Genomic DNA, 56,558 nt, shown 5'->3' with positions numbered 1-56,558 from the left:
GACGCCAGCGTCAACCACACATCGTCCGCGGCTACTTCGGCGGCCCGCATGTCCGCTACGTCCTGGACGAGAACCCTTTGAGTTTCTGATCAATATGGGTACCTCGGTTGACCAACTCCTTCTGAATCAAAAGCTCGGCTTTCTGCAGCACCTCTTCTGGTGGATCTGGATCAGCGCGTCATGGATGGCGTTCGGCATGATCATGTCGAACCAATTCTCTTCTTCCTTGCGATGGGCTACAGGATGCTTCGCCGTGATCACCCTTACCTATTACGGTGCATACATTGGTTGGCACAGGATCTATCTTGCCGGTCAATCAGATGGGTCGCCGCGCAGGGAGGGTACGACCGAGACAGTGGCGGGCGGCGCTCGCTTCATTGTTACTGTCGTTGGCGTATTGATCGGCCTAATTTTCGCGTCGCTCAGAACCGAAGAGCCTTCGCTTTCGATGAAAGTTGGCCTGGTCTCTCTTGGTGTGAGCATGGTGGTAGGAATCATTCTCTTCATTGTCACCTCGTCAGGTCTTGTGGGAAGTCGGGCTGAACTGGCCGCGGGGATTATCTTGAACACCGCGCTCTTGTCTCTCACATACGGGCTTTCTTGTGTCGTTTCCGACATGCTGGCCAGGAAGTAGGGCTAGGAGAAATGGATGGCGTCGCGGAGTCGGAAGTTCGACATGTGCTCGAAAGCTTCACCAGCTTCCGATTTGATTCGGAGGCGTGTGAAGAAATTGACCAGTTCTGCGAGGAGGAATTTTCGAGGCCAGTAAAGACTGGGGAGAGATCAGTCGATCAGTCGGCCAGTCAGCTGCTTGTGGCGGCGGCAGAGTTCTCGCTGATCGATACCATTCCGGAACTCTGCATCGCAGACCTCGCGAGTTTGGGCAAGTGGGCCGAGAGAGATATTTGGGTAGGGGTAGAGGATGTTTGGAAGGCGGAATTGAAATCCGACTGTCATATGGGTTGGTTCCACCCTGGATTTGCCGGGTACCCTGAAGCGGGCGCAGCTGTATTTTCTGCCGATGTGGGGAGAATGCGAATTGCGAATCAGGGTAATGGGTTTTCCGGTGGTGTCGAGGATGTTGCTGTAGCTGTCGAGCGGATGGAGAAGGCGCACGGGAGGCATCCAGCAAAGTCGTTCCAAATGATCGCAAAAAGTGGCTTCCTTCGACTTCAGGGAATCCTGTGGTGCGCCCAATTCTCCATCATGGGCGTTCCTGGGTTTCCTCAGTCGACTCGCGACGCCGTTCGGTCTTTTTGTGACCGGCTAGAGATCTAGGGCTAGGCCGATTCCAGTCCGCGATGAACGCGGTGTTAGACGGCGAGATTGCTATCTCTGAAGCGGCCGATTTGGCTATGTCGTAGATTCAAGGGTCGGCAGTGTTGAGAGAGCCCAGGCGGCTACCGGCTCCGAAATATCATCGCGTTCGCAACTCGCGCGGCCGTCGCCGGACCGAGAGCCAGATCGATGCCGGGGTGAACCTTTCAGCCGGCGAACCCTGGCAGGTCTACGGGTAGGGGCTGGACTCCTCTTCAGCGCGATGACCCACGACCTGCACGACCTGCACGACAAGTACGGGAAGTCCGTGCGCAGCGAGATCCGCCGGGCCTTCGAGCCGTTTCCGCTTGACGACTTCGAGATCTGCGCCCGGCAGCGTCACGCGGAGAAATGGGCCCGGGTATCCGCAGGGAGTCCGCCGCCGTCGATGGAGTCTCGCATCGTGGTCACGAGTGCCGTCGCCTGTTCGGCCAGCGCCTCGTCTTCGGTCTCGCCGAGTGCGGCGACCGCAGCTGTACAGAGCGAGATGGCCTCCTTCGGGTCCGTGGCCCACACGGCCGACGAGAGAAGGAAGAGTGCCCTTCCCTCCCCATGGCGGTCGCGGGCCATCCGGAAGAGCGTGATTGCCTCACGGATTGCCTCGGTGGCCCGGTCTGGCTGCTCGAGCGTCGCCCACGCCTTGCTGAGGTTCATCAGCGCCTTTGCCTGCGTGTGGGCGTCGCCGACCTCCTTCAGTAGGTCGCTCGCTTTCGTCAGCAGACGGGCGGCCTCGGTCGGTTCACCCGTCTGAAGTCGGATGGTCGCGAGATTGTTCAGGGCGAGGCCTTCGCCGCGCTTGTCCCCGAGGTCGCGGCAGAGGGTGAGCGCCTCCTCGAGTACATCTGACCCGTCACCGAGTCCCCCCGCACGCAGCGCCGTGCTCAGATTGGTGAGGGCCATGACGACTCCATGACGGTCATCGGCCCGATGGAAGGCGTCGCGTGCAGCCGCGTGGGCGGCCGCGGCCTCACCGGCCCGTCCCAGTTCTCTGAGTGCCAGGCCGAGATTGTTCTGGGTGACCGCCTCACCGTGCCAGTCACCAACGAGACGGCAGATCTCGATGTCTCGCTGGTACGCGCTCACCGCTTCCTCGTAGCGGCCCAACTCGACCAGCGAGCGTCCGAGGTTGTTGAGCGCGGCGGCCTCACCCTGGAGATTTCCCGCCTTGCTCTGGAGGACAACGGCCCTTTGCAACAAGGGAACGGCCCGCTCGATGTCACGCATCTCGTGCAGGGTGCGTCCGAGATTGGTCAGTACTTCCGCTTCGCCTAGAAGGGACCCCTCCGCTGTGTAGATACGGAGGGCTTCTTCGTGTGCGGTGACGGCTTCGGGGAACCGGCTCAGTCCTCTGAGGGCGCATGCCCGTGCGTCGAGGAACGCGGCACGGAAGGCGGCAGGGTCGTTCTTGGAGCAGTGCTCCAGTGCGCTGTCGTACACAGCCGCCAACTCGGCGAAACCGTGACGCAGTTTGAGGTAATCGCCGATACGTCCCGCCATCGCCAGGATGACGTAGGGGTTGTGAGTGCCGGGTGTGGTGGTGAGGACCGCGACGAGGTTCGCCCGTTCCTCGTCCAGCCAGGAGAGTGCGGCGGTCCGGTCAGAGAACCTAGGCGCCAGAGACTGACCTGGGGAGAGGTGGCCGTGCGCCTCGTCCAGACAGTCCGCGTAGTGGCGTAGCAGCCGCTCCAAGGCGGCGGACCGACTTTCGGCAGTATGCTCTGTCCGCCCGGTCTCGCCCGCGTAAAGACGGATCAGGTCGTGCATGCGCCATCGGCCGTAGGTGGCCGTACTCTGCACCAGATGTCCGCGCCCCAGGGCCTCCAGGAGCTCCTCGGCCGTGTCCGGGTCGACATCGCAGAGCCGGGCGGCGGACTCGGTGGAGACGTCGGGGCCGGGGTTGAGCGCGAAGAGCCGGAAGAGCCGTGCCTGGTCCTGCGGCAGGTGTCGGTAGGACAGTTCGAAGGCGGCTCGTACCGCGAGGTTCCCCCGACTCAACCGGCGCAGGCGGCGATGCTCGTCGTCCAGAGCCTGGGCCATCGAGGACAGCGGCCGGGCCGGCTGGTCTGCCAAGAGGGCGGCGACGATCCGCAGCGCCAGTGGCAGGTGCCCGCACTGCCGGGCGATTACCTCGGCCCTCGCCGGGGCATCATCGATCCGCGTGTCCTCCTCACCCCGGCTCGCTCGCAGAACGAGGCGTAGCAGGTCGACGGAGTCCACGGGATCGAGGACCGTTAGGTCGTGCAGGCGGGCGTCCAGGTCGGACAGCGTGTGTCGAGAGGTGATCAACACGGGGGTGCGCGCGTCACCCGGTAGGAGGAGGCGTACCTGCTCGCTGTCCACGGCGTCGTCGAGGACGATCAGAGTGCGTCGTCCCTGGTTGGCCAGGTCCTGTAGCGCCGATCGGTACAGTCGCGCACGGTCCTCGAGAGACACGGGGATGTGCTCGTGGTCGACGCCCAACCCCCGCAGCATGGAGGCGAGCGCCTCGTCGGGACCCTGACGGCGAGCGGGGTCGTATCCGTAGAGTTCGACGGCGAGGACACCGTCGAACCATCCGTCCCGTGCATAGGCACGATGGGCAACCTGCCGCACCAATTCGGTCTTTCCGACGCCGGGGAGTCCGGCGACGACGTGGACCGACGGTCCCTCGCCGACGGCACCCGGGTCCAGCACCGAAAGCAGCCCGTTCACGGTGGTCTCCCTGCCGGTGAACGTGCCGGACGGGGCGGGCAGTCCCGAGAGGGCGGAGGGGGTCCGACGGCCAAGGTGGACGGGGGCGGCCTGCGCAGCTCCACCCACCGACGCTGCCGCAGCGTTGTCCTCCGACGGCATCACGCGCCGCAGCCCGTACTGCGGGAGTCGGTCTGCGAAGAATGCCGCGTCGAGGCAGGTTCCCAGGGAGTTGAGGAGAAGGTCGCCCAAGGCTAGTGCTGCGAGGCGGCCGGGAGCCCCGGTCAGGGCCTGTTCGGCGAGGGCTGTATTCACGGCAACCACGTCGCGCTCATCAGGCCACTCCACCCACAGGGCGCGGAGCATGCGCCACGCCGATTCCGGTGCGCCGTAGATCCGGGGAGCCGCGAGTTCGTCGAAGGGGGCACGGAGTTCGTCCGTCAGCCAGTCACGGACGAAGGAGGAGAAGTCGTCGGACCGACGGGCGCGGTCGCAGAGTTCCTGGAGCGGCCGGGCCGGCACCATCGAGACGAAATGGAAGTCGTGCCCCGCTTCGGCGTGGGTGCGGAGGTGCCGCCAGATCCCCTTCGCGTCCAGGGCCGCGACGTTCCAGCCATTGGCGTTGCGGTTCTGACGCTTGACCTGGTGCACCTCGGTGCGCCCGCCGTGACGGTACGCGAACTCGGTACCTTCGCCGAGGATTCCGTTCGGCTCAAGGGTGAGCGAATCGCCGTGCCCCAGGAGGACGTACAAGGTGTGCCTAATCGTCCAGGCGCCTTCGTAGCGGTTGCCGAACTTGTCCGTCTCACCACCCGGCCTCGGTGCCACCGGTTCCCCCTGTCCCGCCCGCCGGACGACTCCGCGACCCCGCCTCGTGCACGGTCGCGTGCCACGTCACCGTACCTGGCGGCGCCGACAGTGGTGCCCGCACCGGACGGCCTCCGGAGCTCCCTCGGCCTTTCACGACGAAGGCGGTTGCTCGTTGGAAGACAACAGGCACCAGCGCTCCCTCGCGCCAGAGCGACGGGCCGCTTTACCGATGCCAAGCGCAAGGCCTCGTCTTCAGATACTGGGTGAGGGGGACTGACGGGCCGCCAGCCTCGCAAGCGCGGGGAGGACTGTTCAGTCAGGAGCCTGGTCGCCAGTGCAGCGAGTCTGGGGACCAGTTGGGGACCACACGATGTACGCGCTGGTGCACGACAGGCCGGCATGTGTACCGTATGCGCCCGGACTAAGTCCGCTATATCCAGAAAATACCCTTGACCCCTACTCCTGGGGGTCAAGGGGTCGCAGGTTCAAATCCTGTCGTCCCGACTCGAAAGAGTCGCAGATCAGGGGCCGTTTCAGAGCAATCTGAAACGGCCCCTGACTCGTTTTTGGGGACCACTTGAGGGCCAGCGCACGTCACCAGGGCGAAGCGCTCCTTGACTCGGTCAAGGAGCGCTGGTGGCTGCATGGCTGTCTCTCCCAGGTCATGTTGTGCTTCTCGGCGAAGTCGCGTGCGGGCTTGGTGAAGCCGTTGAGCCCTGGTGTCCTGGCTGGGAGAGCCGCCCGAACGCACCGTTGCCCGGCGGTGGTCCGGGGCGGGGACGTCGACGGTGAAGGTCCAGGTCCCGTGCGTGCCGTCGGTGAGCAGGTGGGGACAGCGAGCGCCGATCTGGTGGGATTGGGTGTCCCTGCAGCCACAACGCTGGTAGACACGGCCGCGGCCAACGCTGGTGCACGTAGCAATCGCCTTCAGGAGGCGGAGAAGGAATCCTGCAGAGACCGCCACGGTATCGGTCGGCACAGGCCTGACCGGTTTTCCGGTGGACCTGCTCATCCGGGGAGGCATTGCGCAGATACCGGGCCGGCTCGTTCGACGCGAAGGTAGGCGGCCGGTGGCGGTGCAGGAGGTGGTCCGCGAGGCGGTGGACGTACTGGCGGGCGAGGCGGCGGAGCGCGGGGTGACGGTCTCGGTACGGGCCCGCCCGCTGATGGTCGACGGCGACGCGGTACTACTCGACCGTCTGGTCCAGAACCTGGTCGTGAACGCCGTACGCCACAACGTCCCCGACGGCCGTGTGGAGGTCCGCACGGGGCCGGACATCGGCATCGAGGTCACGAACACCGGCCCCGAGGTCCCGCCCGAGACGGTCCCGCTGCTCTTCGAACCCTTCCGCCGGCTGACGGAACGCACCCACGCCCCCGGCGACGGCGCGGGCCTCGGCCTCTCGATCGTCGATTCGGTCGCCCGCGCCCACGGCGCGACGGCGGAGGCCACCGCCAACGAGGGCGGCGGCCTCACGGTCCGGGTACGGTTCGCAGCCGACGGCTGACTCCCGGATGCCGGTCAGCCGTCGCCGCGGAGCCGGCGCCCGATCTCGATGTCATCCTCCAGCGCGCTCAGCCGCGGCGGGGTCCTGGAAGCGTCCAGGACCACCACGTGGAGCCGGTCGCCCTCGGCCGGGGGCGGCGCCTCCTCCGACCACCACGAGGGGTGCTTGGCCTGGTCGATGAACCCGTCCCCGCCTTCCGCGGTTTCGATCGTCACGAACGACCCCACCATGGTCACCACCTTGATCACCACGTCGAACTCTTCGTGATTCCTGACCACGTCATCACCCCTTCTCACCATACGGAATCCATGTCCGCTTCATCACCAGCTCGTTGAACCGGTCGAGCTTGTCCACCGGAATCGTCCACTCGATGCGGGGCGCCCCGTCCTTCCCCTTCGTGTCGTACACCTTCATGTAATCGGAACTGGTGAACTCCTTCAGGAAGTCCGGGTGCATGTCGTACCGCACCATGCCATTCGCGAAGTTGACGCCGCCGTTCGGGCTCCAATACTCGGCGGCCACGTCCCGCTCACCGAAGTAGATCTTTCCGTCGGTGAGGTAGCCGCCGCCCATGTCCACGCCCGGCTGGTGGTTCGCGGGGTTCGGGCCGTGCTCCTTCTCGTACTCCTTGTCCTTGTGCTTGGGCGTCCGGTAGATCGGGAAGGTCGGGCACTCCGGGGCTAGGCCCAGGTGGTCCGTCCAGGTGTGCGGGTTGTGGACGTACGTGAAGGGGTTCGCGGCCGGGGCCAGTCCCAGCGGGTCGGAGGTGAGGTAGCGCGCCACCTCGGGGTCGTAGTGCCGGAAGTGGTTGTAGTTGAGGCCCGTCTCCGGGTCGAAGTACTGGCCCGGGAATCGCAGCGGGGTGTAGGCGACGCTGTCCGCCGCCCAGGTCGTCGTGCCCCACAGGGTGGTGCGGGTACGCCAGGCCGTTTCGCCGTTCTCGTCGAGCAGTTCCCTCGGTGTGCCCACGAGATCGGTGACGATCGCGAAAAAGCGGCGGTCGACCTCGTCCTGACCGGCGAGGTGCTCGGTCTGGGCGACGGGACGTGTCCCCTGGTGGTCCCAGGTGAGGGCGACTGGACGGGGCAGCTCGGCCGAGGTGGTCACCTGCTCGCACAGGAGCAGGCCGTCCCAGGCGAAGTCGGTACGCTCGACCACCTCGTCCGCGTCGTCCAGCCGCTGTTTGGCGACCCGCCGCCCGAACGGGTCGTAGAGGTAGCGCCAGCGCGTCCCGTCCGGGGTGACGGCCCCCACGAGCCGGTCCTCGGCGTCCCAGGTGTAGCGCCAGCTCTCCACCTTGCCGGAGAGGTGCGCCTTCCGGCGCAGGGTGACCCGACCCTGGCCGTCGTGCTCGTAGCGCACCCGGCCGGCGTGTTCGACCCGGGTGCCGGTGTAGGAACGCGCGCCCGTCGCCTCATGACCGGGGTGGGAACGGGGCCAGTCGGCCTCGGTCTGGTTGCCCGCCTCGTCGTAGGCGTACCGCTCGCTCCAGCCCTCCGCGTGGACCGCCGTGACCCGGCCGACGGCATCCAGGTCGAAGGTACGCCGTCCGGTGTGCTGGTCGTCCGTGTACGTGAGGGTGTGGTCGGCGCGGTAGCCGTAGTCGCGGCGGTGGAGGCTCCGGCCGGCCGCGTCCCGTACCGACTGGGTCGTCAGACGGCCCAGCTCGTCGTAGGCGTGCGCGAGGGTGAACGCGCCTCCGAAGTCCCGGGTGGTCTCGCGTCCGGCCGCGTCGTAGCCGAAGTCGATCGTGCGCCCAGCCGTGGTCAGGCGGGTGCGGTTGCCTGCCGCGTCGAACGCCCACTGGCTCGTCACCCCGACGGGCGTGGTGCGACTTGTACGGCGGCCCAGGGCGTCGTACGCGTGCGTAAGGGTCCGCCCGTTGACGGACTCCGCGGTCGGCCGACCCCACTCGTCCCGGGTCATGGACAGGGTGACACCGGGAGCGGTGGCCGCGACGAGCCGACCGCACAGGTCGTAGTCGAAGGCCGTGACCTGCCCGTCGGCGTCCTTCCGGAGGATCCGCCCGAGAGCGTCGTGCTCGTAACGGACCTGCTGACCCAGCGCATTGGTACGGCTGGTCGTGCGGCCCACCGCGTCGTACGTGTACCCGACGGAGCGGCCGTCGAAGTCGGTCTCGCCGGCCAGCCGGCCCGCCGCGTCGTAGGAGTAGTTCCAGGTCATTCCCTGGGGGTTGACCACCTGGGTGAGACGCCGCTCGGTGTCGTGCACGAACTCGTGGCGCACGCCGTCCGGAGCGGTACGCGAGCGCATGAGGTCGAAGTGCGTGTACGTGAACCGTGCGACGCCGCCCAGCGCGTCGGTGTGGGTCAGGCAGTTGCCCTCCCCGTCGTACGTCCAACTCTGCCCCGACCCGTCGGCCTCGACCCGTCGGGCGAGCAGACCTTCGGTCGTCCACTCGAAGGAGATCGTGTTCCCGAGGGGCCCCTCCACGGCGACGGTCCGCCCGAAGGCGTCGCGCCGGTAGCGCGTGACGGCGCCCAGGGGATCGGTGAACGCCAGGGGCAGACCGTGCGGATCACGGTCGAAGGTCGTGGTGTGGCCCAGGGTGTCCGTCACCGCCACGGGCGCGCCCGACCCGTCGTACACGAACGTGGTCGTGGCGCCGTGCTCGTCGGTCGACCGGATGCGGTTGCCCCGCGCGTCGTACTCCTGGCGCAGCTCCACGCCGTCCGGAAGCACGGTGGTCAGCGGCAGATCGAGGTCGTTGTAGACGCAGGAGAGCGCGGTCCCGTCGGGGTTGCGCACGGCGGTCAGGTTCCCGCGCTCGTCCCAGTCGAGACGGGTGGTGTGGCCCAGGGCGTCCGTACGGCTGAGCAGGTTGTCGTGGCGGTCCCAGCTCTGATGGACGGTGTTGCCGAGCGGGTCGGTCGTCGCGACGACCTGGAGGTGCTCGTTGAAGTGGTGGACCGTGGTGGCGCCGGTGGAGTCGGTGTAGCGCGTCACCCGACTCTCCGGGTCGTACGTGAAGGTGGAGGAGAGGAAGCCGTCCGGGCCGATGGTGCGGACGACGCGGCCCGCATCGTCGTACGCGTACCGGAACGTGGAGTCGTTGCGGTCGGTCCAGGATGTGATCCGGTCGTCCTCGTCGTAGCCGAACCTCAGGGCCAGACCGGAGGAGTTGGTGACCGCGTCGAGGTTGCCGCGCTCGTCGTAGCCGTACGTCAGCAGCGTGACCGGACCTTCGGGGCCGCGCAGCGCCAGGCCGGTGACGCGCTGCGCCTCGCTGCTGACCTGGACGGTGTATCCGCCGGTGTGGGTGACGGCGGTGGGAGAGCCGTCGGGGCGGCGGGAGAAGACGACGCGGTTGTCGTTGCGGTCGCGGATCTCGGCGAGCCAATAGCCGATCGACGAGAGGTAGGGGCTGCCGGTGAAGGTACGGGTCAGGCTGGAGTGCGGGTCGCTGACCGTGTACACGGTCTCGTCCTCGTGCTGCCCACCGTGGACGAGGGGCAGCCGATCGCCCTCCACGGGCAGCACGGGCTCACCGCCGGGGCGCGGCAGCTCCGGGTAGACGAGCAGGGAGCCGTCCTCGCGGGCCCAGACCGCGCCCGTGCCGAGCGGGTCGAGTTCGAGCCGCTCGTCCAGGCTGGAGGCCCAGCTGCGGCCGAACCACTGGCCGTGGCGGTACTCCGACAGATGGGTGCGGCGCAGCACCAGCGGCAGGACGCCGGGCAGCGACAGGTCCGTCTGCGGCAGGGTCATCTCGCCGGTCACGACGTCGACCGGGTCGTTCTCGCACACCGTCTTGTCGAGGGAGATGGCGTGGCGACGCGGCTCGTCGCGCGCGCCCCGCAGCGGTTCGGGTCCGGTCGGAGCCGCTGTGCTTGCTGTTCGGCCCGTCGTTGACCGTGTTCTTCCGGTCCTTGCCCCGGTCCTCGTCCGGTTTCCTCTCCTTGGCGAGGCGTGCGCGGATGTCGTCGTCGTCGTTGTTCTTGTGGTCGGTGGAGATCCGCTTGACGGCCTTGGGCAGGGTTTCGCCGACGTGGTCGCCCATGGTCTTGGCGGACTTCACCAGGGCGCCCATGGCCTTCTCGATGACGGGGTCCAGGGCGTCGGCGATGTCGTCGCGGCCCTTGTTGCGGCCCTGAGCCGACTTGGCCTTGGTGAGCTTGCCGGTGGTCTTGCCGTGGATACCGACGCTCACGCCGTTCAGCTTCGTACTGGCGTTGTCGTGCTCGTCGTGCTCGATGTGGAAGCCCTTGCCCCCGGGGCGACCGCCACCACCACCTCCGGCGGAGGCGAGGTTCAAACCCTCCTTCGCGCCCTGGACACCCTCGTTGAAGCCGTCCTTGCCGGCCTGCTTCGTCTGGTCGAGGTTCACACCGTTCTGGACGCCCAAGGCGTCCATGCTGACCTGGACCACCAGATCGGCGGCCATGTTCTCCAGTGCCGCCACGGCCGGTTCGGTCATCACCCCGACGATGTGACCGACCGCCTCTTCCATCGCGCCCGTGATGAGCTTCAGCAGCTGCTTCTTCGTGAACGCGATCGCGCCGGCACCCAGCAGCGCTGACAGGCCACCGGTCACCGGTATCAGCGCCATCGCCAGCCCCGTCTGACCGGCCAGGACGCCGAGCTCCGCGACCGCCTTCCACTTCATGGCCTCGATCGCGCCCGCCGCCATGTCCAGCGCGCCCGCGATCGTGCGGGCTGCGGAGACCATGTCCTTCAGGTGTTTGCCCTTGACCTTGCCCCAGTGCTCGTTCAGCGCGTCGATCGCCTCACCGTGACCCGACGACAGCAAACGCTCCATGTGGTTGTTGGCGAGCTGACCGTCGTCGGCGAGGTCGCCCGCGAACTCCCGCAGGGCGTCAGCCATTTCGCTGTAGGCGTCCTCGTCCACGTTGGGCCAGTTCACCCCCACCAGGTCCAGCAGCGTGTCAGCCCAGTCCCGCACTGTGACAGCCATGATCGAAGTTCCCCCGTGCGCAAGTCTGTTCGCAGAATGCAAGTGCGAACACCTTGTCATGGGAGGCCGCAGTCGATCAATGCGACTTCTCCCTCGGCCGGCTCGGCTGCCCGCCGCGGCGGTGGCGGGCAGCTTGGCCTACGCGACAGACGAGCCCGGCGCTACCAAGCCATGGTCACCCTCGCCTGCCTCCAGCTCTGGCTCCCGTGACTTTCCGGACACGACCTGGCGCAAGGGAATGGGGGACCGGTTGGGGACCACAGGGTGTGCGCGGCAGCGAACGTGCTGGGTGCTCACGCGCAACTCGCACTCAGAATTAGTGCGTTATGTCAGGACCATCCCCCTGATCCTCACTCCTGGGGCTCAAGGGGTCGCAGGTTCAAATCCTGTCGTCCCGACTCGAAAGAGTCGCAGGTCAGGGGCCGTTTCAGAGCAATCTGAAACGGCCCCTTGATCATTTCTGGGGACCATGTGGGGTGAGGGCCTCGCGGGTCCGGCCTCGGGTGGTCAGTACGGGAAGTCGCGGCGGGACTGGTACTGCTTGCCCCCGAGCAGCTCGACCACGAGGTCGGACGGGTCGGTGAGAGCGGCCAGTTGCGCGCGCATGTCCTCCTGGGGCACGCAGAAGGTGTGCGTGTAGGTGATGAGCAGGGCGGACCTCAACTCCGTGGAGCGGTTGGGGCGGGACGTGTGCCACCAGGCGCCGTCGGCGAAGATCACGCTCCCGCGCGGACCGGCGAGGATCTCACCCTCGTCGCACCACGACTCCCCCATGTCCGGCAGCCGGTCCGCCCGGTGCGAACCGGGAATGCCGGCGGTGGCGCCGTTCTCCACCGTGAAGTCGTCCAGGAACCAGATGCATTGCCCGGCGAGCGGGATGGCGGGCCACGGCGGGGTCAGCGTCCAGTAGGGGTGGTCGGCGTGCCAGTACTGCTCGACGGCGCCGGGCCAGAGCGTGTTCGCGCTGAACGTCGAGCAGATCAGGTCCTCGCCGAGATAGCGCCGCCACACGGCGAGGACGAAGGGGTGGACCAGGGCGTCGAGGAACACGGGATCCTTCGCCGGAAGATGCAGGACCCGCTGGTGTCCACTGGGGTGCAGATTGCGCTGCTTCTCCTCGTACAGCAGCCGTTCGAGGGATTCCCGCATCCGGTCGACGGCCGGTTCGGGCAGCAGGTTCTCCACCAGCAGGTAGCCGCGCTCGCCGATGGCGCGGACCGCCGAGTCGGCCTCCGGCAGGTCGATTTCTGTCGTCGTCATGGCGTTCTCCGGTCGGAATTCAGGACCAGCGGGGCAGCAGGTCGCGCAGGAGCGTCAGCCGGGCGCGCTCTCCGGTCGCAAACGGATTGTTGCTCTCCAGACCGGGGACGATCACCCGCACGACGTGGCCGGGCGCGCTCTCCGGGCGGGACAGGTCGAGCACGGGAACGTGGGCGACACCGGCGTCGGCCACCCGCCGCAGAGTCCACCGCAGGTCGTCGAGCACGTCGTCACCGGTGAACCCTCGTGGGAGCGGGGCCGTGATGATGTCCGGGTCGAGCCAGAACCAGGCGTCCTCGTGCGCGATGGGACGCGGCCGTTCGTGCCGACCGAGGCTGCGGGCCCTGATCGTGAGGTCCTCGCGACCTCCCGCCACCGAGCAGGCGATCGACTGGGCGGCCTCCAGCAGGGCCATCTCGACCGCCGTCCCGGGATCAGGATGGGTGCCGTAGCCCTCCGCACGGTCCAGGCCGCGCCACACCGTCACCATGAACGTGGGGACCTTGACCTCGGACGTGATGTCGAGGACCCGGACCACGTGCCCGGCCCGGCGCAGCCGCTCCGCAGCCTCGCGCGCCCGGTCCGGAGCGGTGTCGGGGTCCACGAACCGGAACGGCGGCGCCCCCGTCCCACCGGGGTTCACCAGGGCGACCTCCGCGAGGCGCTGGGCATGGCGCTCCACGTACTCGCACAGCCCGTGCAGCAACGCCTCCTCGAGGGAGAATCCCGACCCCAGACCGTTGGTCGCGATGACCTTCCGTGCCCCGCGCGGACTGAAGCAGACATCGCCCCGGCCGCGTTCGAGCCGCAGCAGGTCGAGCGGGACGAGGACCGTCCCGGCGGTGAGGAGGTCCGGGCAGCGCACCCAGGTCAGCGGCAGCTCGGGGGTGTACCCGCTGTCGTACGGCAAGGCCAGTCCCGCCGGGTCGACGGCTTCGCCGCCCAGCTCGCGGTAGCTGCCCTCGACGAGGTCGTCGGCGCGCGGCACCCAGCGTTCCTGCGCCCACTTCTCCAATTCCTCCATGACGCTGCCGACGTACGCACCGTCCTCGGTGAGCCCCTTGCCGCTTCCGTACGTGCTGGACCAGCGGCCGTCGGGCCGGGCGGCCTGCGCGATCTGAACGCCGCCGATGTCCCCGAGCTCGCCGACCATCCCGATCCGGGTGATCCCGATGGTCTTCGCCAGCCTCTCCGCGTGGTCGCGCGCCTGCCTCAGAGAGGTGCAGAAGCGTCGCTCCCCCGGAGGCTTCGGCCGACCGCGCAGCCGCAGGACAGGGTGCGGTACCGGGCGGGCGGCGGCGGGCAGGGCCCCGCCGGCCATCGTCGCGGCCAGTGTCCGGACGTTGCGCCGAGCCCGCGCGAGCCCCTCGGCGAAGGCGTCCTGGGCGGCGCGGTCGTCGTGCCCCCACCGCGCCCACCGCTGCCGCAGGGCCTCCCGGTCGACGGCCAGGTTCGCCTTGCAGAGCACCTGCCACGCCTCGGCGAGTTCCTCGGCTCCCGCCGGGCGGGGATCCTGCCCGGCGAACAGGCGCAGCGCACCGCACCGCATCACCTCCCGCTTGAGCGAGGCGTCGTGCAGGAACAGTGCGGCGCGCACCGATCGCCGGAACACCTCGCGATCGACCCTGGCCCACGCCGTCAGCCCGGCATCGGCCACGGCCTCGGCCTCGGCACGGCGGTTGAGGGTCGACAGGTCGATGCCGAGGTCCGCGAGCGTGACCCGGGCCTCCTCCGTGCTCAGCCACCCCCAGCGGCGCACGGCGGACCGGAACGTGGCCCGGGCGGCCTCGGCGTCGACCGCCGGCAGCAGCTCGGGCGGTACGGGATGGGCGGCACGGCCCAGCGGTTCGAGCCGCCCCGTGTACGTGAGGAAGGCGAACAGTTCGTCGTCGTCGACCCGGTCGCCGCTCTCCCAGATCAGAGCCGTACCGGTGGCGGCGGGCTCGGCGACCGGGCGCCCCACGTTCGCGCGGGGCCCCTCACCGGACACGGGCGCCACCCGGGCCGCACCCACCGCCTCAAGGACCGACTGGGCATCCCGGTGCTTGAGGTCGTGCCCCGCCAGCATGGCGACGAGGTCGTCGCCGTCGGCGCGATCGAGCAGCCCGGCGGAGCGGACGACGCGGCGGTGGGTGCGCGCCTTGTACGGCAGCTCCAGCGCGGCCGCGAGCAGACGGTCGGCGGTGGGGCGGTCGATGGTGCCGCCGCGGTGCAGTCGGTCGACCGCGTAGCGGACGTTCACCATGGGCACGGTCAGAGGAGCGGCGGTCTCCGCGTCGAACAGCAGCGCGACCTCGTCGTCGCGGCTGACGACGCCGTCGCGGTACCAGGCGTGGACCAGCCCGATGCCGATGACACCGGGAACCTCGGCCGCGCGCAACGCGCCCATGCTGCCGCCGCCGTACACGACGACGCCCCGGTCGACGGCCCGGCGCACCTCTGCCGGGCTGACGGCGAGGGACTGCTCGAAGACGCCGTCGACGATCCCGACGACCTGCCCGGAGGGGAACGCGTCGAGGTCGCCGCGCCGGACCGGTCGGCGGTAGTCGGCATCGAGGAGCAGCCGGGCCTCGGCGAGAGGCATCGAAGGCCCCAGGAACACGACCGGCCGTGTGCTCACCGTACGAGCCCATCGATCTCGCCCGGTCGCGAGCGGCGAAGCAGCCCCTCGGACACGAGCTTCCGGACGACATCGACCGCGGCGCGCGGGGCGAGGGCGCCGGGCAGGTCGACGGCACGCAGCACGCGCGCCCCGGCCACGTGCTCGAACGCGGCCAGCACACCGACCGGGCCGCGGACCGCGCCGCCCGGGAAGTGGATCGTCGCGGAGACGTCGTCCGCGGTCACGCGGCAGTCCGTGCCCCGTGCGCGCACCAGCCACGTCTTCTCGCCGATCCCCTCCAGGCCGCCGCGCTCGCCGAGCCCGCCGTCCGCGAGGACCGCCCGGCGGGCGGCGCGCCGGGCGGACAGCCCGCCGAGCATGCCCGGCAGCGCCGTACGGATGCCCGGGGAGCCGAGCAGATCGGCCAGCCCGGCGGCGAGCGCGTCGGCGTCGGCCGTTCGGGCATGCGGGACCGGCGCGTCCAGACCGGGCAGGCCCGCCACGACCTCGTCGAGGACGTCCCGCCAGCGCAGCGGGAAGAGCCTGATCGTCAGGTGCAGGGACGACGCGGTCCCGGTCCGGGCCGCGTGCCCGCGGTACTCGGGCACGTACAGTACGTCCCCCGGCTCCAGCGCGAACTCCCGCTGCGGGATCCGCGCCCACTCCCGCGCCGGGACCCCGCACGGCTGCTGCGGGCCGTTGCCCTCCTCCACCCGCCAGATCTTGTGCCCGTCGAGCTGCACGACCAGGCTCCCGTGGTCGTCGCGGTGCGGCGCGAACCCCTGCGCCGCGGCCGGTGTGGCGAACACATGGGCACCGGCCGGCGCGCGGAGCGCGACGCCATGCTCGGCCAGGTCGAGTTCGATGCCGCGGCACAGGTCGGCGAGAGCCGGCGAGAGCCGGTGCGCCTTGGTCAGATAGAGCGTCTCGCCGTCCTCGAACAACCGCCGGACCTGTCGCAGGTCGAGCATGCCGTCCGCGTCGACGAGCGTCGGCGGCAAGGGGCGCCGGTCTCCGCCGCGGGCCAGGTGCAGCACGCCCTCGTGCGCGTGGTGCAGGGCACCGAGCATGGCCTCGAAGCCGTCCATGTCGAGCGGCGGGGCACTCGAGGCGCCGCCGGGGAACAGGCGCGGCTCCCGACTCCGTACCGAGTCGACGAAGGCCGCCGCGTCCGTCGGGCGGAGCAGTTCGGCGAGCGTCACGCGTCCTCCCGCCCCGGCTCGGAACCGGCCGGCGGCGCGGGGTGGGGGATCGGCCGGTAGCGCTGGACGAGGAAGCGCCGCCTGCGCTGCTTCTCCTCGGGCGTGCAGGTGGTCACCAGTCTGCTGCCGGTGTGCTTCTCGTCCTCCACGCGGCAGGTCCCGCCGCACAGGTTGCGCAGGTCGCAGGAGCGGCAGCCCTCCCGGTTGTCGACCCCGAAGGCCGCGGCCGTGCGCCCCAGGTACGTCGTGATGTCGCCGAGCGGCAGCTGGTCGACGTGGCCGAGCGCACCGGACATCAGGTGGCAGGGGTACACGAGCCCGTCGGGGGCGACCACGAGCTGCTCGGCGTATCCGCAACCGCTGATCTTCTGCACCATGTTGGACCCGTGGACCTTGTCGTCCTCCTCGCGCAGCTCGCCGAGCAGCGCGTCCACCCACGCCCGCACCTCGTCGGTGTCCAGGTCGTGGTCGAGGTCCGTACCCCGGCCGTGCGCCATGGCGCCGTAGCTGATCCGGAACCGCAGGTCGGTGTCGCGCCACTGCTCGGTGAAGCCCGGGAGTCCCGCTTTCACAGCTGCCCAGTTGGCGGCCATGACGGTCGTGCTGACCCGCGTCTGCACTCCGGCGTCGAGCAGGAGACGGATGGCGCGCACGGCCCGGCGGAAGGAGTGCGGGCCGCGGATCGCGTCGTGGGACTCGGCGGTGGGCCCGTCCACGCTGATCTGCACGATGTCGGCGTAGCGCACGATGTCGCCGAGGTGCTTGGGCACGGCCATGCCGTTGGAGAACAGCGTGACCTCGAGCCCGAGTTCGTGGCTTCGCCGCATCACCGGGATGCAGCCCTCGTGCAGCAGCGCCTCGCCGCCGGTGAGGAGCAGCTTCTCGCCGCCGTTCGCCGCGAAGTCCTCCACCAGCCTGATCCAGCGTTCGGTGGTCAGTTCGCCGTCCTTGGGCAGCAACGGGCCGGAGCCGGTGTAGCAGTGCACGCACTCGAGCTGGCAGCGGTTGGTCAGATGGAAGCGGGCGAACACGTGCGGCCGTACCTGCTTGACCGAGTGGTGGCCGCGGATCCCGCGCACCATCCCGGCGTGTGCGACCCGCGCGACGAGCTTGGCCATCGCCTGCGTCGCCGCGTCCGGGGCGAGCCCGTGGGACCGGTGCAGCTCGAGGGCGGCGTCGGCGGGCGTCGTGCCGGCGACGAGGAGAGTGAGCAGCGCGTGGTCGACGTCGTCGGCGACCAGCAGCTTGCCGTCCTCCACGGCGATCCAGAGGTGGGCGCCGTCGACCTGGTGATGGGCGAGCGAGGAGACGAACGGGACCGGCTCCTTCGTGGGCAGGTCGTAGACCGCGCGGGAGCCGTCGGCGGACCGGCGGTCGGGGTACCGGGCGGGGGCGGCGACGGTGGGCGACGGGGGGTCCGTCAGACCGACGGCGCCGTACGGAGCCCGGTCCGGCGCGCCGAACCGCGGGAACGGCTGTGTGTCCTCGGGTCCCGAGAGTGCGGGTCCCCCCTGCCAGGCGCGAAGGGTCACCAGGGTCTGCTTGCTGCTCATCGTGGCTCCTCGGGGGCCGGATGGGGGAGGGAACGGAGAACGGAGGGCGGCCGGAGCGGTGATCTCGGGATCACCGCAGCCGGGGGCCCGCGACCCAGGCCACCAGAGCGCGACGCAGCCCCTTGGTGACCGGTGCGACGCGGTGGTCGATCAGGGACGGGAAGACCAGCACCGAGCCGCGTTCGCGCGGCAGTTCCTCGGTGTCGACGCCGAACATCTCCAATTCCCCGCCCTCGTACGAGGAGGCGTCGGACAGCTGGACGATCACGGTGATCTTCCGGGGGGAGTCGGCCTGGTCGTGGCTGTAGTCGTTGTGCCGGTGGAAGTGCCCGTTGCCGGGGAGGTACTCGACGTACTGCGGAGCGCGCGTGATGCCTGACAGATCGAACCCGTAGGCGGTCCGTGCGGCCTCCCGCGCCACGGAATCGACCAGTCGGTAGATCCAGTCGGTACGTGGCCCCTTCGGTACGTGCCGGGTCTCCGCTCGCCGGTGGCCGGGATGCCCGGCCTCGTCCACGGTGGTCGGTGCCGTCAGCGGGAGATCGCGGCAGGCGGCGACGAGGTCGTCGCAGTCGGTGGCGGTGAGGCGTTCCCGCAGGCGCATCCAGCCCAGGTGATGGCCGGCCGAAGGGCCGCCGCCACGGACCAGGGTCAGGTCGCGGGTCCGAAGGACGGGATCTTCCGCCCGGGTGGGCGCGGCGGCCGGAGCCGAGGCCGCGTCCGGGCCTCCCGCAGGGGCCTCGGTGAGCACGGGCGATGCCGGTCCGGCGGTGTTGTCGACCGGCCGGAAGAGGTTGTGCAGCACGAGGATCCGGGTCAGCTCGACGGCGTCGTAGTGCTGACCGACCCGTGGCAGCTCGCTCGGTGTGAAGGACTCCGCCTTCGATACGTGGTCGACGACGGGCTGGAGCCGCCCGTCGAGACGCAGGGTGCCGCCGGGGAAGGTCAGTCGCGCGAGCCCGCGGTCGCTGTCGGATTCGCTGGGCATCAGTGGCACTCTGCGCACGACGGTGTCCGGCGCGATCGCGGTGGCTGCGCTGCCCGCCACCAGCTGCCCACCGGGCAGCGGATCGAGTCCGACGACGCACCGTACGCGGCGTTCCCGCAGAAAGGCGGGGACGTCGAGGTCCGGGAGGTCGGGCAGCGCCGGACCGAGGGCCGTGGGTCCGGTGACCGAGCGGCGGAACGGCTCGTGGTCGCGCAGCATGTCCGCCATGGCGTCCGCCCAGGACAGCGTGTGCAGGCCGAGCGTGAGGTGCAGCGACGCCTCGTCGGTCGTGTGTGCGACGTGGGGGAAGTCCTGGGGGACATACAGGACGTCGCCCGGCTCCAATGTCGCGGAGACGAGCGTTTCCGAGCGCCGCGACCCGGGCGCGAAGACCTCCCACCGCTTGGTGCCGTGCAGTTGGACGACGAGCACCGCATGGTCGTCGTGGTGGCGATCGAAGCCCTGTGCGCGCGGCGGAGTGAGGTACGCGTTGGCACTCACCGGTTCGGCGGGGAGCACGCCGAGCTCCAGCAGGTCGAGCTCGATGCCGCGGCACAGCTCGCCGACCGGGGAGCAGCGGCGGGCCAGGAGGGAGAGCAGCAGCGTGGCGCCGGAGCGGTAGGCGGTCAGGACGTCCCGCCCCGGAGACCGGTCGGAGTGGTGGGGGACGACCGGCCGTGCCCGGCCTTCCCGCACGACGCTGAGATCGGCGCCTCCGCCGCAGGCCAGCCGTTCGAAGTCCTCGATCGTGAACAGCCGCCCGACCAGCGGAGCGGCGGCCCCGCGGAGCAGCAGCGCTTCGCGCTCCCAGCTCGTGCGGAGGAAGGAGGCGACGTCCGGGCTGCCGAGGACGGTGGCCAGCCCTCGCTTCTCCGTGTCCATGGGAATCAGTCCCGAGCGGCGTCGCTCAGCAACTCGGCCCGCCGATGTTGGACGCGCATCCCGTGCAGGCCGTGATCATGCCGAAGCTCTGGTTGTCCAGCTCGATGTCGACGGTCTGGAGGGAGATGGACATGACCTCCTCGGGTTCCGGCGCCTTCTCGTCGCCGGCGTCGCCCTCGCCGGCCGCATCCGAGGTGTCGGTCTGCCCGGTGCGGCGGCGGAGCTCGATGGCGACCCGGTCGCCGTCGTTCAGCTCCACTCGCGGCGTGTCGGCTCCTTCGAACACCTCCACCACGATCTCTTTGCGTGGCTGAGTCATGTCGGTGTTCTCACACATGGTGTACTCCTGACTTGTCACGTCAAGGTGTGACGAAGGGGACTATGTTGAGGGAAAGCCTTCCTAGCAGTGACCTGAATCACAGTCAACGAAATGGGGGTCCAGACGAGGGTGTGACACCCGAACGGCGCTTTCCGCTGGACCTCGCCATCGGATGTACCTTCCGGAACGAAGCCAGGTTCCTGAGGGAGTGGATCGAGTTCCACCGGCTGATGGGCGTTCAGCGCTTCTTCCTCGTCGACGACCGCAGCGACGACGACTACCGGGACGTGGTGAAGCCGTACGTCGACGAAGGCGTCGTCCAGGTCATCGAGAAGCCGTGCCCGCCGACGTACGCGGGGCGCCGGTGGAACCAGTACCAGCACGTGGTCCTGGGCGGGCTGTGCAGGGAACTCCGCGGAGCCGTGCGCTGGCTGGCCCTCGTCGACGTCGACGAGTTCCTCGTACCGACCGTCGCCCCCACCGTCATCGAATTCCTCGCGGACCACGAGGAGGCGGGAGCGGTGCACGTGGAATGGCGCATGTTCGGAACATCGGGCGTGCGGCGGCTGGGTACCGGGGAACTGCTCACCGAGCGCATGTGCCGGCGCATGGCGGCACGCCCGAATCCTGGGAAGTCGATCGTCAAACCGCACCGGGTCGCCCAGGCGGGGATTCACCGCTGCGAGCTGCTGCCCGGCAGCGCCTACGTCACCGTTCCGGCCGACCCGGCCCCCGGGCGCGGCGGCATGCGCGTCCACCACTACTGGACCCGGGACGAGGAGTTCCTCCTCGGCACCAAGCTTCCCCGCGCGGCGGAAACGAAGGGCTGGGAGCTGACATCGGAAGCCGTCGACTTCCATCGCACGGCGTACGACGACGTCGAGGACCGGCAGATCCGGCGGTTCCTGCCGGGCCTGCGGGAGCGGCTGGGGCGGGCTCGGTAGGACTCGCCGCCCGCCGGGGCCGGAGCGCCCCGAGGTGGTGGACGCCCGGCCGGCGGTCACCGTCGCCGCGACCACCCTGACGACCAGCTCACTGGTCCGGGCCCCGACCGCCTTCGCCGACGCGCCCGATCACCCCTCAGGTCGTCCTGCTCCCCTCCGCCGGGCGGACCGACGACGGCACGTGTGCCCGCAGCGGGTCCGCCGGATAGAACTGGCGGGCCCAGTGCCGGAACGGGCCGATCGGACCGTCGCCCCGGGCCAGCCGGGGCGGGGACTGGTAGCGCTTGGTCGCCCACACCGGGAAGTCCTGGGCGACGAACTCGCAGTTTCCCCGGAACATCACCCCGGCCAGAAGGCGCGCCGCCGAGCGGCTCAGCCAGCGGGCCACCGGCGCCGGAAGCGCGCCAGGCTCGGCCAGGTCGAGCCAACTCGCCTGCCGGAGCTGGAACACCGCAGGCGTGATCATCGTGGCCGCGTACATGGCACAGGTGCGCACCCCGAACCTCGGGAGGGCGGTGCACACGTGGACGCGGCTGATGCCGCAACCCTCCAACGTCACCTCCAGAGGGCTCTCGCCCAGCAGCGGCACCCGCTCGCGGGAGCGGACCGACACCCGGAAGCTCCGTCCCTCGAACGCGGCGGGCTCGGCGACCTCGGACTCGCCCCAGCCGTGCAGGGGGGTGAAATGCCCGGTGTCCACCGCGTTCTCGACCACGTCCTGGCTGTGGCCCGCCATCTCCCACGTGGCGAGACGGGGGGCCCGCGAGCCGAGGGTGTGCCAGGCCGGGAGCTCCCAGTCCGGTGACCGCCCGTCATGGTGCCGCCAGACGAAGACGGCGTCGTTGACCTCGCACACCGGCAGCAGCGTCAGGTCGGACGACGGCGGCGGTGGCGTGCCGTACCCGGTACGCACACAGGAGCCGTCGGGGCCGAAGGCGAAGCGGTGGAAGGGGCAGAGCAGATCGTCCCCCTCCACCGAGCCGAGTCCGAGGTGGGCCCCCAGGTGCGGACAGTACGGGCGGACCGCCCGGACACCGCCGTCCCGCAGCCGGTAGAGCACCACGTCCTCGCCCTGGAGCGGCCGGGTCAGCACGGTGCCCGGCACCAGTTCCGAGGAGAAGGCCACCGCGAACCAGCCGTCGGGGTACGGCAGGCTCGGCGCGTGTGCGTCGGCCGGGCTCGGGCCCTCGGTGAAGGACCGGGTGTACCCGCGGTTCACAGCTCGACCAGCACCTTGCCGAAGGACCCGGCCCGGTCGGTGTACAGGCTGCGGTAGGCGGCCGGGATGCTGTCGAAGCCCCGGTGCACGGTCTGCTGGTAGCGGACCTCCCCGCCGCGGACCAGCGGGCCGAGGTCGGCGTGCAGGGCGGCCCAGTTCTCGTCGGTGAACCACTCCAGCGCGAAGATCCCCCGGATCGTGGTGCGGGGGAACATGATGTACGGCAGCAGGCGCGGACCGGACCACTCGCCGCCGACCTGGCTGGCCCACTGCCAGCAGACCGCGACCTGGCCGTCCACGTTGAGCATGGGGAACACGGTGTCGGTGATGACCCCGCCGAGGTTGTCGAAGTACTTGTCGACCCCGCCGGGGGCCGCCTTGGCGAGGTCCTCGCGCAGTTGGGCGGCGTCCCCGCCGTGCCGGAAGGCGACCACCGCGTCGAAGCCGAGCGCGGTCAGCCGGGCCGCCTTCTCCGGCGAACCGGTGGTGCCGACCACCCGCGCCCCGGCACGCTTGGCCAACTGGCCGACCAGCGTGCCGATCGCGCCGGACGCGCCGCTGATCACCAGCGTGTCGTCGGGCCGGATGGTCATGAACCTGTTGAGGGTGCCCCAGGCGGTCATGCCCGCACCGCCCAGGACGCCGAGCGCGGTGCTCAGCGGCAGCGCGTCGTCGTAGTGGGCGGGGTCCAGCCGGCGGTAGCCGGGGAAGACCATCGGGAAGGTCCCGGTCTGCCACAGCGCGGGGGCACCGTTGCTGACCAGGTGCGTCCGCCAGCCACCGAAGCCCTGGACCAGGTCACCGACGGCGAACCTGGCACGCGGCCCGGCCGCCAGCACCTCCATGACCGAGTCGGCGCCCATGTGGTCGCCGACCGGCGTGTCCAGGGCGATGCCCTGGAGGTACGGGTCGACGGAGACGTACCGGGTGCGCAGGAGCATCTCGTCCTCGGCCAGCTCGGTGTCGAGGTCCTCCACCACCTTCACGTACATCCGGTCCACGTCCGGGACACCGTCGTTGTGCTCGCTGACGATCCACTTCTCGGTCTTCAAGGGGTTGCTCCTGCCGGGTCGATGAGTTGGACGGGAAGGGGGGCGCTGTGGTCGACGGTGGCGGTGAACGGCCGGCCGTCGTCGCGGCAGACGAACTGCATGACGTGCCGTCCGGACGCGGCAGCCCTGATCAGGCCGCCGGTGGTGGCCCAGACACCGGAGAGGTAGAAGTCGGCGAGGCCGGGCAGACCCGGCCCGTGGCGCTTGACCTCCTGCTCCACGGTCTCGCCGCTCGTCACGAAGGGCTGCCAGCCGAGCACCGTGCCGTCGTAGTTGCCGGTGTAGCGGACCTGGGTGAGGGGGGTCGAGACGTCCCGCACCGCGATGGCGTCCCGCAGGCCCGGGTGGCGCTCTTCGAGGAAGTCGGTGATCGCGTCCCGCACCTGCCGCTTGGCCCGCTGGTACGCGCGCCCACGGCCGACCGGCAGGGTGTGCAGCTCCTCGCCCCGGCGCAGCCGCGTGGCCTGTTCCGGGCCGGTGCTCAGCTCCCGCCAGGGCGCGATGTCGCAGAAGTACGTGGCGTACACGACCGAGGTGCCCGGGGGCGACAGCTCGGGGTAGTGGCGGCTGCGGAACTGGACGTTGATGCTGGGGTGGCGGATCCCGGTGAGCCGGGCCGCGAAGGCCTCGTCCAGCAGGTGCGTGGTGCAGGGCTCGCCCTCCGGGAAGGCGCGGCGCAGCCCGAGGAAGACGGTGAGGTAGCCGGGGAAGACCATGTCCGGCTCGGTGATGGTCCTGGTGTAGAGCTCGCGGTACGTGTCGGTGAGGTACCGGCCCTTGAGCAGCTCCATGAGGGTGGTGCGGCCGTCGCAGGCGGAGACCACGATGTCGGCCCTGAGCTCGGTCCCGTCGCTGAGCCGGACGCCGGCCGCCCGGTCCTCCTCGACCAGGATCTCCACCACCTTGGCGTTGTACGTGACCTCTCCGCCGAGTCCCCGGTAGCGCTGCTCGACCGAACGGGCCAGGCCGAGCGAGCCGCCCTCGGGCACGCCGGCGGACTGGCCGGCGTGCGCGGCGAGCTGGAAGTAGAACGGCAGGACCGGGAAGTTGGGGTGCCTCTCGTACAGGATGAAGTTGAACGCCTCCCGCAGCAGCGGGTCCTGGAACCGCTGGGAGTAGTCCCGCATCAGGACGGTGATGGAGCGTCGGATCACGTTGAAGTACGGGATGAGCGAGGCCAGCATCCGCCACCGTTCCAGCCGGCCCATCAGCCCGACCGGGGTGAGGAAGGGGTAACGGGCCAGGGCGCGCCGGAAGGTGCGCAGCCCGGCGCAGAAGTCCCTGATCGGGCGGGCGTCGGCGGGCGAGAGGGCGAGCAGATGGGCTTCCAGGCGGTCCGGGTCGGAGTAGAAGTGGACCGCCCGGCCGTCCCGGCCGCGCACGGTGTTGAAGACGTCGAAGTTGCGCATCCGCTTGCCCTGGAGGGCGCCGAGCTCCAGCCAGATCTGGTGCATCTCGTTGCCGGGGCCGCTGCCGAGCAGCCAGCTGACGCAGCAGTCGAGGGTGAAGTCGCCCCGGTCCCAGGCGGTGCAGGAACCACCGGGGATCTCGTGCATCTCCAGCACCCTGCTGCGGTAACCGTTCATCTGGGCGTAGCAGCCGGTGGACAGGCCGCCGAGACCACCGCCGACGATCAGCATGGTCCTTCTGGTCATTCGGCCACCTCCGCCTTCCGGGCAGTCCGTCGTGGTTCGAGTTGCGGCAGTCGGCCCAGCTTCCCGGGATGCCAGGGTTCGGTCCCCTCGCTCGGCCAGGCCCGGAACTCCTGGCCGAGCTCGGCGCAGAGGTACTGGACGGCGTACCGCCCGCTGGTGGCCGCCCGGATCAGGCCGCCCATGCCGGTCCACTGCCCGGCCATCGAGAATCCGCTCAGGCCCGGCAGCCGCATCCGGTCCCGGTTGACCAGCGCGGTCGACACGTCGTCGGCCTCGGAGAACGCCTTCCACGCCAGGATGCTCCCGTAGGTGTTGCCGGTGTAGCGCTCCGTGGTGGCCGGGGTGGCCACGTCGACGAGCTCGATCCGCTCGTCGATGCCCGGGTGCCGTTCGGCCAGGAACCGGCGGAGGAAGTCGACGACCTGCTGTTTGCGTGCCCGGTACGCCCGCCGGTCGGCACCGCGCAGCTCCTGCCAGGACCGGTGGTCCGTGAAGTAGGTGCAGTGCAGCACCGACTTCCCCTCCGGCGCGAAGCCGGTGCTGTACCCCGAACGCTGCTGGACCACCAGGCTGTGCTGCAGGCTGCCCGGCAGAGCGGCGCCCTGCTCCGCGTCGAGCAGGTAGGTGGTGCTGTGCGGCTCACCGGCGGGCAGGGGGCCGTCCAGGCCGACGAACGCGGAGACCACCGCCGGGTACAGGTTGTCCGGAGTGTCCAGCAGCTCGCCGTAGAGGCGGTCGGTACGCGGGCTGGTCCACCGCCCGTCAAGCAGCCGGTCCAGAACCGTCGGGCCGTCGCAGGCGGCGATCACATGGTCGGCGAAGTGCTCCTGCCCGTCGCGGAGCCGTACGCCGACGGCGCGCCCATCCTCGACGAGGATGCGTTCCACCCGGGAGCGGTAGCCGACGTGCCCGCCGAGGCCGGTGTAGCGCTCCTCGACCGAGCGGGCCAGCCCGAGCGAACCGCCTTCCGGGAAGCCCGCGTTGCCGTTGTACGCGCAGGACATGGTGAAGAGGTAGGGGAGCAGCGGGAAGCCGGTGAGTTCCTGCAGGAACATGTTCGGGAAGGCCCGGCGCAGCAGCGGGTCCTCGAAGCGGTCCGCGAAGCGGCGCATGGGGGTGGCCGCGGTGCGCCAGTACAGACGGAACGCGGGCAGGATGCCGAGCAGCGTCCCGGCCTTCTCCGCCGCCGACTTCAGCGGCGGCGGCTTCAGCTCCCAGCGTGGGTCGAGGGCGGCGAAGCGCCGGAGGTCCCGGCAGAACGAGCGGATCAGCCGGGCGTCGGCGGGCGAGACCTCCAGCAGGTGGCGCTGGAGCCGGTCGGGGTCGTTGTAGAAGGTGACGGATCTGCCGTGCTCGTCGACGACCCGGTTGAACTGGTCGAACGAGGTGATCCGCTTGCCGTCCAGCGCCCCGAGCTCGCGCCAGACGTCGTTCGCCCCGGTGCCGGGCGCGGTGCCGATCAGCCAGTCGATGCAGTAGTCGAAGAGGTAGCCCTGCCGGGCCCAGGCGGTACAGCAGCCGCCGGGCAGGACGTGCTTCTCGAAGACGCGGCTCTCCAGCCCGCTCATCTGCGCGTAGCAGCCGGCGGCCAGGCCCGACATGCCCGCGCCGATGATGATGACGCGCGGCCGTCCGCCGGGGGGCCGGGCGCTCCACCGGGGGCCGGTGTCACGCGCCGCCATGCGGGGCACCCCCCGCCAGCAGGGTGCGGGCCAGCTCGGCGTTGCGGTCGAGGAACGTGCCGTCGAGCATCTCGGCGTGCCGCCCGTGGCCCTGGAGCAGCGTGCAGCCGCCGGTGGAGGCGCTGTGCCAGCTGCCGGGCTCGCCCGCCGCGAAGTGGCGCATCTTGTCCTGGTCGGAGATCACCACGATCGGGGCCCGGAGCACACCCAGGGCGGGATGCGCACCGCAGTGGGCGAGGTACTCCCGGGCCTGTTCGAGGGTCTCCCGGGCGACGATCTCGGACCCGGTGTGCCGGTGCAGGTGCCCGGCCAGCTCCTGCTCGAACTCGGACAGGTGCTCCTCTCCGAGGGTGACGGCCTCGGTGATCCGGTACGAGTCCATGATGACCACGGTGCTCACCGTCCGGCCCCGCCGCTCCAGCTCCTCGGCGATCTCGAAGGCGAGGTTGCCGCCGAGCGAGTAGCCGAACAGGGTGTACGGCCCGTCCGGGTGCAGCTCCTCGGCCAGATCCGCGTAGCGGGCGGCCTTGTCCGTGCCGGAGAGGTAGTTGAACGCGGCGAAGCGGTGGTCGGGGATCAGGGCCGCGAGCTGCCGGTAGACCAGCCCGTGGCCACCCGCCGGTGGCAGGCAGAAGACCGTCCCGGTCCGGTCCACGCCGGGGTTGAACCACAGGTACGGCTCGGCGCCGGGGAGCCGTCCGGTGACGACGTCCTCCAGGGTGCGGGCCATGCCGTGCAGGGTGCTGGTCCGGAACAGCCGGCCGACCGGGACGGCGGCGTTGAACTCGGTCCGGAGGTGGTGGATCAGCTCGATCAGCTTGATCGAGCTGCCGCCCGCCTCGAAGAAGTCGTCCCGCAGACCGGGCTGTCCGAGCCCGAGCAGGGCCTGCCAGTGCGCGGCCATCCGCTGCTCGTAGAGCGTCACCGGTGGCTCGTGCCGGTCCGGTCCGGCCTCGGCGCGGGGTTCCGGAAGCGCGGCGAGGTCGACCTTGCCGTTCGCGGTGAGCGGCAGGGCCGGCAGTTCGGTGAAGTGCGCGGGGATCAGGTATGTGGGCAGCTGCTCCGCGAGGTGGCGGCGCAGCTCCCGTGCGTCGAGCCCGGCGCCCTCCGCGGGTACGCAGTAGGCACACAGCAGGTTCTCGCCGCTCTCGTCCCGCCGCACCGTGACGCACACCTGGGCGAGCTCGGGGCGGCCGGCCAGCCGGGCCTCGATCTCGCCGGTCTCGATCCGGTGGCCGCGGACCTTGACCTGGCCGTCGGCCCGGCCGAGGAGGTGCAGCACACCGTCGGTGTCCCAGTGACCGAGGTCACCCGTCCGGTACAGCCGCACGGGTTCGAGGTCCGGGGTGAGGGTGACGAACCGTTCGGCCGTCCGCTCCGGTTCGCCGAGATACCCGGTGGCGACCCCGGCGCCGCCGATCCACAACTCGCCCGCCACGCCCGGCGGTACGGGTTCGCCGTGCCGGTCGAGGACGTACACCTCGCTGTTGGGCAGCGGCCGGCCGATCGGCACCATCCGGCCCGCCTCCAGGTGCCCGGCCGGACCCTCGAAGCAGGCGCTGTCGATGGTCCCCTCGGTGAGACCGTAGGAGTTCACCACCCGCGTCGCCGGACCGCAGACGGCGATGAGCCGCTGGTGTTCGCCCGCCTTCCACGCGTCCGAGCCGACGATCAGCAGCCTCATGAAGTCCAGGCTCAGCCCCTCCCGCTCGCAGTACGCCAGCAGGCCGCGCGCCACGGACGGGACGAACTCGCCGCAGTCGACGCCCTCGGACCGCATGGTCCGGTACAGCCGCGCGGTGTCGAACAGCAGGTCGCGGTCGACCAGGACCAGGGTGCCGCCGGAGCACAGGGCCCGGACCACGTCTCCGGTGAAGACGTCGAAGGAGACGCCCGCCATCTGCAGGTGGACCCGGGCCTCGGTGTCCAGCCGGTACTCCGACTGCCAGGCCGCGAACACCGAGGCGAGGTTGCGGTGGCTGACCTGGACGGCCTTGGGGCGGCCGGTGGAACCGGAGGTGTGGATCACGTACGCGGCCTGGTCGAGGCCCACGGCGGGCTCCGGCCGGGTGTCGGCCGCGGGCCGGTCCAGCTCGTCGAGGGTCACCGGCCTGCCGGGCAGCCGGGACACACCGTCCGGGAGCTGATCGGTCACGACGAGCCGGGCACCGGCGTGGGTCATCAGCTCGGCCAGCCGCTCGGCCGGGTGGTCCGGATCCAGCGGCAGGTACGCGCCACCGGCCCGGAGCACCGCCACCAGGGCGATCACCAGCTCCGGGGACTTGGCCAGGCACAGCGCCACCACCGTCCCCTCGCCGACGCCGAGTTCGCGCAGCGAGGCCGCCATGCGCCGGGAGCGGTGCTCCAGCTCCCGGTAGCCCAGACGCCGCCCGCCGGGCACGGACACGGCGACCGCCTCCGGGTACTGGGCGGCGATCTTGCCGATCAGTTCGTGCACCGGGACGTCGTGGTCGATCCTCCGGGCGCCGCCGCTGAACTCCGTGAGGATCCGCTCCCGTTCCCCGGCGCCGAGCATCGGCAGCCGGCCGGCCGGGCGCTCGGCCGGTGCGCGGGTGAGCCCGTCGAGGAGGTTGCGGTAGTGCCCGGCCATCCGCCGGACCGTCTCCGCGTCGAACAGGTCGGTGTTGTACTTGAGGACGCAGTGGAAGCGGCCGTCCGAACGGTCCTCGTAGGCGGACAGGGTGACATCGAACTGGCCCTCCTCCTCGGGGAGTTCGATGTACTTCAGTTCATAGCCGAAGCGTTCCGTGGCCACCTTGTGGGTGAGCAGGATGAACATCGCCTGGAAGACCGCCGAGCGGCTCGGGTCGTGCTGCAGTCCCAGCTGCTCGACCAGCAGCACGAAGGGGTACTCCTGGTTGTCCAGCCCGCCGAGGACGGTGTCACGCACCCGTGACAGCAGTTCGGGCACCGTCGGCTCGCCGGTCAGGCTGACGTGGAGGGGCAGCGGATTGACGAAGTAGCCGTAGACGGAGGCGAACTCCTCCTCGGTACGGCCGGTGACGGGGCTGCCGACCACGATCTCGTCCTGCCCCGACCACCGGTGCAGCAGCAGGTAGTACGCGGTCAGCAGCACCACGTACACGGTGACGTTGTGCTCGCGGGCCAGCGCGTGCACCCGGGCGCTCAGCTCCTCGTCCAGCCGGAAGAACTCGGAGGCGCCGTTGTCGGTCTGCACCGGCGGGCGCGGCCGGTCGGTGGGCAGGTCGAGAACCGGCACCTCCTCCGGCAGATGACCGCGCCAGTAGTCCAGCATCCGCCGCGCCTCCGGCCCGGCGAGGAAGCGGTTCTGCCGGTTGAGGAAGTCGAGATAGCGGGCCGGCACCGCGGCGAGCTCCACGGGCCGGCCCGTACGCAGCCCGTGGTAGACCTCGAACAGCTCCTCGATGAACGTGAAGGTGGAGATCGCGTCCGAGACGATGTGGTGGACGGCCTTCATGATGACCCAGCGGTCCGGCCCACGCCGGAACAGCCGCAGCCGGACCAGGGGATCGCGCTCCAGGTCGTACGGCCTGCGGTACTCCCCGACCAGCAGCGCGCGGATCTCCTCCCAGGGCCGGCCCTCGACGTCGAACAGGCCGGTGTCGGCGCGGACGTCGCTCCGGATGCGCTGCACGGGCCGGCCCGACTCGGTGGTGATGCTCGCCCGCAGGCTCGGGTGCCGCCCGATCAGGGTGCGGAACGCCTCGAACAGCAGCTCCGGGTCCAGTTCGGCGCGGACTTCCACCGCGCCGCCGATGTTGTAGGCGAAGCCGTCCGGGTTGAGCTGCCGCAGGAACCACAGGGCCTGCTGGTTGTGGGTGAGCGGGTGACAGCGCTCGTCGGTGAACAGCTCCACCGCCGTCTCCTGCGGCGCCCCGTCGGCCGACACCAGCTCGGCCAGTCCTTCGAGGAGCCGGTCGGTCAGTTCACCGACCGGCCCGTTGCTGAGCAGGGCCACCACCGGCAGGGAGACACCCAGCTCGGTGTGGACCCGGGCCCTCAGCTCCATCGCGAGCAGCGAGTCGAGACCGAGCGAGCCGAGCCGGCTGTCCGCGTCGATCAGCTCAGGCCCCACCCGGAGCACGCCCGCGGCCAGCGCGGCGAAGCGCTCGGCGACCAGCCGCGCGCGAGCCGTCGGGTCGGAGCCGCGGAAGGTGTCGAGCAGACTGCCGCCCTGCCCGGCGGGGGTGGCCCGCGCGGCGGCGGACGCGAGGCCGGATACCAGCCGCGGCGGCGTGGGGTACCAGGAGAGGAACACCGGCCAGTCCACCACGGTGGCGACAAGCAGCTGGGCCCGGTCCTGCCCGATCACCCGCTCCAGGACCGCCATCCCGGTGTCCGGGGCGAGCGAGCTCATCCCCCGGGCGTCCCGGTAGTGGGCGACCAGCCCGAGTTCCTCGATCATGCCGGTGGCCCAGGGCCCCCAGTCCAGGCTGAGCGCGGGCAGGCCCCGCGCGCGACGGTGGTGGGCGAGCGCGTCCAGGAAGGCGTTGCCGGCGGCGTAGTTGACCTGGCCGGCCGTGGTCAGCAGCGAAGCGACCGAGGCGAACAGGACGAAGTGCTCCACCGGCTCCTCCCGCAGCAGCCGGTGCAGGAGGTACCCGCCGTGCACCTTCGGCCCGTAGCCGGCGTCGAAGGCCGCCCGGTCCAGCGACGGCAGCAGGACGTCCCGTACCTGCCCGGCGAGGTGGAACACGCCCCGTACCGGAGGAAGTCCGCCGCTCCTCCGCTCGGCCAGCCAGCGTTCCATCGCCTCCTGGTCGGTCACGTCGACCGCCGCGACCAGCACCTCGGCACCCAGGGCCTCGAGCTCGCGAAGGAAGGCGACCCGCTGCCCGTCGGGGCTCCGCGGATCGAGCCCGTGCCACGCGCCGCGCTCGGGCACGGCGGTACGGCCGAGCAGGATCAGGCGCCGGGCCCCGCGCCGCACCAGGGTGCGGCAGAGCAGCCGCCCGAGCGCCCCGAACGCGCCCGTGACCAGGTAGCTGCCGTCCGTACGCAGCCGCAGGGGCAGCGGGCGGGTGAGACCGGCGGGCGGACGCAGCCGGCTGACGTGGCGGCGGGCGCCACGCAGAGCGATCTCGTCCTCGCCGTCGTCGGCCGCCAGCTCGCGCAGCAGGGCTTCGACTTCCGCCGCCGACTGGGCGGACGGATTCGCGGCCGGTCCTGCGGCCGGATCGAGATCGATCAACTTACCCGCATGGGAGATGAGTTCCTGCTGCCACAGGACCCGGCCGATGCCCCAGGCGGATGCGCCGAACGGCTCCACCGGATCGCCCGGCCGCACGGCCTGGGTGCCCCGGGTGACGATGTGCAGCCGTCCGTCCGGTCGGGCCCCGGGCAGCACCTGGGCGAGCGGGACGAGTGAGAAGGCGCCGATGGTGCCGATCTCGGCGAGATCCCCGGCGGCGACGGCGTCGAGCGCCGGCAGGTCGAGGTTCCACAGATGGACCACGGTCCGGACGGACGGGTCGAGATCCGCGAACAGGCTCCGCAGATCGGCGGCCGAGTCCGGCCGGACGGTCGCGTACGGTTCGCCGGGCCGGTAGGCGCGGCCGGGACGTACGAGCAGGCACTGCCCGCCACGGGCCCGCACCAGATCGGCCAGCCGGTCGGCGAGGCCGCCCGCGTCGGCGAACAGCAGCAGGTCGGGAGCCCGCGTACCCGACGGGCCGACGGGCGCCTCCCCTCCGGACCCCTCCGGTTCGGGCTCCTCCGACGTCAGTTCCTCCCAGCCGACCTCGGCCAGCCAGCCGTCGATGGTGCTCAGCTTCACCGCGGAGGCCACGCGATCCACCGCCGCCGCGCGGAAGCCGGTGATCCTGCCGAGCGGGGTTCCGTCCTCGGCGTACAGGGCGAGGTCGCCGATCAGCTCCTCGCCGTTCTCCTCGGTGACGGTGGCGTGTGCCCACAGCGGCCGGTCCCCGACCGGTTCCAGGCGCACCCCCTCGATCCCGACGGGCAGGCGGATGCCACCGGAACGCCCGCCGTCCGGCGACAGCGCGGTCAGCATGGTCTGGAAGCAGGCGTCAAGCAGCACCGGATGCGCGTGGCAGCCCGCCGCGTCGGCGCCGATCTCCGGGGTGGGGCGGATCAGGGCCAGCGCCTCGCCGGGCCCGGTCCACACCTCGTCGATGGCCTGGAAGGCCGGGCCGTAGTGATAGCCGAGCGCCGCCAGTTCTCCGTAGCACTCGGCCCTGTCGAGACGGCGCTCACCGCGGGCTCGGACGGACTCGGCGTCCAGCGGTTCCGCGACCCGGCACGGCTGGCCGGTGCGTACGACTCCGCTCGCGTGCACCGTGGGGTCCGCGGCTCCGGCTCCGGAGTCCGCGGGGGAGGCGATGGTGAACCTGGCCCCCTCCGGGGAGAAGGAGAGCTGGACGGTGGCGGACTCGCCCTCGGGCAGGAACAGGGCCCGGGAGAACTCCACGTCGGCCAGGGTCGCGAGATCGCCGCCGGTCATCGCGCGCACCGCTTGGGCGGCCATCTCCAGGTAACCGGCGGCCGGGAAGACCGTACTGCCCTCGATCCGGTGGTCGGCCAGGTACGGCAGGCGCTCGGTGTCCAGCCGGCTCTCCCAGGTCGGCAGGAGCGAGGCGGTACGGCGGCCGAGCAGGGGGTGGTCGAGCAGGCCGAGGCGGATCTGCTCCACCGGACGGGGCTCGACCCAGTACCGGTCGCGCTGCCACGGGTAGCGGGGCAGCGGCACGGGCCGCCCCTCGGGCTGGAGCACCGTCCAGTCGACCTCGACGCCCAGGGTGTGGAGTTCGGCCAGGGAGCGGGCGAACCGCTCGGGTTCGTCCTCCCGGCGGCGGATCGAGGGCAGGGTCAGCCCGTCCGCGGCCCGGGCGTCCAGACACTCCCGGATCGAGTGGCCGAGGACGGGGTGGGGGCCGAGCTCCAGGAACAGGGTGTGGCCGTCGTCGACGAGCCGGTCGATCGCGGAGCGGAACCGCACGGGCTGCCGGACGTTCTCCCACCAGTAGGCGGCGTCCAGTTCGGGTCCGAGCGCGCGTCCGTCCCGGGCCGTCAGGTACAGCGGTAGCCTCGCCGGCCGCGGTTGGATCCCGGCCAGCGCCTCGTGCAGCTCGTCTCGGATCGGGTCCATCCGCACGCTGTGGTAAGGCACTTCGACGTCGAGGAACCGGGTGAAGACCTGATCCCGCCCCAGCCGGTCGGCGAGCTCGCGGAGGGTGTCCACGTCCCCGGAGAGCGTCACCGAGGCCGGGCTGTTGACGGCGGCCACCGACACCCGGTCCCGGTACGGGCGGACGAGCCGTTCGGCCTCCTCCTCGGGCAGGTTCGCCGCCAGCATGGCGCCCGTGCCGGCGAGCCGGTGCTGGAGGCTGCTGCGTCCCAGCGCCACCCGGACCGCGTCCTCCAGCCCGTACACCCCGGCCTGGTGGAAGGCCGCGATCTCGCCGGTGCTGTGTCCCACCACCGCGTCGGGCCGTACCCCATAGTGCTCCCAGAGTGCCGCGAGACCCGTCTGGACGGCGAAGTTGGCCGGCTGGGCGAGCCAGGTCTCGGCCATCCGGGACTCCGACTCGGGCCTGGTCAGTTCGTCGAGCAGCGACCAGCCTGCCTGGCGGCGGATCTCCCGGTCGCAGCGCTCCACAGCCTCCCGGTAGACCGGCTCCGCGTCGAGCAGTTGGCGTCCCATGCCCCACCACTGCGGCCCCATGCCGGTGAACACCCAGACCAGCCGCCGCTGCCCGGCGTCCCGCCGGCGGCCCCGTACCGCCCGGGGGTGCGGCTCACCGCGCTCGCAGGCGGCCAGCGCCTCGTCCAGGGACTCGCGGGAGGAGTGGACGATCGCCAGCTGCTCCTCGAACCGCTGGCGGCGGTGCGCGAGCGTGTGCCCGAGGTCCGTGAGCGACACCCCCGTGGCGAGTTCCCGACGGATGCCGCCCGCGAGTTCCGCGAGCCCGGCCGCGTGGCGGGCACTCAGCGGAAGCACGGAGAGGGGCGGCGCCTGGCCAGCCGCACTCCGCTCACCTTGCCGGACCGGTGGCGCCTCCTCCAGCAGGACGTGTGCGTTGGTGCCGCCGAAGCCGAAGGAGTTGACGCCCGCCCGGGCGGGACCTTCGTGCTCCGGCCAGTCGACCGCCGCGGTCGGGATCTCGAACGGCAGTGTGCCGAAGTCGATGGCGGGGCTGGGGCGTTCCAGGTTGAGGTGCGGCGGGATGCGGCGGTGCCGGAGGGCGAGCGCCGTCTTGATCAGTCCGGCCACTCCGGCCGCGGACTCCGTGTGCCCGATGTTGGTCTTGACCGAGCCGACATAGCAGCGGGCCCCCGGCGCCCGGCCGATCGCCAGCACCCGGCCGAGTGCCTCGGCCTCGATCGGGTCGCCGACGGGCGTCGACGTGCCGTGCGCCTCGACGTACTGGAGGCTGCCGGGTGCGACCCCCGCCTCGGCGCACACCCGCTGGATCAGCGTGGCCTGGGCGTCCGCGCTGGGCACGGTGATGCCGTTGGTGCGCCCGTCCTGGTTGACGCCGCTGCCGATCACCACCGCGTGGACGGGGTCGCCGTCGCGCAGGGCGTCCGACAGGCGCTTGAGGGCCACCACGCCGACGCCCTCGGCTCGTACGTAGCCGTCGGCGGAGGCGTCGAAGGCACGCGAGCGCCCGTCGGGGGAGAGGAAGCCGCCCTTGGTCTCGGCGATCGTGTACTGCGGCGCCAGGTGCAGCAGGGTGCCTCCGGCCAGGGCCAGTTCGCTCTCGCCGCGCAGCAGGCTCTGACAGGCCAGGTGGACCGCGACCAGGGAGGAACTGCACGCCGTGTCGATCGAGAGGCTGGGGCCGCGGAGGTCGAGGCAGTGCGAGATGCGGTTCGACACCATCGTCATCATGGTGCCGGTGGCGGTGTGAGCGGCCAGCGTCTCGAAGCCGAGGTCGGCGAACTGCAGGATCTTGTAGTCCAGGGTGAAGGCGCCGATGAACACCCCGACGTCCCGTCCGGCCAGCTCGCCCGGCTTCTGTCCGCCGTCCTCCAGCGCCTCCCAGGACACCTCCAGCAGCTTCCGCTGCTGAGGGTCCATGTGCTCCGCCTCGCGCGGGCTGATGCCGAAGAAGTGGGGGTCGAACTCGTCGAAGCCGTCGATGTAGCCGCCCCGGCCACCGATGAGCCGGCCCGGCTTGGCCCTGTCACGGCTGCCGAGCGTGGTGGTGTCGTACCGGTCCGCCGGGGTGGGGACGAGGCAGTCCCGCCCCTCGATCAGGTTCCGCCAGAAGGCCCGGTGGTCACCCGCGTGTCCGGGGAGACGGCAGCCGATGCCGATGATGGCGACCTTGTCACGGAAGGCGGCGTTGGGTGAGTCGGTCATGGTCCAATCCGGAAGTGATGGCGCCTCGGTACGGGCCAGGCGAGGGTCGGTTTCGGGCGACGCCCGTACGGCACGGGGCTACGCGGTGCGAGTCGGGCGGCGCCAGGGATGCAGCAGCCCGGCGAGGACCGCCCCGGTCTCCGGGAACGCGGTCGGATCCTGGACGCCCACCACGGCAGGCTCACGGTCAGGCCGCCAGGTGAAGCTGCCGAAGAGGCGGTCCCAGACCGACAGGTCGACGCCGTAGTGGCCGGCCTCGTCGATGTCGGCGCTGTGATGCAGCCGATGCTGTTCGGGGCTGGCCAGGACGTGGTTGAACGGCCCGAGACGGACATCCACATTCGCGTGCACGAAATAGCCTTGAACGATGGTGAAGAGTGCCACCGCGAAGAGACAGTCGGGAGAGAACCCCAGCAATCCGAGACTCAATTGGACGGCACCCTGTTTGAACGCGACATCCAGCACGTGATTGACGCCGTTGTTGGCGACATTGACCTTCCGTGGAACATGGTGAATTCCATGGACCTTCCACAGCCACCGATTGGAGTGCGCGAATCGGTGCGCCAGGTAGCCGGCGAGGGAGGAGGCCAGCAGGGCCACGGGCACCTGCTCCCACAACGCGAGCCCCAGCCCCCCTCCCGGAGCCGCCGCGACGACGACCGCGACGACGGCCTGAGCGAGCACGGCTCCCGCCATGGTGAACACGAAGTAGGCCGCGTACCAGCAGAGTTCTCGCACGCTGGGGTGCCAGTCGGAGCGATGGGGGATCAGCCTTTCCAGTACCGCGAGATAGAGAATGGCACCGACCAGGAAGAACTGGACGGCCTTCCCGCGGTCCCAGCCGTAGCGCAGCGTCGAGGCGAAGAGCCAGGCCGCGGAGAGGGCCAGGATCGGATAGGCGACATGCCGGAGCACCTCGCGCGAGGAAGCTGCGATGGCCCACGATTTCGCCGAAGGTGACCCCGTCTCGGGTCGGTTTTCCATGCGGAGAATCTCCATCACGTCCGAATGAGGGACAGAACACTAGCAGCGGCCGAGAGGGCCTGTTCATTGCTCAGTGATGCTTTTTGGCCAGCCCGCGGCGAGCGCCATCGAACGGTGATTGATAGGAAGAAGTGCTTTACGTCGGAGAGCGCCGGCATATTCGGGATGACGATGCAGGCGGGCCGGTCCGTCGGCAGCAACGATTCAGCGCCGCTGTGAAGCGCCCATGGCCACCGGCCGTCACCACCGGAACTCCCCGGCCGATGCGCGCCGGGCCGCCGGACCACCTTCGACCGCCACCGGCGCGCGACGGCGCGGGGGAGAACAGGGGAGTGCCTCCGAAAAGAGAAACGCCCGAAAACGCAGTCTCGGCGCAGCCGGAGGAGGACATCGCCTCACACGGCGCCGAGCCGTACCTCCAGCAGGTATCCCGTCGGTGATGCCGCACGCCGCAAGGTCACGACGGACGTCGGCACGCCGTCACCGAGGGGATGCCTGTACCTGACACGGTGTGGCTATGAAGCCTTGGGCCAGGTGATCCTTCCCGCCCGGTGGAACCCGAACACCCCCACGGCCAGGACGGCTGCCAGTCCTCCCAGCACAAGGACCGTGGAGGGCGAGGAGTGGTCGAGGACGGCTCCTCCGACCAGGGCTCCGATGGAGATGGTCGCCTGGAAGGAGGCGGTGAAGAGGACCGAGGACGCCTCGGGGGAGTCGGGCGACGCCTTGGCGAACAAGGTCTGCGAGCAGACAGGCACGGCTCCGTACGCGACGCCCCAGACGATCAGCAGCGCCACCGCTCCGGCGTCCGACCGGCCGAGGACCGGGAGGAGCAGGGTCGCACCGGCGATGAACGCGGCGGCTGCGGCGAACGTCGCTCGTGGACAGCGCCCCGCGGTTGATCCGCCGAGGAAGTTCCCGGCGATTCCCGCTGCTCCGTAGACGAGTAGAAAGACCGTGACGAGAGCCGGGCTCGCATGGGTCACCTGTTCCAGAAAGGGGGTGACGTACGTGTACGTGCCGAAGTGAGCGAGCACGACGAGGAAGGTCACCATCAGGGCGAAGCGGGTGTTGACGCTCCGGAGCGTGCCGCCGAGGACGTCGAGGCGCGTCGTCTGGGCGGAGGGGAGCGGCGGGACGACCAGGAGCAGCAGGGTGAGGACGGCCAGTGTGAAGCCGCCCATGACCAGGAACGCCGTCCGCCAGCCGGCGATGTCACCGATGAGCGTGCCCAGCGGTACCCCGAGGACGGAGCCGAGCGGTACCGCGGAGAAGATCACCGAGGTCGCCCGCCCCGTGTACTCGGCGGGCACCAACTGGCCGGCGATCCCGGCACCGATGGACCAGAAGCCGCCGATGGTGACCCCCACGATGACGCGGGAGATCAGGACCAGCCAGTAGTCCGGCGCGAGGGCGGCCAGGAAATTGGCCAGCGCCAACAAGAGGATGAACACACCCAGCATGACCCGCCGATCGAAACGGCCTGTGGCCACCGTGACCAAGGGGGCCGACATCGCGGCCAGGAATCCCGGCATGGTCATCATGAGACCAGCCATTCCGTCCGAGACGGCGAAACCGGATCCGATCGAGGTCAGCAGGCCGATCGGCAGAATCTCGGTGGTGACGATCGAGAAGATCCCGAGCATCACCGAGATCACCGCCAGCCAGGAAACGAAGGGCGAGCGATCCGGCGTGGCGGGAGCGTGGACAGAAGCGGTGGTTGCTGTGGACATGAATCCCGTCCCGAGTCGGCCGTCACATGCAAAGCGTGACCACCAGTCCAGCAGGAACGGGCACCGATCTCTGGCGGATTCCCGACGCCGCAGTCACCCCTCACCGGTGAGGCCAGGGCCTCCCGGCCGCGCATCGGCGATGCTGTGACAGCTACGCGCAGGGGGCCGCCGGACTCGGGTGGGCTCCAGGGGGCCGGCTGGGGCGGTAGCCCCCTCGTCGTCACGTTCGGCTGTCCGCATTCCTCACGGTGTGTGGCGAACCCTCGCCAAGGGCCTTTGAAAGGATGTCGTGGTGGACAGGGTGGCCTTGCTCCTCGAATGAGGTGCAGAGCCGACGCTTGGAGAAGACCTTGAAGCGTGTTCCGTTCCGTCGATCCGCAGGACTGATGGTCGCCGCCCTGGCCCTGATGGCAGGTCCCGTCCTGTCCGCCCACGCCTCGGCCGCGATCGCCCGGACCGATCAGCAGACCTACTCCGCGCAGGCGCGCGCCGCCGGCCTCACCGACGAGCAGGCCGGGCAGCTCCAGCGGCGGGTCGACGCCGTTCTCGCCCAGGATCCGCAGGCCCGCCAGACCTCGGCGAACACCCTCGCCATCCCCGGCGGCACCGCCACGGTCCCGGCACCCGGGCAGCCCGAATCCCGCGACCTGGCAGCCTCCAGCGCGCCCCGGGCCTGCAACGACGGCCACCTGTGCATCACGGACGGGCGCGGCGTCAACTACGACTACTACCGGTGCGGGTACTACGACTTCAACGGCATCGGCGACGGAACCTTCAACAACAACCAGACCTCCGGCACCCGTGCCCGTTTCTACAACAACGACGGCAGCGAACGCTGGTCCCACGTGGCCAAGGGCTCGGGCACCGCGTCCTGGACCCCCGTCTACCACATCCGTCCCTGCTGATCCCCCGTCCCAGCCCCCGCCCCGCCCTCCCTGAGGGCGGGGCGGGCGCCCATCCGGCAGCCTCGCCCGCGCTCGGTGCACACCGCACCCGGAGGGAGGGCCGACTGCCGATATACTTCGTGGCCCGATATATGCTCGGTCCATGACACGACAGAGCCCGTCCCTGACGGAACCGCAGTACTTCATCCTCGCCGCGCTCATGGACGGGCCGCTGCACGGCTACGGCATCATCAAGGCCGCCGAGCAGGCGACCGACGGGCGGCTCCGGATCGCCGTCGGCACGCTCTACGGCGCTCTGGACCGTATGGAGCGGGCCGGGCTGGTGGTCCCCGGTGACGAGGAGATCGTGGACGGGCGGGCTCGGCGCTACTACCGGATCACCGAGGACGGCACCCAGGCGCTCGGCCGGGAGGCGCTGCGGATGCGGCAGGCCGCGGCCGTCGTCCTCGGGCGCACCCGGGACGTCGGGGTGGCCCCGGCATGAACCGCCTGCTGCTCGCCGCCTACCCCGAGCCCTACCGCTCCCGGCAGGGGAAGGAGTTGCTGGACTGCCTCTCCGACGCGTACCCCGGCCGTTCCTGGCCCCCGCCGAGGGAGGTCGTCGCCGTGGTGCGTGCCGGGGCGCAGGCCCGCGCCCGCGCCGTCGTGGACGACGCGGCCCGGCCGTGGTGGCTGGACGGCATCCACCTCACCGCTCTCGTACTCGCGGCGCTGGCCCTCGTGCCGTACCTCCAGGACGTGTGGCACTGGGCCCTGCGCATCGATCCCGGCCGGCACGCCATCGCCTTCGACTTCTCCGGCTGGTACCCGTGGGCCCAAGGTCCCGACACCCGGACACGGCTCCTGCCCTACGGGCTGCTTCCGCTGGTCTGCCTGGTCGCGCTGCTGCGCGGCAAGGCGTGGATCGCCCTGCCGGCCGCGGCAGCGATGATCTTCGCGGGTGCCACGTACAGCAGTAGTACGTTCTTCGGCGACGAAGGCAAGGTGGGCCTCGGCTACTACGGTCTCGGCGCCCCGATCACCGCTCGGGACCTCATGCTCTCCGGGGCACTGTGCGCCGCGTGCGCCGTGCTGACGGCCTGCCGTCCCGGTCGGCTGCGGCGTCACTCGTACCGTCGGCTGCTTCCCGTCGTACTGGCCATGTTCGTGGCCGGGTCCCTCCACGTCATCTCCGTCAGTCCGGCCTTCCAACGCGGCCTGTTCGCGCTCGAGGTCGCCGCGCTGATCGGAGCGTGGGTGGCGACGGCCGCCACCGGTGACCGTCGGTGGCTGATTCCCGTCGCCGCGTTCGCCTTCATCCGTACCCAGGCGATCGTCGCCCAGCCGAACGGGTTCATGGAGTCCCTGCCGGACCTCGTCGTTCTCGTCCTTCTCGTCGCTCCCCTCCCGGTCCTGGCGATCACCGCCCAACGCCGGCAGAGCAGGGTGCTCCTCGGATAGGAGCGGAGACCCGGTGGGCCGACCGGGCCGACTCACCCCTGCCGGACCCGCCGGCCCACCTCACGCCCGAACCCGCGCCCGAAGCGGCGCGTGACTGTGCTGCCCGCCCACGAAGACAGAGAAGACGATGACTCGGCAAGATCCCTCGACCACCCTGTCCACGGGCCCGAACCCCGGCCGGACCCCCGATGAGACGACCGGAGCGGTACGGGAGCCCGGCCCCGGACCCCGCCCCGCCCGGACGCCAGGCCTCCGGATCTCCGCGCCGCTCTGCCTCCTGGCGTTCCTGGCGCTCTACCTGCTCGCCGTCTGCACCCCGGTCGGACAACGTGCGGAGAACGCCCTGCTCAGCGGAGAGGGCGCCGAACCGGCGTGGATATACGGCTGGTCCGGCGCCGCCTACCAGTCAGCGGCCCTGCCGCCCCTGGAGCACACCGCGATGCCCACCCTGCTCGTGGGCATCGCGGTGATCGTGGCCGTCACCGTGGTGCGGAGGCGCTGGTGGCAGGGGCTCGCGGCGCTCGGGATCGTCATCGGCACGGTCGGATCCAAGGAACTGGCCAGGCTGGTCCTGCCCCGCCCCGATCTGGTGGACGCGCATGTCTCGCTCACCGAGGCCAGCTTCCCCAGTGGGCACGTGGCCGTCCCCGCCGGGCTCGCCCTCGCCGCCACCCTCATCGCCTCCCCCCGCGTCCGCCCGTACGTGACCGCGGTCGGCATGCTGTGGCTCGCCGTTACCGCCGGCGCCGTCCAGGCCACCTACCACCACCGGCCCAGCGACGTACTGGGCTCCACGCTCCTTGCATGCGCCTGCTACGCCCTCGCGACCCGGTTCCTGCGTACCCCCGACGCACCGGGTGTCCCCCGGCACCCCCGTGTGCTGCCGGCGGTCGCCCTGTCGCTGGCCGCGGCGGGCGCGCTCGTCGCCGGAGCGCGGGACGACTCCGTCACCCAGTCGCTGGTCTTCGCGGCGGCGGCCTTCCTGTGCGCCGGCCTTTTCTGGCTCATCACAGCGCCAGGGCGGCACGCACACCACGGACACGGCGCACGGACCTCGCGCGGTACCCACTCCGTACCGAGCTGATCACCTGCCCCGCCCGGTGTGCGAGTGCGGTCTGGCGTATTCCAGCCAACTCTGCTGCCTGTCATGGGATTTGGCGTGAGGTCCTGCTAATTTCGGCCCCAGTCTGACGGAGTCGGGGGGACTCATGGGACGGGAACGGGGCATACGCGCGTACGCGCGGTCGTGCACGGATTGCGGTAGGTGCGGCATCAGCTGGGCGTGCCGGTGAGTACGCCCCACCCGAGCCCGACCGGCACGGCGCCCCCGGGTTCCACCCCGCCGCCCCACACGGTACCGACACCCGGCACCACGCAGCTGCCCCCGCAGGGCCAGCCTCCGGGCACGCCCGGCTCCCAGGCGGTACCGTCGCCGGTTCCGAACACGCCGCCGACCCCTCCGGCCACGCCGCCCTCCGGCCCCGCGCCCCAGCTGCCTCCGGCGACCCCGCCCCCCGTGACCACTCCGTGGACGGGCCCCGGCGGCATCGACGTCCAGCCGCTCCAGCTGTACCAGGTGTCGACGGCCCTCTCCGTCGAGCAGGAGTCGTTCCACAAGGCGCTCGCGCAGTTCCTCGACGTTCACGCCGGCTACTCCAAGGTCGGCGGATCCGGCACCGTCGCGGTCGAGTTCGCCACCCAGTACGCCGCCGTCGTCGCCCTGCTCATCGAGACCCACGGAAAGGCCGTGGTCGCCATCGGCGGCGCATCGGTCGGCTTCACCACCACGGCCAACAACTTCCGGCAGGCGGACGCGGCCACCCACCCGCTCAGTCCGCCCTTCGCGCCGCAGCCGCCGCCGCAGGTCATCTCCGCGCCGCCGGTGTACAAGGTCCCGCCGCCGTTCGGCGTCCGCGACGGCAACCCGGTCGACGACTTCGCCGACGTCTTCGACGACGGCGACATCCCCGGATCCCTGATGCGCAGCGTGATCGAGGAAGCGCTGCGCACCGGCCGCGCGCTGGAGCTCCTGCCGCTCCCGAACTACCTCAGGGTCAACGAGCTGTCGCAGGCCTGGCTGCCGTACCAGACGGGCCTCGGCATCATCCAGGGGCAGCTCAGCGGCACCGTCGACGCCATCACGGACCACACCAACGACGACTGGCACGGGGCGATGCTGCAGTTCGTGTCGTCCCTGTGGGGCACGAAGGCCTGGGGAAAGAACACGGCCGGATACGAGTGGGGGCACGAGCCGCCGACCGGTATGGGTACCAGCCTCCCGGTGTTCGGTGTCCTCAGCACGACGGCCCAGATCCTCGCCCAGGCCATCCGCTCGTACGCGGAGGCCGCGGAGAAGATCCGCACCGAGCTGCGAAGGATCCTGTACAAGGCCTTCAAGGACGCCCTGGCGCTCCTCGACCTCTCCGACCCCAAGGATTTCTTCGAGAACCTCCTCAAGCGCCTCAAGAACCTGTGGAAGGGCCTGGGCGCCGCGGTGCTCCTCAGCATCGACACGGACGCCGTCAACCGGGCCGTCGACGCCTACGAGACCGAGCTGCGGGCGCAGACGGAGAAGGTGAAGGGCCTGCTCGAACCGCTGCAGGAGGCCTCTCGCGCGGTGCCGACCTTCCAGTCGCAGTCGGCACGGGCGGAGGCGTACGGGGCGCGCTCGCTCTTCGAGTTCAACCGATCGATCACCCCGCTCAACGAGCAGTCGCGGGACCCGAACAACCGGTTCGGGATCGACCTCGCGTCCATGGAATGGGAGACCAACCCCTATCAGGCCTCCCCGACCGACCCGCTCAAGCCGGGGAAGGACGGCCACGCGATCGACCGGCACGTCGGCCTCACCCCCGACCAGCTGCGGATGCGCGTACGGGACCAGGGCGTCGACGCCTCGGCCTTCGCGGACCTGCCGGCCGCCCAGAGGAACGTCCAGGCCGCGCTCAACGACCCCGACAACATCGACACGATCACGAAATGGATGAACAACCAGAAGCAGAAGGTGATCAACGGGACGTTCAGTCCCGCCTCCTCGCCGCAGCTGGACGTCATCACCGTGAAGGACACCAACGGGAACGACGTCGTGACGGGATCCTCGGTTTCGAAGGACGACTTCGCCGCTCAGGGCTTCGGCGCCCAGCCGAAGGACGTCCACAGCGTGAAGCTGATCCTCGCCTACTCGCCGGAATCCGGGACGTTCTATGTCCGCACCGCCTTCCCGTGCCCGCCGTAACATGCGCCACGTGACCACGAAACACCACGAGTTCCTCACCCGGGGCGCGGTGGGACTCCTCCTGAGCATCGCCGTCGCGTCGCGCAACCCGGGCGCCGCGCCGCTGGAGGACGAACTCCAGCGGCTGTCCCGCCTCCTGCAGGATTCCCGGGCGATCGCCCATGTGATGCCGCTGGAGTCATTGGCCTCGCTGCTCGACCTCCTGGCCGACGAGGTCGGCACGGAGGTGTTCGAGACCCGGCCCGCCGCGTACCGCGAGCGGCTGGCGCGGGCGGCCGGAGACGATGCGCCGACGGACTTCCTTCGGTCGTTGGCCGAGCTCGTCCGCGACAGCCAGTTGCTCTCGTACCCGGACCTGACGGAGTTGCCGCTGTCCGACTGGGAGGCGAGCGCACGCTTCTCGCTGACCTCGGCCTTCATCTCGTCGATGGTGTCGGGGGAGTACGACAGCGTGGAGGAGGCCCTGGACGAGATCCTGACCAGCGAGCATCCCGACTGCCAGGAACTCGCCCACCTGGCGGGCGAGTTGCAGCGACTCCTGTATCTGTTCCGCACGCCCGCCGAGCTGGACGCCGCCTTCGCCACCGCCAGGCCCCATGTGACCCACGCACGTGTCCGCCTGCTGCTCGACGCCGTCCACGCCCACTTCGCCGAGCAGCACTGACCCGCCACCCCGCCACCCCATCGCCCCGGAAGGAGCCGCCGCCATGCCCACCGACCCGAACTTCGCCGTGACGGACGAGGACCTGAAGCGTCTCGCGGACGACCTGGACGCCATGCGGACGCACATCGACGGGCAGGTGCGCCGGATGGACGCGATCGTCGACCGCGCCGAGGCGCGCTGGCGCAGCGAGGCGGCGACGGCGTACCGGAAGCTGCACCGCGAGGCCGGGGCGGACGCCGTCCGGGTCCGGGAGATCCTGGGAGTCCTGGCGGCGGCGGTCCGGATGAGCCGGGACGGCTTCACACGCCAGGAGCTGGACACCCTGCGGCAGTTCCGGGCCGAGAGCAAGAGGGTCGACGTCGACGCCGAGGTGCGCGGACTGTCCGGCGAGGGACCGGGCGGCCCGGGCCCCGGAGCGGCGCCGACCAGCAAGATCAACGACATCTGAACGGGTGTCCCCACACCCGTGAGGCAGGGGGAAACGTGAACGACGACGTACCGATCACCGTCGACCTGGTCGCGCTGCGCGAGATGGCCGGCGACCTCGAGGACATCGTGAAGCAGCTCAACGAGCGCCTGGGCGCGCTGTACGACCGGACGGTTCCGGTCGTCCTGGCCTGGCAGGGCGAGGCACGCGAGGCCTTCGTGGACGAACTCGACCGCTGGGACCGCCAGATGCAGGACCTGGAGGCCGCGCAGAAGTGGCTGCACGCCGTCGTCTCGACCGGGCACGCCAACTACTCCGCCGCTCAGCGGGCCACCCTTCGCGGCTGGGGCGGTGCCTGACATGACGACACCACCTCCCGCGCCCTCCGCGCCCACCGAGTCGGCCGTCCCCGCCCGTGCCGACCGCGCCGCGAGCTTCCCCGACCGGGCGACCGCCCAGTGGGCCACCCAGCAGGTGATCACGCTCAACGAGCAGGTCATCCACCGCTGGCTCGCCCAGTCCACCCGGCAGCGGCTCGTCATCGAGGCCGCCTGGCCCTCGCGGCCCGATCCGGTGGGCACGCTGCTCACCACCGGGATGGCGCTGACCGGCCAGGAGCCGGTCCCGGTGCGCGCCGCCCGGGTCGTGCTCCGCCGGACCGGCTCCGGCGAGCCCGGCGCGTACCCCTTCACCGTGCACTCCGCCCTGCCCGTCGACCTGTAGAGGCCTCCGTGTCCCTGAACCCCGCCGAGCACGACCGCAAGTACGGCGAGCTCGACCAGGTCGTCCGCGCGCACCTGGGCCTCGGCCCGCACGCCCCCGAGGCGATGGCCGGCTATCTGCGTCAGACCTGGCGCACCCGGCCCTGGGCCGTCGCCGTCGCGGCCGAGCAGTTGCGCGTGTACGCCGACAACCCGCCGGGGCGGCTGCGACTGCGCCTCGGCGAGTACTACCGGCTGCCCGACACGGGGCTGGCGCCCGAGGAGGTCCGGGACTGGCTCACGGGTCTTGCCGACCGGCTCGACGAGAGCATGGCGAAGGGCCAGGCGCCGCCGCCGGCCGCGCCCGCGACGCCGTGGGAGTGGCGGGCCCGCTTCCCCGAGCTCGCGCAGCTGTTCGGCGGCTGGTTCTCGCAGGACATGCCGGAGGAGTTCGGCGACCACGGGGGCGCGCTCGCCGACTATCTGGAGGGCACCGACACCGGGCTCGTCGCCCAGCTGACGGGGGAGCTGCACGACCTCCTCGCCCTCGGCCTCGACGAGGACGGCCTGGCCCTGGCGCTGGTGACGCTCGGCGTGGAGGTCGAGCCCCCGGCGCCGCTCACCCCGGGCGCGTGGCTCGCCTCGCTCGCCGTACAGCTGCGGGGCTGAGTCCCGACCTCGCCACCGGGGCCCACGAGGGGAGTCGCATACCCCCACCCCGTACCATCGGTCCTCGGCCCCCTCGCATCGGACCGAGGGCGCCAGGGCCGAGGGTCGAGGAGCGAGGACGGAGAGCGCAGTGGCCGCATGCCGGAAGACCGCGACATGGCTGAGCCGGTTCCTGCTCGCCGTCGCGCTGCTCTTCGGCATCGTGCTCATGCACGCCCTCGGTCACCCCGGTGAACACACCACCCCGGGCCCCGGCGGCACGCACGTCATGGCAGGGGCGCACGAACCGGCCCCGGCCGCGGGCGTGGAGAGCGCTCGCCCGGACCACCGCGCGCCCGCTCACGGTGCGGGAGTCGCCGCGGTGTGTCTCGCCGTGCTCGGCGCGGGCGCCGGAGTGATCCTCCTGGCCCGGGCCGCCCGCAGACGCCTGTCCGTCCGTGACGCACCCCTGGCGGCGGCGCTTCCGGCGTACGCCCTGTGGGCGATCCCGCCGCCCGCCCCGCCCGGATCCCTCCTGACACGTCTGTCCCTGTTGCGCGTATAGGGCGACCGGCCGCTTCGCGACGCGAGCGGAACGCCGTCTCCCTCACGCAACGACCACGTCAAGAGGTTCCACCGTCATGACCCGACCCACCCGCCGTACCCTCCTCGGCGCCGGAATCGCCGCCGCGGGCACCGGCCTGCTGACCGCCTGCTCCGGCACGATGAGCGGCATGGACCACTCCTCGGGCGACTCCGGCACACGGCCGGCCGCCGACTACATCACCCCCGACAGCGAGCGGATCGAGGCGACCGAAGCACTGCGCAAGCCCGGCCCCGAGCGGAAGGTGAAGCTCACCGCCGTCGAGACCCCCCTCGACCTCGGCGGCGGACGCACCGTCCGCAGCTGGGCGTACGGGGACGAGCTTCCCGGCAAGGAGGTGCGGGTCACCGCCGGCGACACCCTCGCGCTCACCCTGGCCAACAACCTTCCCGAGGCCACCAGCGTCCACTGGCACGGCCTCGCCCTGCGCAACGACATGGACGGCGTGCCCGGTCTCACCCAGCGGGACATCAAGCCCGGCGGCTCCTTCCACTACCGCTTCGCCGTCGCCCACCCCGGCACCTACTGGCTGCACCCGCACTCCGGCGTCCAGCAGGACAGGGGCCTGTACGCCCCGCTGATCGTCGAGGACCCCAGGGAGCCGTTGAAGTACGACAAGGAGTGGGTGATCGTCCTCGACGACTGGGTCGACGGCGTCGACGGCTCCACCCCGGACGCCGTCCTCGGCGAGCTCAGCAAGGGCATGGGCGGCATGGACCACGGCGAGATGGACATGGGCGGATCCGGCGCCGGCGGGACGGAAGGGCACGACATGTCCAACATGTCGATGACGGGCCCGGATTCGCCGTCCCCGGAGTCGGCCTCGAAGCCGCCGTCCCCCAAGCCCTCGGGGCCCTCTCGCATGCTCATGGGCGCGACCAGCGACCTCCTCGGCGGGGACGCGGGCGACGTCGGCTACCCGTACTACCTGATCAACGGCCGTACGCCGGAGGCCCCGGGGACCTTCACTGCCAAGCCGGGCGACCGGATCCGGCTCCGGATCATCAACGCCGGCGGCGACACCGCCTTCCGGGTCGCCCTCGGCGGCCACCGGCTCACCGTCACCCACACCGACGGCTTCCCGGTCGAACACGTTCGGGCGGACGCCCTGTTGATCGGTATGGGCGAGCGCGTCGACGCCCTCGTCACCGTCGGCAGCGGTGCCTTCCCGCTCACCGCGCTCGCCGAGGGCAAGAACCGTACCGCCCTCGCCGTCCTGCGCGCCGGCGGCGGAGCCGCGCCCACCGCGTCCGTACGCCCGAGGGAACTCGACGGCAAGGTCGTGCACGGCGGGCAGCTCAAGGCCGCGGAGTCGGTGCGACTGGGCCCGCGCAGGCCCGACCGTACCGTCGAGCTGAAGCTCACCGGCTCGATGGCGACGTACGACTGGGCCATCAACGGCGAGAAGTACGACCCCGCGAAGCGCTACCCCGTCCGCGCGGGCGAGCGCGTCCGCCTCGCCCTCGTGAACGCCACGACGATGTGGCACCCCATGCACCTGCACGGCCACACCTACGCGCTCGCCGACGGCGGCGCCCGCAAGGACACGTCCATCGTGCTGCCCGGAGAGCGGCTGGAGGTCGACTTCGACGCCGACAACCCGGGCCTGTGGATGCTCCACTGCCACAACGTCTACCACGCGGAGTCCGGGATGATGACCGTCCTCGGCTACCTGAAGTAGAGGGCGCGCAGGTGCGGGTGCGGCCCGGCCGGGTCGCACCCGCACCTCCGCGGTCAGCCCCCACCCACACTGTCAGACGCGGCCCGCGCCGCCGAGCACCGCCGGCCCGCACTCCTCGGGGAGGTGGGCGACGACCAGGGCGAACGCCTCCTGCAGGGTCTCCGCCCTGCCGAGGGTCCCGACCCCCTTGGGGCCCGCCACCCGGAACCGTCCGTCGGCGCCTCGCGGATGGACCTGCCCCCCGAGATGGGCGGCCGGCATCCCGGTGCAGCCGCTGAAGTACATGACTCCGTGGCTGATCAGCGGGAAGAGCTGTCGCAGTCGCGGCTGCGCATGGGCCGCGCGGACGGTGTCCGTGTCGATCAGGCCGTGGCTTCCGTCGAGGAGGAGGCGCCATTCCCCGGCAACGGTCTCCGCGGCACTCGGCGCGTCGGCGTCGTGCGTCATCTCTCTGCTCTCACCTCATGTGCTTCGGAAGCTCCGAAGGGTCGGGTTCGATCTCCGGGATGCCCGGATCGGGAAGGTAGTCGTTGCCGTCGTACGTGTGAGCACCCGGGTCCCGTTCCCGGCCGGGGCCGCTCTTCTCGTCCGCCTCAGTCGGCTCGCCGGAATCACTCGCCTCGCGCCCGAGGCGGTCGACCGTGACCGCCAGGTCCGCGATCGTGCGCGAGGTGAACACCTCGCGCAGGCTGATCGTGATCCGGAACGCCTTGCGGATCCGGACGATCAGCCGCGTCGCGGCCAGTGAGTTCCCACCGAGCTCGAAGAAGTTGTCACGGACGTCCACGTGAGGCAGTTCAAGGACCTCGCACCACAGGGCGGCGAGCCGCTCCTCCGTCGGTGTGCGCGGTGCGGCGGACCCGGGAGCGCCGTCGGCCTGCCGGGGGGCGGGCAGCGCGCGCCGGTCGACCTTGCCGTTGGGGCTGAGCGGCCAGCTGTCCAGGGTCAGCACGTGCCGGGGAACCATGTGCGCCGGCAACCGTTCCCCCAGCCACGCCCGCAGCCGGTCGCCGAGCGGCTCGGCCCGCTCGACGGTCCCGGCCGGCCGGGTGGGGGCGGCGCGGTCCACCCGGCCGCCCCCCAGGGAGTGCACCGGCAGATGGCGCTCGTCCAGACCGAGCAACGGCCCGACCGGGTCGAAGTCGAACGCGCCGATCGGGCAGAGACCGACTTCGGTACGCGCCGCCCGATCCATCAGGAGCTGACCCATGTACCCGGCCTCCAGCAGACAGAAGTCGCGGGCGAGTCGGCCGTACAGGGGCTCGATCGCGTCCAGATCCGCGACGAGGAACACCCAGAAGCCGGCGGCCTCGAAGACGGCCCGGTTGCGCGGCGCGTGGATCCCGGCATCGATCGTCGCACCCTCTTCCAGGGTGACCAGAGCGTTGTCTCGCGGGTCGAGGTAGTACGTGCCGCCCGCCAGGCCGGACACCGCACCGGCCTTCACGTACAGGTACGTCTGGACCGGGTAGAGACCGCCGCTCGACGGGTAGCGGCACGTGGCGAGTCCGTCCACCTCCTCCTGCCGCAGGACGCCCAGGCAGTCGGCCAGCTCCGCCAGGTCCAGCGGCCCGGGGAGGAAGGCGCGGTCGCTGCGACGCCGCGACGGCTCGTCCGCCACCGGGGGCAGGACGACCCGGGGCCGGTCCGCCTCCCGGCGCAGGCCGTGCCGGGCGCGCTTGAACGCGGCCCGGTCCAAGGGGTCGAGCACCGTGACGCCGCTGCGGCGGGCCCCTTCGACATCGGTCGCGTCGGGGAGCGCGTCTCCGGCTCCGGCCCGCGTACCTCCGCCCGCGGGGCGTACACCCTCGCCCGCCGCCTCGGGAATCACGTAGGCGACCAGGCCGTCATGGCCGGGCCGGTCCGTGCGGCCGGTGGCGGTGACGACGGCCGAGGAGACCTCGGGGTGGGCGAGCAGGGCCGCCTCGATCTCCCCGAGTTCGATGCGCTGGCCCCGGATCTTGACCTGGAAGTCGGCCCGGCCCATGAACTCCACGGTGCCGTCCGGCCGCCATCTGCCGAGGTCCCCGGTGCGGTACATCCGCTCCCCGCTGCGGGGGTGGGTGGTGAACACCGCGTCGGTGCGCTCGGCGTCGCGCCAGTACCCGTCCGCCAGGCAGACGCCGGAGACGTACATCTCCCCGGTCACCCACTCCGGGCACTCCTCAAGGCGCTCGTCGAGCAGGTGGTAGCGGACATTGGCGAGGGGGGTGCCGTACGGAACGCTCCGCCAGGCGGGATCGACCTCGGCGATCCGGTGCCAGATGCTCCACAGGGTCGTCTCGGTCGGGCCGCCCACGGAGACCGTCTCGATGCCGGGTGCCGCCTCCGCCAGTCGACGCGGGACCGCGAGGGGGATCCAGTCGCCGCCGAGGAACGCCAGCCGGAGCGATGAGAGCGCGTCCGCGTGGCCCAGTGAGGACGGGCCGCGGTCGCCCACGGGCCCCGGGTCCGGCGAGCCGGGCGAGTCGGCTGAGCCGGTCGGGGTGTCCCCGTCGGTGGCCTCCAGGAGCATTTCCATCATCGCCGGGACCGAGTTCCACACGGTGACCCCGTGGGCGGCGATCAGCCGCGCCCAGTGCGCCGGGTCACGGCGGTCGGCGGCTGCCGGTACGACCATCGTGCCGCCCGCGCCGAGGACCCCGAAGAGGTCGAAGACCGACAGGTCGTGGTGGAGCGCGGACAGCGCGAGGCAGCGGTCGTCCTCGGTGATCCGGAACGCCGCGAGGGTCTCCACCAGGCAGTTGACGAGGGCCCGGTGGCTCACCGCGACGCCCTTCGGCTCGCCCGTCGACCCCGATGTGAACATCGTGTACGCGAGGTCGGCCGGGCTCCCGTCGGAGGGGAGCGGCGTGTCGGTGGCGGCGGGCAGCGGCCGGTCCAGGCAGAGCCGCAGCGGTCCGGTCGGCCAGTCCAGGGTCTCGTCGAGCCTCGACCGGGTGAGCACGAGCTCGACCTCGCCCTTGGCGAGCAGACGGCGGAGGCGCGTGCCGGGCAGCTCCGGGTCGATCGGCAGGTAGGCGGCGCCCGAGAACAGCACCGCGTAGGCGGCGACGGCCTGCTCCCAGCCCTTGTCCATGACGACGGCGACCAGCCGGCCGGACCCGGCGCCACGGCTGCGAAGCCAGCCGGCCACCCGCCGTGCGGCGGCGTCGAGTTCGGCGTACGACAGGGTCCGGTCGGGGGCGATCACCGCCGGGGCGTCGGGGCGGGCGGCCACCTGCCGCTCGAAGAGGTGCTGCACTTGGATGTCCGGGACGGCACGGGCAGGCCCGGTGCTCGACCGGCGCCGCTTCGCCTGCGCGGGCGGCAGGGCGAGCGGGGTGCGCAGGTCCCAGATGTGCTCGTCGGTGGCGAGCGCGCGCAGCAGCGCCGTATGCGCGGCGAACATGTCCTCCACGAGTCCGGTGGGGAAGAGCTCGTCGACCGCGTCCCAGTTGAGGAGCAGCGCGCCCTCCTCCTCCCGTACCTGTTCGTCGAGGGAGACCTGCGGGGTCTGCGAGACGGCGAAGACGGGGGTGAGCAGCTTCTCCAGTGCTGTCCTCTCCTCGGTGGCGAAGGTGAGGTTGCTGGTCATGACCACCGGCATCAGCGCCTGGTCGAATCCGCCCTGCAGTCGCATGAGTTCGCGGAGCACCTCGACGCCGCCGACGTCCTGGTGCCGCAGGTCGGACCGCAGCTGCCGCTGGAGTCCGCGCGCCCGGTCCAGGAAGGTGGAGCCCGTGCGGAAGTCGACCTCAAGGAGGGTGAAGGAGGCGAACTGGCCGATCACCTCCCGGTAACTCGGGTCGTGCACGGGCCGGTTGAGGCGCGGCACGTTCAGCGTGAAGTGGCGGCCGCTGCTCCAGCCGGCCAGGACCTCGGCGTAGGCGGCGAGCAGCAGTCCGGTCGGGGTGAGCCCGGCCCGGCCGGCCCGCTCCTTGAGGTCCTGCCACAGTTCGGCGGGCAGCGTGGTCTCCCGCCGGGTGAACCGCGGCCGGTCGATCGAAGCGGCGCGGGCGGCGCCGGGCAGCTGTGGCGCGGGCGGCAGCTCGGGCAGTCTGCTCCACCAGTGGTCGCGCGAGCGCCGGTACGCGTCTCCGTTCCGGCGTTCGGTCTCGGCGCGCACATGGTCGCGGAAGGACTTCTCCGGCGCCGGGGGCCGGGCGTCCGGTTCCTCGTAGAAGCGGGAGAGGTCGTCGAACAGCAACCGCCCGGAGGAGAAGTCGGCGATGAGCGAGTCCACGCTGAGGTGGACGCGCAGTCCGTCGTCGAGCCGGGTGGCGGCGACCTCGAACAGCGGCCACTGGTCGGCCGGGCGCACCTCGTGGGAGAGACGTTCCCGGATGGCCGCCAACTCGGCCTCGGAAGCCTGGTGTTCACGGCCCCGGAGATCGGTCACCCGGATCTCGTACGGGGGCACCTCGGTGAGGATCCGCTGCTCGTTGCTGTCGGGCAGCATGACGGCGCGCAGCATCTCGTGCCGGTCGATCACCCGCCGCCAGGCGTGCTCGAAGCGGGGCAGGTCGAGATCGGGGGCGTCGAACTCCAGATAGACATGGGTGGAGACGTTCCCCAGCTCGAAGGCGCCCGTGCGGCCGAGGCAGTAGGCCTGCTGGGTGTCCGTCTGGGGGAAGGGGGCGTCCGGGAGGGCGGCCGGGTCCGCCGCGGTGGTGCCTGCGGGGTCCGGGGAGGCGAGCCCCGAAGCGGGCGTGGCGCCGAGGGCGGGGGGCTCGGCCGGGAGCGGTCGGCCCGCGTCGTCGAGCGGGATTCCGCCCGTGTGCCGCTCGGCGATGATCGCCGCGAGGGTGGCGATCGTCGGGTCGCCGTCGAACACGTCCTCGGAGACGTCCACGCCGAGGTCACGCTCGACCCGGCCGACGAGCCGAAGTGTCGCAAGCGAGTCCAACCCGAGGTCGAGCAGCGGGCGTTGCCGGTCGGGGTCGCCCGCCGCGTCGGTCACCAGGGTCGCCACCAGGTCGCTCAGATAGTCCTCGACGGCGCTCCTCCGGCGGTCGGTGGTGGGCGGCTCCGGTTCCTGGGCGGTGCCGGCGGTCCACTCGCCGACGACGGTGAGGGAGCCGTCGAGAAGGGCCTGCCGGGTGGCGCTGCGCCGGATCTTGCCGCTGGAGGTCTTGGGGATGGTGCCGGTCCGGACGAGGACCAGCCGGTGGAGTCGTACGTCGAACTCCGCGACGATCGCACGGCCGAGCCGCCCGGCGACCTCGGCGGCGGGCGGCAGCTGCGCCCCGCGCCGGACCTCGGCGACGAGCAGCAGCTGTTCCGTGCCGTCGTCGTCGACGGCCACGGCGGCCGAGGAGTTGGCCTGGAGGGCCGGATGGGCGCGCTCCGCGCAGCGCTCGATGTCGTGCGGGTAGAGGTTGCGGCCCCGGACGATGATCAGGTCCTTGCTGCGGCCGGTCACGAACAGTTCGCCGTCGCGCAGGAACCCCAGATCGCCGGTGCGGAGGAACGGCCCCTCGCCGGAGGGGAGTTCGGCCTCGAAGGCGGTCTCGCTCTCGTCCGGGCGCCCCCAGTATCCGTGGGCGACGCTCGGGCCACCCACCCAGATCTCACCGACCCGGTCGGGGCCGCAGACGGCCGCCGTGGCCGGATCGACGACGACCAGCCGCTGCCCGTCGACGGCGGACCCGCATCCGACGATGTCCCGGCTCCGGCCGGGCCCGTCGCCCGGGGTGCCGGGGCTTCCATCGCCTCCTGGGGCGACGCGGTGCGCCTCCAGCGTGGGCACGTCGACCGTGACGGTGGCCGACGGGGTGAGGTGGGCCCCGCAGGACACCATCAGGGTGCCCTCGGCCAGTCCGAAGCTGGGCCGCAGCGCGTCCCGCCGGAACCCCCAGGGGGCGAAGTGCCCGGCGAAGCGGTCCAGCGTCGCGGCCCGTACGGGCTCCGCGCCGACGATGACGCTCTCCAGGCTGCTCAGGTCCAGGGGCTCGTGGACGGCGGGATCGACCCGCTCGACGCAGAGGTCCAGGGCGAACGGAGGCGTCGGGGTGTTCGTCGCCCGGTAGGTGGAGATCGCGCGCAGCCACTGGACGGGGTCCAGGACGAAGGTGCCCGGCGCCATGAGGACCGCGGGGAACCCGGCGGTGAGGGGCTGCAGGATTCCGCCGATGAGCCCCATGTCGTGGTACGGCGGGAGCCAGCTCACACAGAGGGAGTCCGCGGACGCCCGGATGCGCCGCTGGATCTGGGCGGAGTTGTACAGGAGGTTGCCGTGCGAGACCATCACGCCCTTCGGCGCGGCGGTGCTGCCCGAGGTGTACTGCAGGAACGCGAGGCTGTCGGTCCCGACGAGCGGATCGGTCCACTGCTCGGCGTCTGAGGTGAGGTCGCCGTTCGAGAACAGGGCGATGTCCCGCAGCTCGGGTGCGTCGACCAGTTGCTTGCGGGTCCCGGCCGTGACGCGGTCGCCCAGCAGCGCGGCGACGGGCGCCGCGTCCGCGGCGACGGCCCGGAGCCGGGGGAGGCTGCGGGTGTGCGGCGGATAGCACGGTACGGCGACGGCCCCGGCGTACAGGCAGCCGAAGTACGCGCTCAGGTAGTCGGCGCCCGGCTGGTGCAAAATCAGGACCCGGTCACCCGTCTTGACCTGCTCCTGGAGTGTCGCCGCCACCACGCGTGCGCGGTGGTCGAGCCGGGCGTAGGTGAGCCGGGCCTCCTCCTCGCCATGGCTGTCGAGGATCACGTACGCGAGCCGGTCGGGCTGCCGCTCGGCCCGGGACCGCAGCAGGTCGACGAGACTGCTCGGCCGCCGGCCGTACGCTTCCGGGAAGGGCGCGGAAAGGTTCATGCCTGCCGCTCCCCGTCCCGCACGTCGGCGAAGGCCCCGCCGTCGCCGTCGTAGTCGTCCATGGCCGGCTTCTCCGCGCTCACCAGCTGGGTGCGGACCCAGGGGCCGGACCACCACATCCGGGGGCCGGCGTCGGTGCGGGTGGCGTCGACCGCGCCCGCCGCGCGCAGGATGTCGACGTAGCGCGGGGCGTGGAAGACGTCGGCCACCAGCAGTCGGCCGCCCGGCCTGAGGACGCGGTAGGCCTCCCGTACGGCCTCCTCGCGGCCCCGCGCGCTCATGATGTTGTGGATCGCCAAACTGGACACCACGACATCGAACTGGTCGTCGAGGAAGGGCAGTCTGCGCATGTCGGCGGTGACCAGCTCGATCTGGTCGGAGACCCGCTCCCGCCGGGCGTTGTCCTCCGTGGCGCTCTCGGTGTTGCCGGACTGGTCGACCGAACGCCAGAGGTCGACACCCGTGACCCGGCCCTTCGGCACCCGGCGCGCCACCGCCGTCAGCACCGCTCCGCGCCCGCATCCCAGGTCCAGGACCTGTTCGTCACCCCGCAGTCCGAGCGCGTCCAACTGCTTCTCCCAGACGAGGAACTTGCCCCGTAGGGTCGCGTGCAGATACAGCCCGGCAGGGACGGCCACCAGCGGCGGGATCCGCAGCAGCCAGCGGGGCGCGCCCGCGGAGACCGCCGCCAGCGGCGCCAGGACTCCGACGCCGAGGGCGGCCATCCAGCCGGGACCGTCGATGCCGTAACGGCCTTGTCGTACAGCCTTGTTGCTCACGATTGACATTCCTTGGTCCACCGATCGAAGGGATGAG

The 56,558-nt window shown here is 71.1% G+C and carries 34 protein-coding genes and 1 pseudogene; 16 read left to right on the top strand and 19 right to left on the bottom strand.

The features are described 5' to 3' along the window. Together ABT154_RS24330 and ABT154_RS24325 are read left to right on the top strand one after the other, a co-directional pair. The coding region (locus tag ABT154_RS24330; protein WP_351858980.1) for a hypothetical protein at positions 1-634 on the top strand (634 nt) is incomplete at its 5' end. Positions 635-645: 11 nt separating this feature from the next. Next, entirely contained in the window at positions 646-1,278 is a 633-nt protein-coding gene (locus ABT154_RS24325) for a hypothetical protein (protein ID WP_351858978.1), read from the top strand. Between the two features lie 378 nt (positions 1,279-1,656). Here ABT154_RS24325 and ABT154_RS24320 read toward each other — a convergent pair whose 3' ends face one another. Further along, a complete protein-coding gene (locus ABT154_RS24320) occupies positions 1,657-4,815 on the bottom strand; it encodes a tetratricopeptide repeat protein (protein ID WP_351858977.1) in 3,159 nt (1,052 codons plus the stop codon). Positions 4,816-5,867: 1,052 nt separating this feature from the next. Here ABT154_RS24320 and ABT154_RS24315 point away from each other — a divergent pair. Beyond that, positions 5,868-6,305: a sensor histidine kinase gene (locus ABT154_RS24315; RefSeq protein ID WP_351858975.1), complete on the top strand. Its 438-nt coding sequence runs from the start codon at positions 5,868-5,870 to the stop codon at positions 6,303-6,305. 14 nt (positions 6,306-6,319) lie between these two features. Here ABT154_RS24315 and ABT154_RS24310 read toward each other — a convergent pair whose 3' ends face one another. The 8 genes and pseudogenes from ABT154_RS24310 to ABT154_RS24275 all read right to left on the bottom strand — a co-directional run bounded on the left by ABT154_RS24310 (position 6,320) and on the right by ABT154_RS24275 (position 20,044). After that, complete coding sequence (locus ABT154_RS24310; RefSeq protein ID WP_351858973.1) at positions 6,320-6,583, bottom strand: hypothetical protein; 264 nt, start codon at positions 6,581-6,583, stop codon at positions 6,320-6,322. Between the two features lie 397 nt (positions 6,584-6,980). Beyond that, a pseudogene (locus tag ABT154_RS24305) lies at positions 6,981-11,238 on the bottom strand (DUF6531 domain-containing protein); the annotation flags it as partial. 507 nt (positions 11,239-11,745) lie between these two features. Further along, positions 11,746-12,498 carry a phytanoyl-CoA dioxygenase family protein gene (locus tag ABT154_RS24300; protein ID WP_351858969.1) on the bottom strand — a complete coding sequence of 251 codons (753 nt, stop codon included), beginning with the start codon at positions 12,496-12,498 and terminating at the stop codon, positions 11,746-11,748. 19 nt (positions 12,499-12,517) lie between these two features. Beyond that, positions 12,518-15,082: a YcaO-like family protein gene (locus tag ABT154_RS24295; RefSeq protein ID WP_351858967.1), complete on the bottom strand. Its 2,565-nt coding sequence runs from the start codon at positions 15,080-15,082 to the stop codon at positions 12,518-12,520. A 32-nt stretch (positions 15,083-15,114) separates the two neighbouring features. Beyond that, positions 15,115-16,302: a JmjC domain-containing protein gene (locus ABT154_RS24290; protein ID WP_351858965.1), complete on the bottom strand. Its 1,188-nt coding sequence runs from the start codon at positions 16,300-16,302 to the stop codon at positions 15,115-15,117. Beyond that, positions 16,299-17,855, bottom strand: coding sequence for a radical SAM/SPASM domain-containing protein (locus ABT154_RS24285; protein WP_351858963.1), 1,557 nt, complete (start codon positions 17,853-17,855; stop codon positions 16,299-16,301). Before ABT154_RS24285 ends, ABT154_RS24290 begins: the two co-directional genes overlap by 4 nt. A 70-nt stretch (positions 17,856-17,925) precedes the next feature. Beyond that, positions 17,926-19,725 (bottom strand): JmjC domain-containing protein, encoded by a 1,800-nt coding sequence (locus ABT154_RS24280; protein WP_351858962.1) that lies wholly within the window; start codon positions 19,723-19,725, stop codon positions 17,926-17,928. Positions 19,726-19,750: 25 nt separating this feature from the next. Beyond that, positions 19,751-20,044 (bottom strand): hypothetical protein, encoded by a 294-nt coding sequence (locus ABT154_RS24275; RefSeq protein ID WP_351858960.1) that lies wholly within the window; start codon positions 20,042-20,044, stop codon positions 19,751-19,753. 62 nt (positions 20,045-20,106) lie between these two features. Between ABT154_RS24275 and ABT154_RS24270 the strand changes: the two genes are divergently transcribed. After that, entirely contained in the window at positions 20,107-20,988 is an 882-nt protein-coding gene (locus ABT154_RS24270; RefSeq protein ID WP_351858958.1) for a glycosyltransferase family 92 protein, read from the top strand. A 136-nt stretch (positions 20,989-21,124) separates the two neighbouring features. Here the strand turns inward: ABT154_RS24270 and ABT154_RS24265 are convergent, their stop codons facing one another. The 7 genes from ABT154_RS24265 to ABT154_RS24235 all read right to left on the bottom strand — a co-directional run bounded on the left by ABT154_RS24265 (position 21,125) and on the right by ABT154_RS24235 (position 38,644). After that, positions 21,125-22,207, bottom strand: coding sequence for a Rieske 2Fe-2S domain-containing protein (locus ABT154_RS24265; protein ID WP_351858956.1), 1,083 nt, complete (start codon positions 22,205-22,207; stop codon positions 21,125-21,127). Continuing rightward, a complete protein-coding gene (locus ABT154_RS24260) occupies positions 22,204-23,259 on the bottom strand; it encodes an MDR family NADP-dependent oxidoreductase (protein WP_351858954.1) in 1,056 nt (351 codons plus the stop codon). Before ABT154_RS24260 ends, ABT154_RS24265 begins: the two co-directional genes overlap by 4 nt. Next, positions 23,256-24,899, bottom strand: a complete 1,644-nt coding sequence (locus ABT154_RS24255; protein WP_351858999.1) for a phytoene desaturase family protein — start codon at positions 24,897-24,899, stop codon at positions 23,256-23,258. The genes ABT154_RS24260 and ABT154_RS24255 overlap by 4 nt, the downstream gene beginning before the upstream one ends. Positions 24,900-24,910: 11 nt before the next feature. Next, on the bottom strand, positions 24,911-26,596 hold the full coding sequence (locus ABT154_RS24250; protein WP_351858953.1) for a phytoene desaturase family protein: 1,686 nt from the start codon (positions 26,594-26,596) through the stop codon (positions 24,911-24,913). Continuing rightward, entirely contained in the window at positions 26,583-35,927 is a 9,345-nt protein-coding gene (locus tag ABT154_RS24245) for a non-ribosomal peptide synthetase/type I polyketide synthase (RefSeq protein ID WP_351858952.1), read from the bottom strand. The genes ABT154_RS24250 and ABT154_RS24245 overlap by 14 nt, the downstream gene beginning before the upstream one ends. Positions 35,928-36,005: 78 nt before the next feature. Next, positions 36,006-36,926, bottom strand: coding sequence for a sterol desaturase family protein (locus ABT154_RS24240; RefSeq protein ID WP_502969575.1), 921 nt, complete (start codon positions 36,924-36,926; stop codon positions 36,006-36,008). A gap of 500 nt (positions 36,927-37,426) precedes the next feature. Beyond that, complete coding sequence (locus tag ABT154_RS24235) at positions 37,427-38,644, bottom strand: MFS transporter (protein ID WP_351858950.1); 1,218 nt, start codon at positions 38,642-38,644, stop codon at positions 37,427-37,429. 386 nt (positions 38,645-39,030) lie between these two features. Here ABT154_RS24235 and ABT154_RS24230 point away from each other — a divergent pair, with 386 nt between their 5' ends. The 12 genes from ABT154_RS24230 to ABT154_RS24175 all read left to right on the top strand — a co-directional run bounded on the left by ABT154_RS24230 (position 39,031) and on the right by ABT154_RS24175 (position 48,949). Then, positions 39,031-39,549 carry a hypothetical protein gene (locus ABT154_RS24230; protein ID WP_351858948.1) on the top strand — a complete coding sequence of 173 codons (519 nt, stop codon included), beginning with the start codon at positions 39,031-39,033 and terminating at the stop codon, positions 39,547-39,549. A gap of 142 nt (positions 39,550-39,691) precedes the next feature. After that, positions 39,692-40,033: a PadR family transcriptional regulator gene (locus tag ABT154_RS24225; protein WP_351858946.1), complete on the top strand. Its 342-nt coding sequence runs from the start codon at positions 39,692-39,694 to the stop codon at positions 40,031-40,033. Beyond that, positions 40,030-40,989, top strand: a complete 960-nt coding sequence (locus ABT154_RS24220) for a hypothetical protein (RefSeq protein ID WP_351858944.1) — start codon at positions 40,030-40,032, stop codon at positions 40,987-40,989. Before ABT154_RS24225 ends, ABT154_RS24220 begins: the two co-directional genes overlap by 4 nt. Positions 40,990-41,116: 127 nt before the next feature. Then, complete coding sequence (locus tag ABT154_RS24215; RefSeq protein ID WP_351858942.1) at positions 41,117-42,073, top strand: phosphatase PAP2 family protein; 957 nt, start codon at positions 41,117-41,119, stop codon at positions 42,071-42,073. 432 nt (positions 42,074-42,505) lie between these two features. Next, entirely contained in the window at positions 42,506-44,224 is a 1,719-nt protein-coding gene (locus ABT154_RS24210; RefSeq protein ID WP_351858940.1) for an RNase A-like domain-containing protein, read from the top strand. Positions 44,225-44,234: 10 nt separating this feature from the next. Further along, on the top strand, positions 44,235-44,888 hold the full coding sequence (locus tag ABT154_RS24205; RefSeq protein ID WP_351858938.1) for a hypothetical protein: 654 nt from the start codon (positions 44,235-44,237) through the stop codon (positions 44,886-44,888). A 43-nt stretch (positions 44,889-44,931) separates the two neighbouring features. Beyond that, positions 44,932-45,336 carry a WXG100 family type VII secretion target gene (locus tag ABT154_RS24200; RefSeq protein ID WP_351858936.1) on the top strand — a complete coding sequence of 135 codons (405 nt, stop codon included), beginning with the start codon at positions 44,932-44,934 and terminating at the stop codon, positions 45,334-45,336. Between the two features lie 35 nt (positions 45,337-45,371). Beyond that, entirely contained in the window at positions 45,372-45,674 is a 303-nt protein-coding gene (locus tag ABT154_RS24195; protein ID WP_351858934.1) for a WXG100 family type VII secretion target, read from the top strand. Position 45,675: 1 nt separating this feature from the next. Then, positions 45,676-46,038: an RNase A-like domain-containing protein gene (locus tag ABT154_RS24190; protein ID WP_351858932.1), complete on the top strand. Its 363-nt coding sequence runs from the start codon at positions 45,676-45,678 to the stop codon at positions 46,036-46,038. 8 nt (positions 46,039-46,046) lie between these two features. Beyond that, the gene (locus ABT154_RS24185) at positions 46,047-46,685 is read left to right on the top strand and encodes a contact-dependent growth inhibition system immunity protein (RefSeq protein WP_351858930.1); all 639 of its coding nucleotides are present in this window, start codon (positions 46,047-46,049) and stop codon (positions 46,683-46,685) included. 130 nt (positions 46,686-46,815) lie between these two features. Then, positions 46,816-47,229, top strand: a complete 414-nt coding sequence (locus tag ABT154_RS24180; RefSeq protein ID WP_351858928.1) for a DUF6153 family protein — start codon at positions 46,816-46,818, stop codon at positions 47,227-47,229. Positions 47,230-47,305: 76 nt separating this feature from the next. After that, positions 47,306-48,949 (top strand): multicopper oxidase family protein, encoded by a 1,644-nt coding sequence (locus ABT154_RS24175; protein ID WP_351858926.1) that lies wholly within the window; start codon positions 47,306-47,308, stop codon positions 48,947-48,949. 72 nt (positions 48,950-49,021) lie between these two features. On the opposite strand, the gene ABT154_RS24170 is transcribed toward ABT154_RS24175, so the two are convergent. From ABT154_RS24170 to ABT154_RS24160, 3 genes are read right to left on the bottom strand one after another with little or no spacing between them, the layout of a single operon-like run. Then, a complete protein-coding gene (locus ABT154_RS24170) occupies positions 49,022-49,396 on the bottom strand; it encodes a DUF6193 family natural product biosynthesis protein (RefSeq protein ID WP_351858924.1) in 375 nt (124 codons plus the stop codon). Between the two features lie 10 nt (positions 49,397-49,406). Beyond that, positions 49,407-55,742: an AMP-binding protein gene (locus ABT154_RS24165; RefSeq protein ID WP_351858922.1), complete on the bottom strand. Its 6,336-nt coding sequence runs from the start codon at positions 55,740-55,742 to the stop codon at positions 49,407-49,409. Beyond that, positions 55,739-56,521 (bottom strand): class I SAM-dependent methyltransferase, encoded by a 783-nt coding sequence (locus ABT154_RS24160; RefSeq protein ID WP_351858920.1) that lies wholly within the window; start codon positions 56,519-56,521, stop codon positions 55,739-55,741. The genes ABT154_RS24165 and ABT154_RS24160 overlap by 4 nt, the downstream gene beginning before the upstream one ends. Between the last annotated feature and the right edge of the window lie 37 nt (positions 56,522-56,558).

The sequence above is a fragment of the Streptomyces sp. NPDC001728 genome, from assembly GCF_040297565.1.
Classification (GTDB): domain Bacteria; phylum Actinomycetota; class Actinomycetes; order Streptomycetales; family Streptomycetaceae; genus Streptomyces.
Note: the sequence above shows the minus strand (reverse complement) of the source record. Positions and strands in the feature narration are given on the sequence as shown.

Coding starts and splice junctions, on each gene's coding strand:
- ABT154_RS24200 (WP_351858936.1), top strand. CDS start 44,932: ATGCCCACCGACCCGAACTTCGCCGTGACGGACGAGGACCTGAAGCGT.
- ABT154_RS24220 (WP_351858944.1), top strand. CDS start 40,030: ATGAACCGCCTGCTGCTCGCCGCCTACCCCGAGCCCTACCGCTCCCGG.
- ABT154_RS24245 (WP_351858952.1), bottom strand. CDS start 35,927: ATGACCGACTCACCCAACGCCGCCTTCCGTGACAAGGTCGCCATCATC.
- ABT154_RS24240 (WP_502969575.1), bottom strand. CDS start 36,926: ATGGAGATTCTCCGCATGGAAAACCGACCCGAGACGGGGTCACCTTCG.
- ABT154_RS24250 (WP_351858953.1), bottom strand. CDS start 26,596: ATGGCGGCGCGTGACACCGGCCCCCGGTGGAGCGCCCGGCCCCCCGGC.
- ABT154_RS24165 (WP_351858922.1), bottom strand. CDS start 55,742: ATGAACCTTTCCGCGCCCTTCCCGGAAGCGTACGGCCGGCGGCCGAGC.
- ABT154_RS24280 (WP_351858962.1), bottom strand. CDS start 19,725: ATGGACACGGAGAAGCGAGGGCTGGCCACCGTCCTCGGCAGCCCGGAC.
- ABT154_RS24285 (WP_351858963.1), bottom strand. CDS start 17,855: ATGAGCAGCAAGCAGACCCTGGTGACCCTTCGCGCCTGGCAGGGGGGA.
- ABT154_RS24295 (WP_351858967.1), bottom strand. CDS start 15,082: ATGCCTCTCGCCGAGGCCCGGCTGCTCCTCGATGCCGACTACCGCCGA.
- ABT154_RS24225 (WP_351858946.1), top strand. CDS start 39,692: ATGACACGACAGAGCCCGTCCCTGACGGAACCGCAGTACTTCATCCTC.
- ABT154_RS24255 (WP_351858999.1), bottom strand. CDS start 24,899: ATGCTGATCGTCGGCGGTGGTCTCGGCGGCCTGTCCACCGGCTGCTAC.
- ABT154_RS24215 (WP_351858942.1), top strand. CDS start 41,117: ATGACTCGGCAAGATCCCTCGACCACCCTGTCCACGGGCCCGAACCCC.
- ABT154_RS24325 (WP_351858978.1), top strand. CDS start 646: ATGGATGGCGTCGCGGAGTCGGAAGTTCGACATGTGCTCGAAAGCTTC.
- ABT154_RS24175 (WP_351858926.1), top strand. CDS start 47,306: ATGACCCGACCCACCCGCCGTACCCTCCTCGGCGCCGGAATCGCCGCC.
- ABT154_RS24270 (WP_351858958.1), top strand. CDS start 20,107: ATGTTGAGGGAAAGCCTTCCTAGCAGTGACCTGAATCACAGTCAACGA.
- ABT154_RS24235 (WP_351858950.1), bottom strand. CDS start 38,644: ATGTCCACAGCAACCACCGCTTCTGTCCACGCTCCCGCCACGCCGGAT.
- ABT154_RS24170 (WP_351858924.1), bottom strand. CDS start 49,396: ATGACGCACGACGCCGACGCGCCGAGTGCCGCGGAGACCGTTGCCGGG.
- ABT154_RS24190 (WP_351858932.1), top strand. CDS start 45,676: ATGACGACACCACCTCCCGCGCCCTCCGCGCCCACCGAGTCGGCCGTC.
- ABT154_RS24230 (WP_351858948.1), top strand. CDS start 39,031: ATGGTCGCCGCCCTGGCCCTGATGGCAGGTCCCGTCCTGTCCGCCCAC.
- ABT154_RS24275 (WP_351858960.1), bottom strand. CDS start 20,044: ATGACTCAGCCACGCAAAGAGATCGTGGTGGAGGTGTTCGAAGGAGCC.
- ABT154_RS24300 (WP_351858969.1), bottom strand. CDS start 12,498: ATGACGACGACAGAAATCGACCTGCCGGAGGCCGACTCGGCGGTCCGC.